The sequence below is a fragment of the Streptomyces viridifaciens genome (genome assembly GCF_001888885.2).
Classification (GTDB): Bacteria; Actinomycetota; Actinomycetes; order Streptomycetales; family Streptomycetaceae; genus Kitasatospora; species Kitasatospora aureofaciens.
Window position 1 is genome coordinate 2,710,727 of sequence record NZ_CP090841.1, and the last position, 57,671, is coordinate 2,768,397.

The following is a 57,671-nucleotide window of genomic DNA, read 5'->3' on the forward strand; positions in this document are numbered from 1 at the left end:
CTCGCCGAGCGAGGTCTTGCCGACGCCGGGCGGGCCGACCAGTGCGAGCACCGCGCCTCCGCGGCGGCCGCCGACCAGGCCGAGCCCCTGGTCGGCCCGGCGCTTGCGGACGGCCAGGTACTCGACGATCCGCTCCTTCACGTCGGCGAGGCCGGCGTGGTCGGCGTCGAGCACGGCACGGGCGCCGGCGATGTCGTAGGCGTCCTCGGTGCGCTCGTTCCAGGGCAGCTCCAGGACGGTGTCCAGCCAGGTGCGGATCCAGGAGCCCTCGGGCGACTGGTCGGACGCGCGCTCCAGCTTGTCGACCTCCTTGAGCGCGGCCTCCCGCACCTTCTCCGGGAGGTCGGCGGCCTCGACCCGGGCGCGGTAGTCGCCCTCCTCGTCGGCCGGGTCGCCGTTCAGCTCGGCCAGCTCCTTGCGGACGGCCTCCAGCTGGCGGCGGAGCAGGAACTCCTTCTGCTGCTTGGCCACGCCCTCCTCGACGTCCTTGCGGATGGTGTCGTTGACCTCCTCCTCGGCGAGGTGGTCGCGCAGCAGGGTGAGCGCGTACTCCAGGCGGGCGACCTGGTCGGCCTCCAGCAGCACCTTGAGCTTCTGCTCGGCGGTGGCGAAGGGCGCGTAGCCGATGTTGTCGGCGAGCTCGCCGACGCCCTCGATCTGCGCGACCCGGTCGACGATCTGCCAGGCGCCGCGCTTGCGCAGCCACTGGGTGGACAGCGCCTTGTACTCCTTGACCAGCTCGGCGGCCCGCCCGGCCACCGGCGTGCCGACCGAGGACTCCCGGAACGGCGTGGTCTCCACCCAGAGGGCGGCGCCGGGGCCCGTGGTGCCGACCCCGATCCGGACCCGGCGCACGGCGCGCACCAGGGCGGCCGGATCGCCGTCGGCCAGCCGGCCGACCTGCTCCACCGTGGCCAGCGTGCCGGCCGCCGCGTACGAGCCGTCCACCCGCGGGACCAGCAGGACCTGGGGCTTGCCGGAGCCGGCGGCCGCGGCGCGGGCGGCCTCGACCGCGGCACGCACCTCGGTGTCCTTCAGGTCCAGCGGAACGACCATGCCCGGGAGCACGACCTCGTCGTCGAGCGGCAGCACGGGCAGGGTGAGCGGTGTGGACGTCGATGCCATGATCTCTCCCCAGTCAGTGAACTTGAGTCGACCTGACTAAGCCTTTGCGAGCCCCCGGATGTTCCCGACAGCTTGTTCGCCGTGGGCGAACATCGGGGTCACCGGAACGGCCAGGAGGAGGCCCCGTCAAAAGGAGTGGGAAAGAACGGCCCAAGAGGACCCCGGCGTCAGCGCGCGGTGGACGGGCGGGCGCCGGCCCGCACCGCCGCCGCGGCCGAGGAGGCGGCGGAAGCCGCGGAAGCCGCGGTGGCGGCCGTCCGGGCCTGCGCCTCCCGGGCGCGCGACCGCGGCGGGCGCCGCTCGATCCGCCGCAGCCAGCGCGACAGCACCACCCCGGTGAGCACCGCGGCCGGGTGCCCCACGGCCGTGACCACGTCCTTCTCGGTGGCGATCTGCTGGGCGATCATCAGCCCGACGCCGCCCAGCGCCAGCGCCCGCCCGCGCCAGGGCAGCAGCCCTGCCACCGCGCCCAGGCAGGCGAGCACGCCGTAGCTGACCCCGATGTCCAGGTGGTCCATCGCCTCCGGCGCCATCCGCCCGGCCTCCACCGCGGCGATCACCACGCCCTGGGAGAGCAGCGTGGCCGCCACGTGCCCGATCGCGAACACCGCCGCGGCCCGGCCGGTGCCGACCCTGCGCTCCAGCGGCGCCAGGGTGAAGGCGAAGCCCCACAGGTAGGGCATCCACACCTCCCCGGCCACCCAGAACCCGCTGAGCACGAGGGCGCGCAGGGGGTGCTGGAGCAGGTTGTGACCGTCCGAGCTGGAGGCCTCCTGGAGGCGCTGGACGAGTTCCGGATCGGCGAGCCCGGCAAAGGTGGTGGTGGCTCCCACCACGGCCAGATATCCGAGGGTGAAGGGAGTGCGCCGGGGCGTCGGCACGCGTTCCAGCAGCCATTCGAAGACGCCGGCGCGCAGTCCGTACCGCAGCATTCCGTACGGCGCACCCGCGGACGCACTCCGGACGACCGCCCGCCGCAGTCCCGCCATGCCGCCTCCGCTCCCCGCCCGCCGACACCGGTGCTCGCAGGCGCCCAACGTACCCGCGCGTGCGCCGGATTCCGCCCGGCGGGGCGTTGTCGTGCCCACGGTACGTCGAGGTTCTGAGAGGCAGCTGAGAAAAGCCCGTGAAGACCGTCGACGCGAAAACCCGCCGGATTCCCGGCATTGGTCCAGACCTTCTTCGCATTAACGCGTCAGTAGGGCCTCTGACCGGCGTCTTGGCGTCAACTGGACTGCATACGTACCGTTACGCAGAGAAAATTCGCCGGGTAAGGTATCGGCCCGTGCCCACTCAAGCGGTGGGTCCACGGGCGGCCGGACAGCCGGCCCACGGGCCGGAAACGTCCGGTCCACCTGCCGGAAAGCATCCGCTGTCCGTACGCTGCGAAGTGCGTGGGAGACGTGGACGGGAGACCATCCGTCCGCACAACTCCCAGGCGCGCGACGGGACGGCGGACCCGGCACAGTCCACGACGGAACAAGACTACGAGCGGAGCCCCGCCATCCCCACAGGTGGCCGGCCCGCAGCCCTGGGGGCGGTGGCGTGACCGTGACAGAAATTCAGCAGGACAACCCCAACACCGGTGGCACGGTGAGCAGTCAGCGCAGAGTGCTGGTGGTGGAGGACGAACCCACGATCGCCGAGTCGATCGCGGCCCGACTGGGCGCGGAGGGGTTCAAGGTCGCCGTGGCCCACGACGGCCCCGGCGCGGTGGACGGCTTCCACACCTGGCAGCCGGACCTGGTGGTCCTGGACATCATGCTGCCCGGCTTCGACGGCCTGGAGGTGTGCCGCCGGATCCAGGCCCAACGCCCGGTCCCGGTGCTGATGCTGACCGCCCGCGACGACGAGACGGACCTGCTGGTCGGCCTCGGCGTCGGTGCCGACGACTACATGACCAAGCCGTTCTCGATGCGCGAACTGGCCGCCCGGGTCAACGTGCTGCTGCGCCGCGTCGAGCGCGCCCAGCAGGCCGCCCGCACGCCCGCGCTCGGCAGTCTGCGCTTCGGCGAGCTGGAGATCGACCACGTCCAGCGCCGGGTCCGGCTCGCCTCCGGCGACGTCCACCTGACGCCGACCGAATTCGACCTGCTGGCCTGCCTGGCCGCCCAGCCGCGCGCGGTGCTCACCCGCGAGCAGCTGCTGGCCGAGGTGTGGGACTGGACCGACGCGTCCGGCACCCGCACCGTCGACAGCCACGTGAAGGCGCTGCGCCGGAAGATCGGCGCCAGCTGGATCCGCACCGTGCACGGCGTCGGATACGCACTGGAGGCCCCGCTCTCCTGACGGGGCCCCGGGCGACGGGCCACCGGGGGGCCCGTGTCCGGCACCGCCGTGACACCACGCGGGGATCACAGGGACCTGATGACCTTTCCACAGCAACGCAACGGGGACGCCGACGGCGCGCGCCCGCAGACGCTGGCCGCACGCGCGGCCAGCCGGGTCTGGGCCGACATCCGTCCGCTCGACCCGGTCCGGTCGATCAAGGGCAAGCTCGCCCTGCTGGTGATCGTCTCCGTGTTCCTGGCCACCGGGATGGTGGTCGTGGCGATCCGGTCCGAGACCCAGATCCGGATCATCATGGTCTTCTCCATGATCGCCTCGCTGCTGTTCATGCAGTTCCTCGCGCACGGGCTGACCGCCCCGCTGCGCGAGATGACGGCCGCCGCCCGCGCGATGGCCTCCGGCGACTACAGCCGCCGGGTCGAGGTGAACTCGCGCGACGAGATCGGCGAGCTCGCCGCCGCCTTCAACGGCATGGCCGCCGACCTCCAGGCCGCCGACCGGCACCGCCGCGAGCTGGTCGCCAACGTCTCGCACGAGCTGCGCACGCCCATCGCCGCGCTGCGCGCCGTGCTGGAGAACGTGGTGGACGGCGTCGTGCAACCCAATCCCGCGACCCTGGGGGCCGCACTGGAGCAGACCGAGCGGCTCGGCCGCCTGGTCACCCACCTGCTGGACCTCTCCAAGATCGACGACGGCGTGGTCGACCTGGACGCCCGCCCCTTCGAGGTGCGCGAGTTCCTGGACGGCGTGCTGCGCGGGGTCACCGTGGACGGCGCGACGGCCGGCGGGGCGTTCTCCCGGCGCGGCGACGTCCGACTGGCCCTGGAGGTCAGCCCGGCCGGCCTGACCGCCGTGGCGGACCCGGAGCGGCTCCACCAGGTGGTCGCCAACCTGGTCGACAACGCCTGCAAGCACTCCCCGCCCGGCGGCACCGTGACGGTGCGCGCGAGACCGGACGGCGAGGACGGCGGCCTGCTGCTGGAGGTCCAGGACGAGGGTCCGGGCATCCCGCCGGCGGACCGCGGCCGGGTCTTCGAGCGGTTCAGCCGCAGCGGCACCGCGACCGCCTCCGGCCCGGGCGCCGACGGCGGCACCGGACTGGGCCTGGCGATCGCCCGCTGGGCGGTGGACCTGCACGGCGGGCGGATCGCCGTCGCCGAGTCGCCGCGGGGCTGCCGGATCGAGGTCCGGCTGCCCGGACAGCCCTGAGCGGGCCAGGACATTTGTCACAGATCCGACACAGACGCACACGAAGATCGTCTGCGGATTACTCTGGGTCTTTGTCCGTTTTCGCCCCGCTTTGGGGGGCGATCGGGCCCGATCGGTTCCCCTCAGATACGGCTTTCTAACGTACTTTTTCAGCCAATCTGCAGGTCAGGACTGTGATCTGGGCGACGCCTGGGGCCCGGGGACTGCGCGATCACTGGTCAGGGGCGTAGCCTTAATCCCCGCTGTCCAAACATCCCAAAAGGAAGCGGAAGAGGGCGGTTGCCGCCGTGTCGCCACAGTCCCCTGAAACCCCCAACAGCTCGGCAAGCTCCACTGGCTTCGGCCCCAATGAGTGGCTCGTCGATGAGATCTACCAGCAGTACCTCCAGGACCCGAACTCGGTAGACCGAGCCTGGTGGGACTTTTTCGCCGACTACAAGCCCGGTACCGAGGTGACCCCAGTGACCCAGGCCGCGACCCAGGCCGGCCCCACGCCGACCCCTGCCGCTGCCCCCGCGCCCGCCGCTGCTGCTCCGGCCGCACCCGCGCCCGCCGCCCCGGCCGCCCCGGCCGCTCCGGCCCCGGTTGCCGCTCCGCTCGCCGCCGCGCCCGCCGCGCCCCCGGCCCCCAAGGCCGCCGCCACCGCCCCGGCCCCGGCCGGCCCCGAGCTGGTCCAGCTGCGCGGCCCGGCCAAGGCCGTCGCCGCCAACATGGACGCCTCGCTGGAGGTGCCGACCGCGACCTCGGTCCGCGCCGTCCCGGCGAAGCTGTTGATCGACAACCGCATCGTCATCAACAACCACCTGCAGCGCGCCCGCGGCGGCAAGGTCTCCTTCACCCACCTGATCGGTTACGCCCTGGTCCAGGCCATCAAGGCCGCCCCGGGCATGAACCACAGCTACAAGGTGGAGGACGGCAAGGCCTTCCTGGTCAAGCCGGAGCACGTCAACCTCGGCCTGGCGATCGACCTGGTCAAGCCGAACGGCGACCGCCAGCTGGTCGTCGCGGCCATCAAGAAGGCCGAGACCCTCGACTTCTTCGGCTTCTGGCAGGCCTATGAGGACATCGTCCGCCGGGCCCGCGCCAACAAGCTGACCATGGACGACTTCACCGGCGTCACGGTCTCGCTGACCAACCCCGGCGGCATCGGCACCGTGCACTCCGTGCCGCGCCTGATGCAGAACCAGGGCACCATCGTCGGCGTCGGCGCCATGGAGTACCCGGCCGAGTTCCAGGGCTCCGCCCCGGAGACCCTGTCCCGTCTGGGCGTCTCCAAGATCATGACGCTGACCTCGACCTACGACCACCGCGTCATCCAGGGCGCGGCGTCCGGCGAGTTCCTGCGCGAGATCCACCGCCTGCTGCTCGGCGAGAACGGCTTCTACGACGAGATCTTCGAGTCGCTGCGGATCCCGTACGAGCCGGTCCGCTGGGCGACCGACGTCGCCACCACCCACGACGACGAGGTCAACAAGACCGCCCGCGTCATGGAGCTGATCCACTCCTACCGGGTCCGCGGCCACCTCATGGCCGACACCGACCCGCTGGAGTACAAGCAGCGCAAGCACCCCGACCTGGACGTCACCACCCACGGCCTCACTCTGTGGGACCTGGAGCGCGAGTTCGCGGTCGGCGGCTTCGGCGGCCAGAAGATGATGAAGCTCCGCGACATCCTCGGCCTGCTGCGCAACACCTACTGCCGCACCGTCGGCATCGAGTACATGCACATCCAGGACCCGAAGCAGCGCAAGTGGCTGCAGGAGCGCCTGGAGAAGCCGTACGCGAAGCCCGAGCGCGAGGAGCAGCTGCGGATCCTGCGCCGACTGAACTCGGCCGAGGCCTTCGAGACGTTCCTGCAGACCAAGTACGTCGGCCAGAAGCGCTTCTCGCTGGAGGGCGGTGAGTCGCTGATCGCGCTGCTGGACGCGACCATCGACGCCGCCGCCGAGCACCGCCTGGACGAGGCCGTCATCGGCATGGCCCACCGCGGCCGCCTGAACGTGCTGGCCAACATCGTCGGCAAGCCGTACGGCAAGATCTTCGGCGAGTTCGAGGGCAACCTCGACCCGAAGTCGATGCACGGCTCCGGCGACGTCAAGTACCACCTCGGCTCCGAGGGCACCTTCACCGGGCTGGACGGGGAGACCATCAAGGTCTCGCTCGCCGCGAACCCCTCCCACCTGGAGACGGTCGACCCGGTCGTCGAGGGCATCGCCCGCGCCAAGCAGGACATCCTGGACCAGGGCGGCACCACCTTCCCGGTGCTGCCGATCCAGATCCACGGCGACGCGGCCTTCGCCGGCCAGGGCGTCGTCGCGGAGACCCTGAACATGTCGCAGCTGCGCGGCTACCGCACCGGCGGCACCGTGCACGTCGTGGTGAACAACCAGGTCGGCTTCACCGCCGCCCCGGCGTCCTCGCGCTCCTCGATGTACTGCACCGACGTGGCCCGCATGATCGAGGCCCCGATCTTCCACGTGAACGGCGACGACCCGGAGGCCGTGGTCCGCGTCGCGCGGCTCGCCTTCGAGTTCCGCCAGGCGTTCCACAAGGACGTCGTGATCGACCTCATCTGCTACCGCCGCCGCGGTCACAACGAGGCCGACAACCCGTCGTTCACCCAGCCGCTGATGTACGACCTGATCGACAAGAAGCGCTCGGTGCGCAAGCTGTACACCGAGGGCCTGATCGGTCGCGGCGACATCACCATGGAAGAGGCGGAGCAGGCGCTCCAGGACTTCCAGGGCCAGCTGGAGAAGGTCTTCGCCGAGGTCCGCGAGGCGGCCCAGGCTCCGGCCGACACCACCACGGGCAAGCCGGTCGCCGACTTCCCGGTCTCCATCCAGACCGGCATCTCCCAGGAGATGGTCAAGCGGATCGCCGCCTCGCAGGTCAACTTCCCGGACTGGCTGACCGTCCACCCGCGCCTGCTGCCGCAGCTGCAGCGCCGCGCCGCCTCGGTCGAGGACAACACCATCGACTGGGCGATGGGCGAGACCCTCGCCATCGGCTCGCTGCTCATGGAGGGCCACCCGGTCCGCCTGGCCGGCCAGGACAGCCGCCGCGGCACATTCGGCCAGCGGCACGCCGTCCTGATCGACCGCAAGACCGGCGAGGACTACACCCCGCTGCAGTACCTCACCGAGGACCAGGCCCGCTACACCGTCTACGACAGCCTGCTGTCGGAGTACGCGGCCATGGGCTTCGAGTACGGCTACTCGCTGACCCGCCCGAACGCGCTGGTCATGTGGGAGGCGCAGTTCGGCGACTTCGTCAACGGCGCGCAGACCATGGTGGACGAGTACATCGCCTCCGCCGAGCAGAAGTGGGGCCAGCACTCCGGCGTCACCCTGCTGCTGCCGCACGGCTACGAGGGCCAGGGCCCGGACCACTCGTCCGCCCGCCCGGAGCGCTTCCTCCAGCTGTGCGCGCAGGACAACATGACGGTCGCCATGCCGACCCTGCCGTCGAACTACTTCCACCTGCTGCGCTGGCAGGCGCACAACCCGCACCACAAGCCGCTGATCGTCTTCACCCCGAAGTCGATGCTGCGTCTGAAGGCCGCGGCGAGTGCGACCGAGGAGTTCCTGTCGGGCTCGTTCCGCCCGGTCATCGGTGACACCACCGTCGACCCGGCGCAGGTCCGCAAGGTGGTCATCACCTCCGGCAAGTTCTACTACGACCTGGCGGCGGCCCGGACCGAGCGCGGCATCACCGACACCGCGATCGTCCGCATGGAGCGGCTGTACCCGCTGCCGGTGGCCGAGCTCCAGGAGGAGCTGGCCCGCTACGGCGACAACGTCCAGTTCGTCTGGGCGCAGGAGGAGCCGGCCAACCAGGGTGCCTGGCCGTTCATCGCGATGAACCTGGTCGACCACCTGCAGGTCGTCATCGGCCGCAGCGGCGGCGACGCCCGTCTGCGCCGCGTCGCCCGCACGGCGGCCTCGTCGCCGGCCGTCGGCTCGGCCAAGCGGCACGGTGCCGAGCAGCAGGCGCTGATCGAGGAGGTCTTCGCGCTCTGACGCGCTGAGACCCCCCGCACCGCCGACACGCCCGCGGCCCCCGTCCCCTCACCGAGGGAGCGGGGGCCGCGGGCGTCGTCGTGCCGCGGGCGCCGTGTCGTGCCCCGGCAAAGGTCGCAGCTCTGCAACCAAACGCGGACCGGCCTGCGCGGTTTCCTGACGGATCGATAGGTTATGCCTCGCCGGTTCGCCGCCGGGCGCCGGTCCCTGCGCCCGCGAGCCGGCCGAACGACCTCATCGCTCATCCCAGGGGGATCACCAATGACCGCCGACACGCCGCACCCCGGCAAACTGCCTCCGGTCTTCCAGCCGCTCCTTCCGGACGACCCCCGGGAGGTCGGCGGCTACCGGCTGTTCGCCCGGCTCGGCGCCGGCGGCATGGGGCGCGTCTACCTCTCGTACACGCCCGGCGGGCGTCCGGTGGCGCTCAAGGTGGTGCGCTCCGAGTTCGCCGAGGACGGCGAGTTCCGCCGCCGGTTCGCCCAGGAGGTCAGCAACGCCCAGCGGATCCACGGGCTGTACACCGCCCAGGTGATCGACTCAGGCGGCCTGGACTCGGACGCCCCGTGGCTGGTCACCGCGTACGTGCCCGGCCCGTCCCTGCAGCAGGTGGTGCGGGAGCACGGCGCGCTGCCGGTGCGCACCGTGCTGCTGCTGATGGGCGGCATCGCCGAGGCGCTGCAGGCGATCCACAGCGTCGAGGTGGTCCACCGCGACCTCAAGCCCGCCAACGTGCTGGTCGCCGGGGACGGACCGCGGGTGATCGACTTCGGCATCGCCCGGGCCGCCGACGCCACCGCGCTGACCGGCACCGGCTACCGGATCGGCTCCCCCGCCTTCATGGCCCCCGAGCAGGCGCAGGGCCGCGCGGTCACCCCGGCCACCGACGTCTTCGCGCTGGGCGCCCTGGCCGCGTACGTGGCCGGCGGCACCCCGCCGTTCGGTGACGGGCCGGACACCGCGGTGCTCTACCGGGTGGTGCACGAGGAGCCGGACCTGACGGCCGTCCCGGCGGACCTCCGCGAGCTGGTCCAGCGCTGCCTGGCGAAGTCGCCGGAGGACCGCCCGAAGCCGGCCGAGATCATCCAGGCCGCCCGCAACCACCCGGAGGTCGGCGGCCAGCTGCGGTTCGGCGAGGACTGGCTGCCGCGGCAGGTCAACACCGAGATCACCCGGCGCTCCGACCTGCCCAGGACGCCCCCGGCTCCGCTGCCGGCCGCCCCCGCGACCCCGCCGGCGCCGGCGGCCCCGGCGGCTCCCCCGCAGCCGGTCGGCGCGCCGACCCACCCGGGCACCGTCCCGGGCCGGCCGCCGCAGCACCCGGCCACGCCCCCGTCCGGCTTCGCCCCGCCGCCGCTCGGCGCGTACGGCGCCCCGCAGCCTCCCACCGAGACGCCGACCGCACCGGTGCTGCCCGCCCCGCCGACCGTCCCGCTCCGGGCGCAGCCGCCGTCCTTCGACACCCCGCCGCCCGGCCCGGTGGTCACCGCCGCCGCCCCGGCACCCGAGGCGGACGCCAAGCGCAGGGGCGGCGTCTCCTGGAAGGTGCTGGTGACGGTCGCCCTGGTGATGGCGGTCGGCGGCACCGCGGGCGGCGTGGTGCTGATGAAGAAGCTGGACGACGGCGGGAAGGGCAGCAGCAGCAACAGCGCGACCCGGCAGGGCGGCGGCAGCAGCAGTCCGAACCCGGCCCCCGCCCTGGACGGCACCTCCCCCGCCCCGACCACCTCCGCCCCCGGCGTGCCGGTGTCCGCGGCGCCCTCGAAGTCCGGCCCCGGCACCGTCTCGGCCCCAGCCCGGCCGGTCGGCTACACCCTGGTGCTGGACAAGAAGGCGCTCTCGATCCCGGCCGCCGAGTACTCCTCGGACGCGTACCGGATCGACCTGAACGCCGGCACCGTGGTGCCGCACAACGGCTCCGGCGACCTGAAGTGGGGCCTGGGCGTCACCAACACCGGCAGCGGCAGCAAGGCCAACTCCTTCGAGAGCGCGGGGGACGAGAAGTCGGACTTCGCCGTGATCACCGAGTCGACGGTCACGGCCGAGCAGTGCGCCGCCGCGATCGACTCCCGGCCGGACACCGACCTGACGTACAACCGGGTCGCGCCCGGGCGGCTGCTCTGCATCCGCGACCGGGACAGCCGCAACATCGCGATCGCCGCGATCACCGCCGCCGACCCGACCACGGGTGCCGCCTCGGTGACCGTCAGCACCTGGCGGGCCGGCTGACCGGCGGGTCTATCCTGGCCAGGTCAATCCCCACCGGACCGGAGCGAACCGTGTACTTCACCGACCGAGGCATCGAGGAGCTGGAGAGCCGGCGCGGCGAGGAGGAGGTCAGCTTCGAGTGGCTGGCCGAGCGCCTGCGCGAGTTCGTCGACCTCAACCCGGACTTCGAGATCCCGGTCGAGCGGCTGGCCACCTGGCTGGCCCGGCTCGACGACGAGGACGACGACGAGTGACGTCCTGACCCGGTGGCGACGGCCGCCGGACCGAGGGCCCGGGAGGCAACCGCCTCCCGGGCCCTCCGCGTGTCCCGTAGGGGGCGGCTCCGGGTCGGCTCCGGGCCCGTCCCGGGGCCGAACCGCTTGCTTTTCCCGGCACGCGATATATCGTCTTTGAAAGAGAACGCGATACATCGCGATCCGCGACGGGAGGCGGCAGAGATGAGCCAGTGGACGATCGACGGGCCGGGCAGGACCATCTTCGAGGACGCGGTCCGCGCGCTGCACGTGCGCGTCATCGACGGCACCGTGAACGTGGTCGCGGCCGAGGGCCCGGCCCGCCTGGAGGTCACCGGCCTCAAGGGCGAGGCGCTGCACGTGACCCTGGTCGACGGGGTCCTCACCGTCACCTACAAGGACATCAACAGCTGGGGCGAGTTCGGCGACTGGATCAAGTCGGTCGGATCGGTCCGCAACTTCTTCGACTCCTTCAAGCGCAAGCGCTCCGTCGACGTCACCCTGACCGTCCCGGCCGGCACCGACGTCAAGGTCGGCACCGTGTCGGCGCACTCCACCGTGACCGGCGTCGTCGGGCACGTCTCGGTGCAGGCCGCCAGCGGCGACACCACCCTGGCCGGGGTCACCGGGCGGATCGACGCCAGCACCGTCACCGGCGACGTCGACGCCCAGGCGGTCGGCGGCCAGCTCAAGGTCAACACCGTCTCCGGCCAGCTCACCGTGATCGCCGGCACCGCCGACCGGGTCCAGGCCAACACCGTCACCGGCGCCGTCACCCTGGACCTCGACGTGGCCGGCGAGACCGACGTCAAGGTCAACACCGTCAGCGGCCCGGTCGTGGTCCGGATCCCCTCGCTGGCCGACGCCACCGTCGAGGCCGGCTCCACCAGCGGCGACGTCTCCAGCACCTTCGACGAGCTCAAGATGAGCAGCACCTGGGGCGCCAAGAAGATCTCCGGGCAGCTCGGCGAGGGCCGCGGCAGCCTCAACGTCACCACCGTCTCCGGCGCGGTGACGGTGCTGCGCCGCCCCGACACCGAGGACGACGCCCCGGTGGTGGCCAAGGAGCTCCCCGCCTCCCCCGGCGACGACCGGCCCGCCGGCCCCGACCTCACCAAGGAGGCCTGAGATGACCCCCGTGTTCGGCCACGGCCGGCTCCGGCTCTACCTGCTGAAGCTGCTGGACGAAGCCCCGCGGCACGGCTACGAGGTGATCCGCCTGCTGGAGGAGCGCTTCCAGGGCCTGTACGCGCCCTCCGCCGGCACCGTCTACCCCCGGCTGGCGAAGCTGGAGCAGGAGGGCCTGGTCAGCCACAGCACCGAGGGCGGCCGCAAGGTCTACCGGCTGACCGACGCCGGGCGGGCCGAACTCGAAGCCCGGCAGGGTGAGTTGGACGAGCTGGAGCTGGAGATCCACGACTCCGTGGCACAGCTCGCCGGGGCGATCCGGGAGGACGTCCGGGACAGCGCCAAGGACCTGCGCGAGGAGCTGTGGCAGGCCGCCAAGCAGGCCCCCCGGCCCGGGCGCGACACCGGGTCCGGGACCGGCGGCGACCCGTGGGCAGGCCCCTGGGGCGACAACGAGTCCTGGCAGCGCGCCAAGGAGGAGTTCGCCCAGTTCAAGCGGCAGGCCAAGGAGCAGGCCAAGCGCGCCCGGGAGCAGGAGCGGGCCGCCAAGGCCAAGGCGAAGGCCGCCGAGGAGGAGGCCCGCCGACTGCGCGAGCAGGCCAAGGCCTCCCGCACCGCCGCCCAGCAGGAGGCGCTGCGGATCAAGCGCCGGGTCGAGCAGCAGGTGCGCGAGCACGCCGCGAAGGGAGACTGGCCGACCGGGCTGGCCGAGGGCCTGTCCGAGCTGACCAAGGGCCTGGCCGGGCTGGCCGACGCCGCCCGCTGGGGCCACCCGACGGCGGAGGAGCAGGCCGAACCGGCCGATCGGACCACCGTGACCCGGATCGACCTGGACAAGGACCAGGACGCGACGGCCACCCCCGCCGACCTGCCGCCGTGGGCGCGCACCGACCCGGCCGGGGAGCCGTCCCGCGAACTGGAGCGGCTGCTCGACCGCTTCCGCGACCAGGTCCGCGACGCGGCCCGGGACGGCGGGGTGAACGCCGACCGGCTGGCCGAGGCCAGCTCGGTGCTGGGCGCGGCCGGCGAGCGGCTGAAGCGGCTGCTCGGCTGACCCGAGCCGCGGCCTGGTGTCCTCCTCCGGGGACACCGGGCCTTCACGCGTCAGGGGTCGAGCACGACCGCGTCAGGGGTTGAGCACGACCTTGCCGAAGACATCGCCCTTGGCGAGCCGGGCGAAGCCGTCCCGGGCCTCGGACAGCGGCAGCACCGAGTCGATCACCGGACGGACCCCGGTGTTGGCGCACAGCGCCAGCAGCCCGGCCAGCTCCTCCTTGGTGCCCATGGTCGAGCCCACCACCTTGAGCTCCAGGAAGAAGATCCGGTTCAGCTCGGCGGCCTTCGGGCTGGGGCCGGAGGTGGCACCGGAGATGACGACGGTGCCACCCGGGCGCAGCGACTTCACCGAGTGCGACCAGGTCGCGGCGCCGACCGTCTCCATCACCGCGTCCACCCGCGAGGGCAGCCGGGCGCCGCTCTCGAAGGCCGCGTCCGCGCCGAGCTCGACCGCCCGGCGGCGTTTGGCCTCGTCCCGGCCGGTGACCCAGACCCGCAGGCCGGCCGCCTTGCCGAGGACGATCAGCGCGGTCGACACCCCGCCGCCGGCGCCCTGCACCAGAACGGTGTCACCGGGCTTGACCCCGGCGTTGGTGAACAGCATCCGGTAGGCCGTCAGCCAGGCCGTGGGCAGGCAGGCGGCCTCCTCGAAGCTCAGCTCGGCGGGCTTGGGCAGCAGGTTCCAGGTCGGCACGGCCACCTGCTGGGCGAAGGTGCCCTGGTAGCGCTCGGTCAGGATCGACCGGGGCTCGTTCGGGCCCACCCCGTGGCCGGTCTGGCCGATCACCGAGTGGATGACGACCTCGTTGCCGTCCTCGTCGACGCCGGCGGCGTCGCACCCGAGGATCATCGGCAGCTTCTCGGCGGGCAGGCCGACGCCGCGCAGCGACCACAGGTCGTGGTGGTTGAGGCTGGCGGCCCTGACCGTCACCACGCTCCAGCCGGGGCGGGCCTGCGGCTCGGGGAGTTCACCCAACTCCAGGCCGCTGAGCGGGTCGTCGGCGTCGATACGGGCGGCATAGGCAGCAAACATGCCCCGGACACTAGCCGGGACGGCCGAGGCCGGGAACCACGCGTACGTGTGACGCGTGTCCCGGCCTCAGGCTGGTCGGTCCCCCTCGGGGGGCCACCCCTCGATCCCAGGGGTCGGTCAGGCCGTCAGATCCGCGCCACGCCCTCGGCGCGGGCGGCCTCGGCCACGGCCTTGGTGACCGCCGGGGCGACCCGCTCGTCGAACGGCGAGGGGATGACCTTCTGCGGCGTCAGCTCGTCGGCCACCACACCGGCCAGCGCCTTGGCGGCGGCCAGCTTCATGCCCTCGGTGATCCGGGAGGCCCGCACCTGCAGGGCACCGGCGAAGATGCCCGGGAAGGCCAGCACGTTGTTGATCTGGTTCGGGAAGTCGCTGCGCCCGGTGGCGACGACCGCCGCGTACTTGTGGGCCACCTCGGGGTGGATCTCCGGGTTGGGGTTGGCCATCGCGAAGATGAACGCGCCCTCGGCCATGGTCGCCACGACGTCCTCCGGCACGGTGCCGCCGGAGACGCCGATGAACACGTCGGCGCCGGCCAGCGCGTCGGCCAGCGAGCCCTTGAGGGCGGAGCGGTTGGTCTGCTCGGCGATCTCGGCCTTGACGTCGGTCAGGTCCTCGCGGCCCTGGTGGACGACGCCCTTGCGGTCGCAGACGGCCACGTCGCCGATGCCCGCGGCCACCAGCATCTTGGCGATGGCGATGCCGGCCGCGCCCGCGCCGGAGATGACGGCCCGCAGCGAGCCGATCTCCCGGCCGGTCACCGCGGCGGCGTTCCACAGGGCGGCGGTGGTGACGATCGCGGTGCCGTGCTGGTCGTCGTGGAAGACCGGGATGTCCAGGGCCTCCTGGAGCCGGCGCTCGATCTCGAAGCAGCGCGGGGCGGAGATGTCCTCCAGGTTGACGCCGCCGAAGGACGGGGCCAGCCGGACCACCGTCTCGACGATCTCGTCCACCCCGGTGCAGGCCAGCGCGATCGGCACCGCGTCCACGCCGCCGAACTGCTTGAACAGGATGGCCTTGCCCTCCATCACCGGGAGCGAGGCCTGCGGGCCGATGTCACCGAGGCCGAGCACCGCGGTGCCGTCGGTGACCACCGCGACGGTGTTGGACTTCCAGGTGTAGTCGTTGACCAGCTCCGGCTGCTCGGCGATGGCCGTGCAGACCCGGGCGACACCGGGGGTGTAGGCGAGGGACAGGTCGTCCGCGTCGCGCACCGGCACGGTCGCCCGGATCTCCATCTTGCCGCCGCGGTGGAGCGCGAAAACGGCGTCGACCGGATCGTCGGTGTCCTGGGTGCTGCTGATGATCTCCGCTGCCACGATGACCTCTTCGTCATTGTTCTGGCGAGGTGCGCGGCCGACGGGCAGAGCGGCCCCGTCCGGAAGCCGGAAACCGGGTACGCCGAAGCGGACCCGGGGGCGGGGTGGGGCGCTGCCGTCGGGTGGCGCCCTCGGATGAGGGTTTTTATGGGGTCTTGTCTTGATCCGCGTTGTGCTACCGGGCCGAGCGTAGGTCGGACGGAGGCATCGCACCTATGCCTTTTCGTCCTCGTCACGTGCCGTTCACCGCCGTGCTGTCGCGTCGAACTGGGATCCGACGTCGGAAGCGCCGGGCCCCGGCGGCGGCAACGGTGTGGCGGCACGCGCACCCGCAGGAGTGAACGCAGACCCGTTGGGGAGTCGGCGCCCCGGATACGGAGCCACGTGATGACTTCCGGTCCCGGGCGCCCGAACCTGTCGGGGCTCGTCGGTCTGGTTCGAGCGTTCGGGGATCACCCGGTACCGAATTCTGACACACCCGGGGCCGGGCCCGGCAGGGTGGGATGGCAAGATCGCATGTCGCCATTCCGCGTACACGAGCGCGGCACCGCGGCGACCGCGGTCCGCCCCCCAGGAGCAGCCCTCATGCCTCACCTCCTCCATGCCCGCCGTCCGGCCTTCGCCGGAGCCGCCCTGGCCGCCGCCGGAGCCCTGCTGCTCACCGGGTGCGGCGGTGGCGGCGGGCAGGCCGCCGCGAGCGACCCGGTCAAGGACGTCCGCGCCAAACTGCCCAAGGCCCAGCGCTCGGCCGGAGTGCTGCGCATCGGCATGGACGTCAACTACGCGCCGGTGGAGTTCCGCGGACCGGACGGCAAGCCGACCGGGCTGGACCCGGACCTCGCCGCCGCCCTCGGCCGGATCCTCGACGTGCGGGTCGAGTTCGTGGACACCCCGTTCGACAAACTGATACCGGGCCTGCAGGGCAAGCAGTTCGACGTGGCGATGTCCGCGCTCAGCGACATCCGCCAGCGCCGCGAGGGCCTGGACGAGAACGGCAAGCAGGTCAACCCGGGCGTGGACTTCGTGGACTACTTCATCGCCGGCGCCTCGATCGTCGTCCCGAAGGGCAACCCCAAGGGGATCCGGACCATGGACGACCTGTGCGGCCGCACTGTCGCCCTCCAGCAGGGCACCAACCAGGACGACATCGTCACCCGGCAGACGGCCGTCTGCGCCCGCACCGGCCGCCAGCTGACGGTGCACCGCTTCGACGAGGACGCCAAGGCGCTGGCCGAGGTCTCCTCCGGCGCCGCCGCGGCCGGCCTGAACGACTTCCCGGTGGCCGCCTACGCGGTGAAGACCACCGACGGCGGCAACCGCTTCGAGGTGGCCGGCACCCAGTCCACCTCCAACCCGTACGGGATCGCGGTGCGCAAGGGGGACACCGAGCTGCGCGACACCCTGTCCAAGGCGGTGGACCAGCTGATCCGCAGCGGCGAGTACGACAAGATCCTCGCCAAGTGGAACGTGAGCGCCGGCGCGGCCCAGAACGCGGTGGTGAACGGGGGCATCTGAGCCCGCGCCGGTGGGCCGCCCCGTCGGGTGGGCGACCCGGCGGGGCGGCCGGGCAGAGTACAGGCAGATCTGCATACTTATACGCAGGGTGACAGGGGCACGCGATCCGTCCGAATAGCGGACAGCGCGAGGGCTTGTTATCCGATTTTGATCTGAATGAGGGCCATCTGACTGTCCTCAGATGGCAGGATTCCCCCCATCTCGGATCGAGCCGGCCACTGGTCGAGGCGGTTCAGGTCGACGTCCACCTCGGCGGAGGGTGGCGGAAGCAGTACCCGGCACCACCCTGGGCGGCCCCCGTATGCCCAGGCAACTGCACCACCGGCAACGCCCGTACGACGACGTACAGCGACATACCCACCCGTACGGCTCCGTACGGCCAGCTGCCCCGGTGCGCCGCTCCCGCGGCGCGCTCCGCCCGATTTCTCTCCCCAGGAGGAGATCCCCCTCATGACCGCCCGCACCCAGCGCACCCGCCTCCTCGCAGCCGGCGTGGCCGCCGTGTCCGTGTCCCTCGTGCTGTCCGGCTGCAGCAGCAGCAAGAGCAGTGAGGGCGGCGGCGCCCCCAACGCCTCCGCGACCGTCAACGCGGTCAAGGCCGACGACAAGCTGGTCGCCCTCGTCCCCGCGGACGTCAAGTCGGCCGGGAAGCTCGTGGTCGGCGCGGACGCCTCGTACGCCCCGGACGAGTTCAAGGACGACAGCGGCAAGGTCATCGGCATGGACGTCGATCTCGCCGACGCCATCGCCGCCAAGCTCGGCCTGAAGGCCGAGGTCCAGGACTCCGGCTTCACCGCGATCATCCCGGGCATCCAGTCGAACAAGTTCCAGCTCGGCATGTCGTCCTTCACGGACAACAAGGAGCGCGAGCAGGTCGTCGACATGGTGACCTACTTCAACTCCGGCAGCGCCATCGCGGTCAAGAAGGGCAACCCCAACAAGATCGACCCGAAGGACCTCTGCGGCAAGAAGGTCGCCGTCCAGACCGGCACCACCCAGGCCGACGAGATCAAGGACACCCGCAACCCGGACTGCGCCAAGGCCGGCAAGCCGGGCATCCAGAACGACGGCGACAAGTTCGACCTCCAGACGGACGTCACCAACGCCGTGGTCTCCGGCCGCGACGACGCGATGATGGCCGACTCCCAGGTCGTCGACTACGCGATCAAGCAGTCCGGCGGCCAGCTGGAGAAGCTCGGCGACACCTACGGCGTGGCCCCCTACGGCGTCGCCCTGGCCAAGGGCTCCAAGCTCACGCCGGCCGTCCAGGGCGCCATCCAGTCGCTGATCGACGACGGCACCTACAAGCAGATCCTCACCAAGTGGGGCGTCGAGGCCGGTGCCCTCGACAAGTCGACCGTCAACGGCGCCGTCAGCTGACCTCTCGTACGCTTCATCTCTCCCCCGAGGCCACACCGTGAACTCTCTGGACAAGGGGGCGGCGGAGAAGGGACGGCCTGAGACCATCAAGGCCGTCCCGGTTCGCCACCCCGGACGCTGGGCGGGCGCTGTCGTCATCGCCCTGCTCGCGGCAATGCTGCTGAGCGCCCTCTTCACCAACCCCGCTTTCAAGTGGGACATCGTCGGGCAGTACCTGTTCCACGACAGCATCATGCACGGCCTGCTCGTGACGCTGGAGCTGACCGCCCTCTCCATGCTCATGGGTGTGGTCGGCGGCATCGTCCTCGCGGTGATGCGCCTGTCGCCGAACCCGCTGCTGGCCGGCACCGCCTGGGTCTACATCTGGGTCTTCCGCGGCACCCCGGTGCTGGTGCAGCTGGTGTTCTGGAACTTCCTCGGCCTGATCTGGGCCAAGCTGTCGATCGGCGTCCCGTGGGGACCGGAGTTCTGGTCCGAGCAGACCAACGTCCTGATCCCGACCTTCGTCGCCGCGCTGCTGGGCCTCGGCCTCAACGAAGCCGCCTACATGGCGGAGATCGTCCGCGGCGGCATCCAGTCCGTCGACGAGGGCCAGACCGAGGCCGCCCACGCGCTCGGGATGAGCCGGTTCCAGACCATGCGGCGGATCGTCCTGCCGCAGGCCATGCGGGTGATCATCCCGCCGACCGGCAACGAGACCATCTCGATGCTGAAGACCACCTCGCTGGTCTCCGTGATCTCCCTGGAGGAGATCTTCCGGGCCGGCCAGGTCATCTATTCCCGGAACTACCAGAACATCCCGCTGCTGATCGTCGTCAGCCTCTGGTACCTGTTCTTCACCTCGGTGCTGACCATCGGCCAGTACTACATCGAGCGCTACTACGCCCGAGGCTCCAACCGCACCCTCCCGCCCACCCCGCTGCAGCGACTGCGGGGCCTGTTCGCCGGGAAGCCCACCCCGAAGACGAACGCCGACGTCGTCCCGGGCCTCGAGGGAGGTGGTCACGTATGACCGAGCTGAGCAAGACCCCCGCCGCCTCCGCCGAGCCGATGGTCCGCGCCGAGAACGTGCACAAGTCCTACGGCCCGGTCGAGGTGCTCAAGGGCATCGACCTGGAGGTCAGGCAGGGAGAGGTGTTCTGCCTCATCGGCCCGTCCGGCTCCGGCAAGTCGACCTTCCTGCGGTGCATCAACCACCTGGAGAAGATCAACGGCGGCCGCCTCTGGGTGGACGGCGAGCTGGTCGGCTACCAGCAGCGGGGCGACAAGCTCCACGAGCTCAAGGACCGCGAGGTCGCCCTGAAGCGGCGCGACATCGGCATGGTGTTCCAGCGCTTCAACCTGTTCCCGCACATGACCGCCATGGAGAACGTCATCGAGGCGCCGGTCCAGGTCAAGGGCGAGACCAAGGCCGCGGCCCGGGAGCGCGGGATGGCCCTGCTGGAGCGGGTCGGCCTCGCCGACAAGGCGGGGAACTACCCCTCGCAGCTCTCCGGCGGCCAGCAGCAGCGCGTGGCGATCGCCCGCGCACTGGCCATGAAGCCCAAGCTGATGCTCTTCGACGAGCCCACCTCGGCGCTCGACCCGGAGCTGGTCGGTGACGTGCTCGACGTCATGCGCGGCCTCGCCGAGGAGGGCATGACGATGGTGGTCGTCACCCACGAGATGGGCTTCGCCCGCGAGGTCGGCGACGCGCTGGTGTTCATGGACGGCGGTGTGGTGGTCGAGTCCGGCAACCCCCGCGAGGTGCTCACCAACCCCCAGCACGAGCGCACCAGGGCCTTCCTCTCCAAGGTGCTCTGAGCCCGTACGGTCGGCGCCCGGCAGACGACTTCCTGCCGGGCGCCGCCGTTTTCCCCAGCCGGGTAATAGGCTGGAAGCAGTCAGCCCGTTACCGATGATTCCTGGAAGGACCGCCGTGGAGCTCGCCTCGTACGCCGATCTCGCCGTTCGGCTGGTGAACACCGAGGAACCCGAGCGCGGCACCGACACGCTGATCTCGGTGGACGCCGTGCGCGCCCTGTTCTCCGACTCCGCCCGTGCCGCCGCGCTGGCCGACGAGTCCGACGTGCCCCGGCTGCGGGCGGTGCGGACCAGGCTGCGCGGGGTCTTCGAGGCCGCCGCCGAGGGCGACGAGGTCCGGGCCGTCGACCTGCTGAACAGCCTGCTGATGGAGTACCCCGTCAGCCCGCTGGTCTCCGGGCACGACTACCCGGACGACGCCGGCCGGCCGCGCTGGCACCTGCACCTGGCCGACAACTCGCCCACCGCCACCGCGCACTTCAGCGCCGTCGCCTGCATGGGCCTGGCCGTCCACCTCACCGAGCTGGGCGCCGACCGGCTCGGCATCTGCCAGGCCGCGCCGTGCCGCAACGCCTACCTGGACACCTCGACCAACCGCTCCCGCCGCTACTGCTCCGACCGCTGCGCCACCCGCGCCAACGTCGCCGCGTACCGGGCCCGCAAGCGCCAGGAGGCCGAGGCCGCCCTGCACCCGGGGAACTAGCCGGGCCAGCCGGGCCTTTCGGGTCAGACCTCTTCGACCCACACGCCGAGGCGGCGGGCCAGGCCCGGCAGCCGGGACAGCCGGGGGCCGAGCAAAAGCCGCTCCAGCCCGCGGCCCGGCGCCAGCCAGGCCGGGCTCGGACGCAGCCGCAGCAGCACCCGGCCGAGCACCAGCTCGTCCGGAACCGGGCCGTAGCTGCGGCTGTCGCTGTCCACCGGGCGGTTGTCGGACAGCACCCACCAGCCCTTCGGTCGGCGCTCGGCGGCCCGCTTCACCACCAGCAGGTCCTGCTGGAAGGGGTGCCGGAACAGCACCACCGCGCCGGGCCGGATCGGCGCGCCGTAGCGGACCAGCAACTGGTCGCCCTCGCGCAGGGTCGGGACCATCGACGGGCCCGCCACGTCGACCAGCCCGAACGGCACCACGCCGCCCGCGCCGCCCTGCGGTTCCGTGCTCCGCGCCACGACTCCTCCTCCTGGACCGCCCGCCCCCAGTCTGCCGCACGGACCGTCACCGTTCGATGTCCGGATTACCCCGGTTACAGGTCCGCCTTTTGCCCTACGCCCACCGCCCGGCCGCGAAACCCGGAGGCCGGAAGGGTAGTCTCGGGCGCGGGAAGACGATCTAAGGAAGGACTCCCATGTTCTCTCGTCTGTTTGCACCGCGTGCCACCGCTCACGCCCACTGCGACCTGCCGTGCGGTGTGTACGACCCGGCGCAGGCCAAGCTGGAGGCCGAGTCGGTCAAGGCCACCCAGGAGAAGTACCAGGCCAACGAGGACCCGCACTTCCGCGCCCGCGCCATCATCATCAAGGAGCAGCGCGCCGAGGCCGTCAAGCACCACATCTCGGTGCTGTGGAGCGACTACTTCAAGGCGCCGCACTTCGAGAAGTACCCGCAGCTGCACAAGCTGATCAACGACACCCTGAAGGCCGCCTCGGCCACCAAGGCGTCCACGGACCCGGCCACCGGCCAGGCCCTGCTGGACCTGATCGCCGAGGTCGACAAGATCTTCTGGGAGACCAAGCAGGCCTGAGCCTGACACGTCGCCACCCAGCCGCCCCCGTCCGCTCCGTCGGACGGGGGCGGCCGTGCGTTCACGTGCGATCCGCCCCGGTAAGGACTGATCAGCATGAGTGACTGTTATGCTGCCAGGGCGTCCGAGGGAGAAGTCCGGTGTGAATCCGGCGCTGACCCGCAACGGTGAGCACGGCCCGAACCCCCGTGCCAGCCCGATCGCCCCCGGTCGCTGAACTCCCGACAACTCGCCGTGGACTGCGAGGGGAAGGCGCCCGGGCACGCCCCGGCCGGCGCCCGCCCCGGCACACCCCGCGGCCCGAGGCAAGGCGCGACCGCCGTGAGCGACCCCGTTCGCCGAACACCGCACGTGAACGACCCCGTTCGCCGAACACCGCCCGTCCCGCTCGCCCTCGGCCTCGCCGCCGCCCTGCTGCTCTCCCTGGTCTGCGGGGTCGCCTTCGGTTCCTCCGGGATCGAACTCCCCCGGGTGCTGCGCCTGTTGGGCGCCGGGCTGACGGGCGGCCGGCTGGACGCCGACGAGGCCGCCGGGTACGCGATCGTCTGGGAGATCCGGCTTCCGCGCACCGTGCTGGCCGCCGTGGTCGGGGCCGGACTGGCCGCCACCGGGGTCGCCGTCCAGGCGTTGGTGCGCAACGCCCTCGCCGACCCCTTCGTGCTCGGCATCTCCTCCGGCGCGGCCGTCGGCGCCAACGCCGTGCTGCTGTTCGGCGCCTTCGCCTCGCTCGGGGTGTGGGCGATCTCCGTCTCCGCGTTCGGCTCCGCGCTGGCCGCCATGGCGCTGGTCTACCTCGCCGCCCGCACCGCGTACGGGCTCACCCCGCTGCGGCTGGTGCTCACCGGCACCGCCCTCTCCTACGGCTTCTCCGCCGCCACCACCCTGATGGTCTTCTCCGCCGACCACGCCGAGGCCGCCCGGGACGCCATGATGTGGCTGCTCGGCAGCCTCGGCGGCGCCACCTGGGGGTCGGTGCCGATCGCCGCCGGCACCGTCCTGGCCGGGCTGGCCCATCTGACCTGCGCCGCCGGGCGGTTGGACGCGCTCGCCATGGGCGACGAGACCTCCGCCTCGCTCGGCGTGGACCCGGACCGGCTGCGCCGGGAGCTCTTCACGGTCACCGCCGCCGTCATCGGCACCGTGGTCGCCGTCAGCGGGGCGATCGGCTTCGTCGGACTGCTGGTGCCGCACCTGGCCCGGATGCTGGTCGGCGCCGCTCACCGCCGGGTGCTGGTGGTCGCGCCGCTGGCCGGGGCACTGCTGCTGGTCTGGGTGGACATCGCCTCGCGCACCCTGCTGGCACCCGCCGAACTGCCCGTCGGGGTGTTCACCGCGGTGCTCGGGGTGCCCGCCTTCCTGCTGATGATGCGCCGCCGCGGCCAGGCCCTCGGGGGCGGGCGGTGACCGGGGCCGACGGGGTGACGGGAACCGCCGGGGCGACGAGGACCGCCGGGGTGGCCGGGGCCGAGGAACTCTCCGTCGACGGCGTCTCGGTGGAGCTGGCCGGCGCCCGGCTGGTCCACGAGGTGAGCCTGGCGGCCGCCGCCGGCCAGGTGGTCGGGCTGATCGGCCCGAACGGCAGCGGCAAGTCGACCCTGCTGCGCTGCGTCTACCGGGTGCTGCGGCCGGCCGGCGGGACCGTCCGGCTGGCCGGCGACGACCTGCACGCGCTCACCGCGCGCCGGGCGGCCACCCGGGTGGCCGCGCTGACCCAGGAGCACACCGCCGAGTTCGACTTCACCGTTGCCGAGGTGGTCGCCATGGGCCGGCTGCCGCACCGGCGCGGCCCGGGCGGGCCGAGCGCCGGGGACCGGGAGCGCTGCACCGCCGCACTGCGGAAGGTCCGGGCCGAACACCTCGCGGGACGCGGCTTCCTGAACCTCTCCGGGGGCGAGAAGCAGCGGGTGCTGTTCGCCCGCGCCCTGGTCCAGGAGCCGCGCCTGCTGGTCCTCGACGAGCCCACCAACCACCTGGACATCGCCCACCAGTTGGAGGTGCTGGCGCTCGCCCGCGAGGCCGGGCCGACGGTGCTCACCGCGCTGCACGACCTCAACCTGGCGGCGGGGCACTGCGATCGGCTGTACGTGCTGGCGGCCGGGCGGATCGCCGCGGCCGGGCCGCCCGCCGAGGTGCTCCGACCCGCCCTGCTGGCCGAGGTGTTCGGTGTCCGGGCCACCCCCGTCCGGCATCCGGAGACCGGCGCCCTCCAACTGCTGTTCGACCGCCTCCCCTGAAGCCCCGAGACCGCCCCGACCCGAAAGAACCCCCATGCGCACCAAGGCCGTTGCCTCCACCGCCCTGCTCACCCTCGGACTGACCGCCTGCGGCGCCGAGATCGCTCCGCGGGAGGCCGCCACCGCCTCCGCCCACTACCCGGTGACCGTCACGAACTGCGGCGAGCGGCACACCTTCCCGCGGAAGCCCGCCCGGGTGGTGACCAACGACGTCAACATCACCGAACTGATGCTCTCCCTCGGCCTCGCCGACCGGATGGCCGGCTACGTGATGCCCGACGACAAGGGCCGGGTCGACCGGGTCGCCTGGAAGGACGGCTACCAGCAGACCACCTGGCTCTCCAGGAAGGTGCTCACCAAGGAGATCGCCCTGGACGCCCGGGCCGACCTGGTGTTCGCCGGCTGGCACTACGGCTTCGACGAGGGCAGCGGCGTCACCCCGCAGGCGTTCAGGGACCTGGGCATCGACTCGTACGTGCTCAGCGAGTCCTGCCGCAGCGGCAGGGGCGGCGAACGCGGGGTGATGGACCCGCTGGACGCGCTCTACACCGATCTGGCCAACCTCGGCGAGATCTTCGACGTCGGGGACCGCGCCGACCGGCTGATCGCCGAGTCCAGGGCGAAGATCGACGCCGTCCCGCAGCGCGGGCACCGCCCGTCCGTCTTCCTCTACGACAGCGGGCAGGACAAGCCGTACACCGCCGGGAAGTTCGCCGCCGCGAACGCCGTCATCGCCAGGGCCGGCGGCACCAACATCATGGGCGACCTCGCGGACACCTGGGTCACCGCCGGCTGGGAGAGCGTGGTCGAGCGCGACCCCGAGGTGATCGTGATCAACAGCTACGCGACGCCGAGCGCCGAGGAGAAGCGGGCCTTCCTCAAGTCCTTCCCGCCGCTGGCGAACGTCTCCGCGATCAGGAACGACCGGATCCTCGTCATGGACTACGTCAACCTGGTCGAGAGCCCGCGCAACCCGGCCGCGATCAGCACCCTGGCCGACTTCCTGCGCACCGTCCCGGCCGGTTGACCGGCCGCCGGGCGGCCGGGCGGCCGATCGGCCGGACCGGAGCCCCGTTCGAAGCCCCCCGTCGGGCGTACGCTCGAAGGTGCGAGGCCGAGGGAACCCGACCGGAGGAGCGAGACCATGAGCACCATGGCGGCCCCCGCCGCCTTCGACACCCGAGCGCTGCGCGAGGGCATCGAACGCTGCGACGCCGAGGCCCTGCTGGCGCTGTACGCCGAGGACGCCGAGCTGCGCGTGGTCGACCGCAAGACCCAGCCCAGCCACCCCCTGGTGATGCACGGGCGGGACGAGATCGGCGCCATGCTGGACGACGTCTACAGCCGCGAGATGACCCACAAGCTGGAGCAGGTGGTGGTCGAGGGCGACCACCTCGCGTTCCTCGAATCCTGCCACTACCCCGACGGGGTGCGGGTGCTCATGGCGTCGATGGCCAACCTGCGGGACGGCCGGATCGTCGACCAGACCTCCGTCCAGGCCTGGGACGAGAGCGGGTCCGAGCAGTAGGCTCGCCGCATGATCCGCACCGCCGTCGTCACCGACGTCCCCGTCATCCTGGCCATGATCCGCGAGCTGGCGGAGTACGAGAAGGCCCCGCAGGAGGCGGTGGCCACCGAGGAGCAGCTGCGCGAGTCGCTGTTCGGCGCCAACCCGGCGGTGTTCGGCCTGATCGCGGAGGACGACGCCACCGGCGAGCCGGTCGGCTTCGCGGTCTGGTTCCTCAACTTCTCGACCTGGCGCGGCACCCACGGGATCTACCTGGAGGACCTGTACGTCCGCCCCGCGGCCCGCGGAGGCGGCCACGGCAAGGCGCTGCTGCTGGAGCTGGCGCGGATCGCCGTCGAGCGCGGCTACGCGCGGGTGGAGTGGTCGGTGCTCGACTGGAACCAGCCCTCGATCGACTTCTACAAGTCGCTCGGCGCGGTGCCGATGGACGAATGGACCGTCTACCGGCTCACCGACGAGGCACTCCGGGCCGCCGGAAGCCGTTGAACGGACGCACGGAGTACCCGCAAAGGCCCTGCCACCCTGCGTGGTAATGCCTTACCATGAGTAACTCCCGCACCGGGTGCGGAGGACGCCCCCCTCCGGGGGTACCAAGCAAGTTCAGCGCGTCACCCAGGAGGCAAGGGTGTCCAAGATCGACAGCGATCTCGGAGTTCAGGACTTCGTGGAGGTCCGGCTGCCCGCGGCGGGGGCCTATCTCTCCGTGCTGCGAACAGCGACGGCCGGGCTCGCAGCCCGGTTGGACTTCACCCTCGACGAGATCGAGGACCTGCGGATCGCGGTCGACGAGGCCTGCGCCATCCTGCTCCAGCAGGCGGTGCCGGGCTCCGTGCTGTCCTGCGAGTTCCGGCTGGTCGGCGACTCGCTGAAGGTGACCGTCGCCGCTCCGACCACGGACGGCAGGGCGCCCGAGCGCGACACCTTCGCGTGGACGGTGCTCTCCGCGCTGGCCGGCGAGGTGGACTCCTCGGTCGCCGAGGACAACACCGTGTCGATCAGCCTGCACAAGAAGCGCGGCGGGTCCGCCGCTCACTGACGGGCACCGAGCAGCACCCTGCAAGGGCCGTCCGCCGTTCCCCTACCGGGGCCCGACGGGCGGCTCCCAGTACCGCCCCCGGGCGGTACGACCAACGAGACGATTCCGGGGCCGACGGCCCCGGTGCTCCCGGAACGGAACGGGGGAATGGCCGTGAGTGATCTGGACCGTACCGGCCTCGCGACGGCGGGACCTGCCGTACCGACCCAGGCGAGCGTTTCCGGCCTCGCCGCCAACGACGAAGCGCACCCGAAGGACGCCCACCGGATGAGCCACCCGACCGAGCCGACGCCCGCCTCCGCTCCTTTGCCGGAACCGCCGGAACCGGCGGAGGAGGCCGCGGAGCTGCACGGCGCCGTGCCAGCCCAGGGCTCGCACCGCACCGGCGCGCCGGACCGGGAAGCCGCCCGCGCGCTGTTCGTCCGGCTGTCCGCGCTGCCCGAGGGCTCCCCGGAGCGCGTCGAGCTGCGCAACCAGCTGGTGCGGATGCACATCCCGCTGGTCGAGCACCTGGCCCGGCGCTTCCGCAACCGGGGCGAGCCGCTCGACGACCTGACCCAGGTCGCCACCATCGGACTGATCAAGTCGGTGGACCGCTTCGACCACGAGCGCGGGGTCGAGTTCTCCACCTACGCGACGCCGACCATCGTCGGCGAGATCAAGCGGCACTTCCGCGACAAGGGCTGGGCGGTGCGCGTCCCCCGCCGCCTGCAGGAGCTGCGGCTGTCGCTCACCACGGCGACCAGCGAGCTCTCCCAGCGGCACGGCCGCTCCCCCACGGTGCACGAGCTGGCCGAGCACCTTGGCATCTCCGAGGAGGACGTGCTGGAGGGCCTGGAGTCCGCCAACGCGTACTCCACGCTGTCCCTGGACGTGCCGGACAGCGACGACGAGTCGCCGGCCGTGGCGGACACTCTTGGCGCCACCGACGAGGCACTGGAGGGCGTCGAGTACCGCGAGTCGCTCAAGCCGCTGCTGGCCCAACTGCCGCCCCGCGAGCAGAAGATCCTGGTGCTGCGGTTCTTCCGGAACATGACCCAGTCGCAGATCGCCACCGAGGTGGGGATCTCCCAGATGCACGTGTCCCGGCTGCTGGCGCGGACGCTGGCCCAGCTGCGGGAGAAGCTCCTCGTGGAGGAGTGACCACGCGCAGGAACACCGACGGCCGCCCAGCTCCCGCTGTGGCGGCCGTCCGGCTGTCCGGGGCGCTCCGGGGCCTCCCTGCGGCCCCGGAGCGCTCAGTCCTCCCGCGGGGCGTAGAGCGCCGCCGTGGACTTCGGGTTGAGCAGGGCGCCGATGCCCACCAGTCCGAGCAGGCCGACCAGCACGCCCACCGCGATCATCGCGCCGCCGCTCTGGACCATGTAGTAAGCGACCGGCAGGCAGATCGAGTTGGTCAGCACGGCCGGGCTGCGGCCCCAGCGGCGCTCCTTGAGCAGCGCCCGGGCGGCCAGCACCGGCAGCACCCCGAGCAGCACGATGACCAGGCCGCCGAACTCGTTCAGGGCCAGCTGCTTGGCCTGCCCGGACAGCGCGGACACCATGTCCGAGACACCGACGACGGCCAGCGCGGCGCCCTCCAGGGCGGTGATGGCGGCGCCCAGGGTGAGCGGAACCGGGCGAGCGGGTGCGGGGGCGGAGGATTCTGCGGTCACTCCAGCAGGGTAGCCGCCGCTCGGTCCGTACCGCCCCGTAGGCTTTCCCCCATGCGCGCTCTCCTGGTCGTGAACCACAAGGCCACCACCACCAGTGGCCGGACCAGGGACGTACTGATCCACGCACTGCGCAGCGATCTCAAGCTGGAGGTCGCCGAGACGCAGTACCGGGGCCACGCGCGCGACCTGGCCCGTGAGGCGGCGGCGGACGGCACGGTGGACCTGGTGGTGGCGCTGGGCGGTGACGGCACCGTCAACGAGGTGGTGAACGGGTTGCTGTGCCACGGCCCGGGCGAGAAGGTCCCGCGGCTGGCCGTGGTGCCGGGCGGTTCGACCAACGTCTTCGCCCGCGCGCTCGGCCTGCCCAACGACCCGGTGGAGGCCACCGGCGCCCTGCTGAACGCGCTGGAGCAGGGGCGCGAGCGGCCGATCGGGCTGGGCAAGGCGATGACCGAGGGGCTGCCCGACCGCTGGTTCACCTTCACCGCCGGCCTCGGCTTCGACGCCGGGGTGGTCGGCCGGGTCGAGGAGCAGCGCCGCGCCGGTCGCAAGTCCACCCACGCGCTCTACGTCGGGCAGGCGCTCCGGCACTACTTCACCCAGCGTGAGCAGCGCCGCTCGGGCCCCGTGACGCTCGAACTCCCGGGCCACGAAGCCGTTCCGGGCCTGGTGCTGGCCATAGTCAGCAACACCTCGCCGTGGACGTTCCTCGGCAACCGTCCGGTCTACCCCTCGCCCCTCGCCTCCTTCGACACGGATCTGGACGTCTTCGGCGTCACCCGGATGACGGCGTTCGGTACGGCTCGAACGGTCCGTCAGATCCTGCGGTCGCACGCGCCTTCGGGCGACGGCGCCCCGCCGCTCGGCCCGTCCGGAAAACACGTCGTCTCCTATCACGACGTCAGACACTTCACCTTGGTTTCCCAGGAACCGGTCCCGTTCCAGGTCGACGGGGACCATCTTGGAGACCGGAGGCGCGTCAGTTTCACAGGCGTACGGCGGGCACTGCGTGTGATTGTGTGACCGGAAGGGGGGTTCGCCCTTCTTCTCGAACGCACAAGCCCCCTTCACTCCATAGAAGTACTGGCTGTGAGCTAGGCGACACCGAAGAATCAAAAATTCCTCCCCGAAGGGGGTTGTATCCGAGCCCGAGGTTTGCGAACCTCTACATGGCGATCGGGACGCATCGCAGCGACGGCAACTCCGGAACCACAGGAGCGCCGACCGCGGAGTGTCCCTCGAATCGCCGAATCCCCCTCAGCACAGACCACCCGGGCCCGGCGGGCCTTTGGTCTCTTTTGCTGTTGTGGGATTCGTGAAAGCGTTCACATTCACAAGCCATTCGATTATGCCGATCGGGCCACCCCCCGCGGCAGGAGGAGTTGGACGACCATGGACTGGCGCCACCGCGCTGTCTGCCGCGAAGAGGACCCGGAGCTGTTCTTCCCGATCGGGAACACCGGTCCTGCTCTGCTGCAGATCGAGGAAGCCAAGGCCGTGTGCCGCCGCTGTCCGGTGATGGAGCAGTGCCTCCAGTGGGCTCTCGAGACCGGCCAGGACGCCGGCGTCTGGGGCGGTATGAGCGAGGACGAGCGTCGCGCCATGAAGCGCCGTGCCGCCCGCAACCGCGCCCGCACCGCCTGATCAGCAGCGTCCGGTCACACGCCGTAGTACCAGCAGTAACCGCCGTACCGATCAACACATGATCAAAGGCTTCCCTGCACTTCCTGGTGAAGCCTTCCGCACCAAGGGCCTTGCCCAGCGAGGTCCCGCGACACAGGACCGTCCAGCCACTTGATACTGTTCACTTAGAGCAATATTGTGGAGCTGTGACGCTCACCGTGTGCAACGCACATGTCAGGTGTCGCACCACCCAGAGCCCCCGTTCCGGCCGACTCCCCCCGACGGCCGGAACGGGTTGAGAGGCCCTGTCGACCCACCCCCCCCGGTCGACAGGGCCTCGTTTCTGTTCCCGCGCCCGAATGCCCGCCAGGTGCCGCGCCGCCGGTTCCGCGCACCCGGCGCACGGGGCGGGCACCCGGCGCATCCGCCGAACGCACGCCCCTGCCGAGCGCCGCAACGCATCAACGCACCGGGATCTCCAGGATCACCTTGGTCCCGCCGTTCGGGCCGGCCACCATGTCGAAGGTCCCGCCCAGCTCGCCGGTGGCCAGCGTCCTGACGATCTGCAGCCCGAGGTTGCCGGCCGTCTGCGGGTCGAAGCCCTCAGGCATGCCGCGGCCGTCGTCCTGCACGGTGATCAGCAGGTACTCCTCCGGCCGGGCGCCGCCGTTCCAGCTGTCCGACCAGCCCATCCCCGTCGCCGGGGCCCGTCCGCGCAGCGCGCTCACCTCCAGGTTCCCGGAGGCCGTCGGGCCGAAGGCGTGTTCCAGGGCGTTCTGCAGCAGCTCGGTCAGCACCATCGACAGCGGGGTGGCCACCTCGGCGGAGAGGATGCCGAAGCTGCCGGTGCGGCGGGTCGCCACCCGGCCGTCCTGGGACAGCTCCATCGCCATCGCCAGCACCCGGTCGGCGATCTCGTCGAAGGCCACCTGCTCGTCCAGCGCCTGGGAGAGCGTCTCGTGCACGATCGCGATCGAGCCGACCCGGCGCACCGCCTCGTCCAGCGCGGCCCGGCCGGACTCGGACTCCATCCGGCGGGACTGCAGCCGGAGCAGGGCGGCGACGGTCTGGAGGTTGTTCTTCACCCGGTGGTGGATCTCCCGGATGGTGGCGTCCTTGGTCATCAGCTCGCGGTCGCGCCGGCGCAGCTCGGTGACGTCCCGGCAGAGCACCAGCGAGCCGGTCAGGGTCCCCTTGGGCTTGAGCGGGATCGCGCGCAGGGTCACCACTCCGCCCTGCGCCTCCACCTCGGTCTGCCGGGGCGCCCAGCCGCTGGCGAGCTTCACCAGCGCCTCGTGGACGGCCGAGCGGGAGGGCGGGGCCAGGTCCGCGGTGGCCCGGCCGAGGTGGCTGCCGACCAGGTCGGAGGTGAGGCCGAGCCGGTGGTAGGCGGAGAGGGCGTTGGGGCTGGCGTAGGTGACGATGCCGTCCGCGTCCAGCCGGATCAGGCCGTCGCCCACCCGGGGGGCGGCGTCCATGTCCGCCTGCTCCACGCCGGGGAACGGGAAGCTGCCGGCCGCGATCATCTGGGCCAGGTCGGAGGCGCTCTGCAGGTAGGTGAGCTCCAGCCGGCTGGGGGTGCGCACGGTCAGCAGGTTGGTGTTGCGGGCGATCACCCCGAGCACCTTGCCCTCGCGCCGGACCGGGATCGACTCGACCCGCACCGGCACCTCCTCGCGCCACTCCGGGTCGCCCTCGCGCACGATCCGGCCCTCGTCGAAGGCGGCGTCCAGCAGCGGGCGGCGCCCGCGCGGGACGAGGTGGCCGACCATGTCGTCCTGGTAGGAGGTGGGCCCGGTGTTGGGCCGCATCTGCGCCACCGAGACGTAGCGGATGCCGTCCCAGGTGGGGATCCACAGCACCAGGTCGGCGAAGGAGAGGTCGGAGAGCAGCTGCCACTCCGAGACCAGCATGTGGAGCCATTCCACGTCGGCCCCGGTCAGGGTGGTGTGGCGGCGGACGAGTTCGTTCAGCGAGGGCACATGGCGAGGGTAGCGCCGCCGGCCGGGGGCGGGCTCGGCGGACCGTGCGGTGCCGCTGGACGACTGTCCGAAGTTGTTTAGACCAATTTGCCAGGAGGCCTGGACAACCCGGATTGGTCTAGTCCACAATGGGAGGGCACCAAGGAGAGGCCCCCGCGCAACTGCCCTGACCGCGCGCGGCTTCTCCTCGGTCGGACGCCACCGATCGAGGACCCCGCACAGTCCTCGATCGACACCGGTGCCCGACGACAGCTCCGGGCTGCGGTGCCGCACGGGTTGAGGGTCCCGTGTCGGCGCCGTGGCCCGTAGTGCTTTCCGGCCCGTGTTCGCGGCCCTCCCCCGAACCACGTTCCGCCGCTCACGGAACCGGCTCCCTGTCCACAGCCTGTGGACAGGGAGCCGGTTCCGTTGCCTGAGGCGGGAGGGCGAGTGGCCCCGCTCCCCCTCAGTGGGTCTCGGTGACCTTGGCCAGGGCGCGCGGCGCGTCCGGGTCCTGGCCGCGGGCGATGGTGACCTCGTAGGCCAGCTGCTGCAGCGGCAGGATCTCCAGGATCGGCTGGACCTCCTCCGGCACGCCGGCCGGCAGTGCGAAGCCCGCCGAGGCGGCGTCCACCTGGGCCTGCTGGCCGATCACCACCAGGTCCGCGCCTCGCCCGCGCAGCCGGTCCAGCACCGGCTGGAGGGCCTCGCCGCCCCTGCCGTCCGGGACGACCGCGATCACCGGCGAGACGTTGTCCACCATGGCCAGCGGGCCGTGCAGCAGATCGGCGCCGGAGAACGGGGTGGCCGGGATGTACGTGGTCTCCATCAGCTTGAGCGCCGCCTCCCGGGCGGTCGGGTAGCCGTAGCCGCGCGAGGTGATCACCAGGCGCTGGGCGAAGCGGTAGCGCTCGGCCAGCGCCCTCACCTCGGCGTGGCGGGCCAGCACGCCGGCGGCCAGGCCCGGCAGCTCCTTGGCGGCCGAGCCGTCCCCGCCGCGCAGGCCCTCGACCAGCAGGTAGAGCGCCAGCAGTTCGGCGGTGTAGGTCTTGGTGGCCGGCAGCGCCTTCTCCGGGCCGGCCAGCACGTCGATGTGGAACTCGGAGACCTCGGCGAGCGGGGAGTCGGGGTTGTTGGTGACGGCGAGGGTGATCGCCCCGGCCTCGCGGGCCGCCTTGGTGGAGGCCACCAGGTCCGGCGAGCCCCCGGACTGGCTGACGGTGATCACCAGGACGTCGGTGAGGTCCGGCTTGGCGCCGTACGCGGTGGTGGTGGACATCGAGGTCAGGCCGGCCGGCCTGCCGAGCAGGATCTCGATCAGGTACTTGGCGTAGAGCGCCGCGTTGTCGGACGTGCCGCGCGCGGTGAGCAGGACGAAGCGGGGGCTGCGGGCGGCGATCCCGGCCGCGATCTCGCGGATCTTCGGCGCTCCCTCGTCGAGGATGCGCTGGAGGACGGCCGGCTGCTCGGCCATCTCCGCCGCCATGATCCGGCCGGGGACGGAACCGGTCTGCGGGTCGGACATCTGGGTGCCTCCGATGAGATGGGTCGACCCCGCCCGGGCGGGCTGCCAGACGGGGACCTCTACGGCGGCGAGTCCGCACACTCGCTGCGGTTCTTCGCGGGCAATCCTACGAGCGCGCCCCCGGCGCGGCACCCCCGAACCACCGCCTCCCGGAAGGCGGGGGGGGGAGGGGCGGGGGCGCTCGGCGGTGCGGTGCGCGGCCCGTCAGGACGGGTTGTTGATCAGCTGGTCGATCGCCGCGTCGGCGTCCTTGGTGGCCTGGTCCACCGGCTTGCCCTTGAGGATCGCGGTCAGCATGTCGGGGATGATCTTCTGCTTCTCCACCGCGCCCCAGCCGGGCGCCAGCGGGGTGAACCAGGCGTCCGGGACGGCGTTGGCCGCGGCGGCGGTGGTGGGCTTGTTCTTCAGCGGGTTCAGCTGGTTGAGGTTGTTCGGCAGGATGTCCTTGTCGGCGAGCGCCTGCTCGGACCTGGAGCTGGTGAACATCCGGATCCAGTCGGTGGCCGGCGCCAGCTGCTTGGACTTGGCGGTGACGGCGAGGTCGGAGCCGCCGATGAAGGTCGGCAGCGGCTTGCCGTCCGGGCCGGGCATGGTGGCCACCTTGACGGCGTCCTTGAGGCCCGGGTCACCGGTGCCCGGCGCGGTGACGCCGGCCGCCTCGAAGCCGTTGCCGTAGAAGGACGCGGCGTGCCCGCGGGCCATCGCCACGTACTGGTCCTGCTCGTTCTGCGTGAGGTCGCCCTTGTTGTACTTGCGGACCAGGTCGACGAAGTGGCCGATGCCCTGCTGGGACTTGGCGTCGTGCAGGGTGCCGTGCCAGTTGCCGGAGCTGTCGAACTTGGCGACGCTGCCGCCGTACGCGGCCACGTAGCTCATCGCGGCGTACCAGTACGGGCCGGGCAGGTAGAGCGGGGAGAAGGTCCGGTCGCTCCTGTTCCGGTCGGAGATCTTGTCCAGGGCGGTCAGCAGGTCGTTCTCGGTCCTGGGGAACTCGGTGCTGCCGGTGGCCTGCTGGAAGGCGGAGGAGTTGTAGATGGCGACCCGGGCGCCGGCGTAGTACGGCACGCACCACAGCTTGTCCTGGTAGGTGCAGGTGTTGGCGAGCGCCTTGATCCAGCTGTCGGAGTTGTCGAAGGTGGTGCGGTCCACCGGGGCGAGTGCGCCGGAGAGCACGTACTTCATCGTCTCGGTGTTGCCGAGTTCGACGACGTCGGGGGCGCTGCCGTCGGCGAGGGCCTTGTCGAGCTTGCCGACCTTGTCGGCCCAGCCCTGGTAGACCAGCTTGAGGTTGACGCCCGGGTACTTGGCCGCGAACTCGTCGTTGACCCGCTGGACCAGGTCGGGCCAGTTCTTCTGGGCGTCGTCCATCAGCCAGACGGTGACGGTGCCGGTGGCGGCCTTCGGATCCGCGGCGGCGCTCTTGTCACCCGAGGGTGATCCGGACGAGGAGCAGGCCGTCAGCCCGACCGCCAGGGCCATGATTCCGAATGCGGACACGAACTGACGCTTCGTCACGTCATTCTCCGAGGTGCTAGGGCCGAGGGCGGTGCCGGGAGGGAACGGAGTGGACTTTGGCCTAGACCAACGGCGGTGTCAACGCCCAACTCCCCTTCCTTCCAAGGCCGTTGCCGTTCCGTTGCACCCCGTCGCGATTCGGTGGCGATCGGTCGTCGGCCTGTCACCCTAAGTCGAACTTAAGGTGGATTTAAGACCCTCTTGAGGGAACACGGTCACAGGGTGGGAACGCGGGCCGACAGCCCGGAGAACGGGACGGGCCCGCCATGCGACATGCGCATGACGGGCCCGTCGGCCGACGCCTCCCGGACCCGGCCGGTGACGCCTCCCCGCACGGTTCAGCCGATCGCTCCCGGCTGCCCGGTGAGCACCTCCACGGCCGCCAGCCCGCAGACCCGGGCGGCGCCGTGGGTGGCGATGTGCAGCGCGCCCACCGGCTCGGACTGGGGCAGCCCCATCTCGACCACCGCGGCGTCCGGCCGGGCCGCCACCAGGCGGCTCAGCGCGGCGGCCATCCAGGCGTGCCGGTGCGCGTCCCGCACCACCAGCACCAGGCGTCGGCCCTCGGCCCCGGCCACCACCTCGGCGACCAGCGCGTCCAGCAGCTCCGGCGCGGCCTCCGCGGCCGACACCTCGCGGGTGCGGGTGCCCGGGAACCGGTCGGCCAGCATCCCGGCCACGCCCCACGGGGTCACGTCGCCGACCGCGATGTTCGGCTCGTCCGAGAACGAGGCCACGTACGGGCGCTCGCTCACCGGCAGCACCTCGCGGCCCGGCGCCCGGACCACCTTCAGCGCCCGGCGGGCGGCCCGCAGGCCCACCGCGAGGTCCGGTTCGGGCTGCTCGCCCTGGGCCGCGATCCGGCCCCAGCTGCCCAGCGCCCGGACCCGGTCGGCGGCGTCCGCCAGCCGCTCCTCGCCGAGCCCGCCGGAGCGCACGCCCGCCACGATGGCGTCGCGCAGCATCAGCACGGTCTCCTCGTCGGCCAGCCCGCCGCCGACGCAGATCGCGTCCGCGCCGGCCGCCAGCGCGAGCACGGTGCCCTCGCCCATGCCGAAGGTGTCGGCGATGGCACCCATCTCGATCGCGTCGCTGACGATCAGACCCTGGTAGCCGAGGCCGCCGTCGGCCGGGACGGCGCGCAGCAGGTCGCGCAGCACGGTCGGGCTCAGGGTGGCCGGCAGCTTCGGGTCCAGCGCCGGGACCATGATGTGGGCGGTCATCACCGCCTTGGTGCCGGCCGCGATGGCGGCCCGGAACGGCACCAGGTCGCGGGCGCGCAGCACGTCCAGGTCGACGTCGATGACCGGCAGGCCGTGGTGCGAGTCCACCGCGGTGTCGCCGTGGCCGGGGAAGTGCTTGGAGCAGGCGGCCACGCCGGCCGACTGCAGGCCCTCCACCCAGGCGGCGGTGTGCCGGGCGCACAGCTCCGGGTCGGCGCCGAAGGAGCGGACGCCGATCACCGGGTTGCGCGGGTTGGAGTTGACGTCCGCGGTGGGCGCCCAGTTGTAGTTGACGCCGGCCGCGGCCAGCGCCCGGCCCAGCTCGCGGGCGACGTCCCGGGTCAGCGCCGGGTCGTCGATCGCGCCGAGGGCGAGGTTGCCCGGCCAGGAGGAGCCGGAGCCGGCCTCCAGCCGGGTGACGTCGCCGCTCTCCTCGTCGATCGCGATCAGGAGGTCGGGGTTCTCCGCGCGCAGCGCCCGGGTGAGCGCGGAGAGCTGATCGAGGTCGACCACGTTGCGGTCGAACAGCGCGACCGAGCCGAGCCCGGCGGCCAGGTGGCGGCGCAGCCAGTCCGGTGGCTCGGTGCCGACGAAGCCGGGCTGCAGGACGGTCAGGGCGTCCCGGTGCAGCTGGTCGCTGGCCGGGGCGGTGGGTACGAGGATGCTCACGGTGGCTCAGCCCTTCACGGCGCCGTCGGTCAGACCGCCGACCGCCTTGCGCTGCAGGAAGACGAACAGGATCAGCACGGGGATGGCGAACATCGTGGAGGCCGCCATGGTCGCGCCCCAGTCGTTGCCGAAGGCGGTCTTGAAGGAGGACAGCCACAGCGGGAGCGTCTTGCCCTGCTCCTTGTTGACGATCAGAACGAGCGGGAACTCGTTCCACGCCGTGATGAAGCCGAACAACGAGGTCGACATCAGGCCGGGGGCCAGCAGCGGGAAGATCACCTTCACGAAGGCCTGGGTGCGGGTGCAGCCGTCCACCATGGCCGACTCCTCCAGCTCCTTCGGCACCGCGGCGATGAAGCCGCGCAGCGTCCAGATCGTGAAGGGCAGGACCATCATCATGTAGAAGAGGGTCAGCGGCAGCAGGCTGTTCAGCATGTCGTTGTCGCGGGAGATCATGTAGACCGCGATGGTCATGACCTCCCAGGGCGCCATCTGCGCCATCATGATGACCAGCACGAAGGCCTTGCGGCCGCGGAACTTCATCCGGGCGACGGCGAAGGCCGCCAGGGTCGCGATCACCAGGGAGATCACCACCGCCCCGACGGTCACGGTGACGCTGTTGGTGACGTACGTCCAGAAGTCCGGCGCGTCGACCGCGGTGCCGAAGTGGTCGAAGGTCGCGTCGAAGGGAATGAAGACCGGCGTCTTGCTGATGATGTCGCGGTCCTGCTTGAACGCGGTCGCGATCATCCAGTAGACGGGGAAGACGAAGAAGACGATGAGGACGACCGCGATCACGTTCGGCCAGGTACGTCCGAAGAGAGAGCGCCTCACAGCTCGTCCTCCTGCTTGATCATGATGCGGAAGTAGTAGGCCATCAGCGCACCCAGCATCAGGATGGTGAGCACCGCGATCGCGGCGCCGACGCCGTAGTGCTGGCTGCCCGAGCCCTCCAGGAAGGCGTGCACGGGCAGGGTCCGGGTGAGGTTCTCGGGGCCGCCGCCGTTGATCGCGTAGACCTGGGTGAAGGACTTGAACACCCAGATCACTTCGAGGAAGGTCGTGGCGAGGAAGAACGGCTTCAGGTTCGGGAAGATCACCGAGCTGAAGATCTTGAGGGAGCCGGCGCCGTCCATCCTGGCGGCCTCGTAGAGCTCCTTGGGGACGGTGGTCAGACCGGCGTACATGTTGAACGCCACGAAGGGGATCGACATCCAGACGACCAGCAGGATGACGACGAAGAAGGTCGAGTACTCGTCGCTCATCCAGTTGTAGTCGGCCATCGAGTGCCAACCCAGCTGGTCCAGGAGCCAGTTGACGACACCCCACTGCTGGTCGAACAGCCAGGTGTAGACGGTGGTCGCGGCGACCACCGGCATGGCCCAGGCCATCAGCAGCGCGATCGACAGCGCCAGGCGCATCTTCTTGCCGAGGTGGTTGAGCAGCAGGCCGATCAGGGTGCCGCCGATCATGATCAGCACCACGTTGATCAGGGTGAAGGCGACGGTGCGCCCGGTGACCGCCCAGAAGTCCGGGTCGGTCAGCTGCTCCTTGTAGTTGTCGAAGCCGGTCCACTCGGTCAGATGCATGACCAGCTGGCGCCGGTTGAGGTTCTGGAACGACAGCAGGACGGTCTTCAGCAGCGGCCAGCCCAGCAGGGCGAGGGTCGCCACGGTGGCCGGCAGCAGCAGCAGGTACGGGGCGAGGCGGGAGCCGATGCCCGGTCCCCCCGCCGATCTGGTGCGCTTCGGCGTGGTGCCCTCGGCCCCGCCGCCGGCGGCACTGGTGTCGATCTCGGCCACAACGGCCACCCCTGACCCCGGGGACGGTGCCTGCACCCGCTCCGAATGCACAGCCATCGTTCTCACTTCCTCACAACCCGGCCACGACGGATGGCGCCGCCCACCGGCCCCCCGCCGGGGCCGGTGAGCGACGCCGCTCACAGTGCTTAGTTCTTCTCGTTGAGCCGCTTGGCGATCTCGTCGTCGTACTTCTTCGCGGTGGCCGCGTAGTCGCCGCCCTGGAGGGCCGCGGTCAGGAAGTCCTTGATCGGGTTCGGCTTGTTCTCGACGCTGGCCCAGTTCGGGGTGTTCGGGGTGATCCCGCCGACCGCGGTGGCGGCCTGGGCGGCCTTCGCGAAGTCACCGGTGAGCTGGCTGTTCAGGGCCGGCTTGTTCGGGATGTTCCCGGCCGCGGCGACCAGGCCCTCGTTCTTGTCGTCGAGGGCGATCTTCAGGAAGTCCTTCGCCATGTCGGTGTTCTTGCTCTGCGCGGCGACCGCGAGGTTCGAGCCACCGATGAAGACGCCGGACGGCTTGTCGGCGGTCTTGCCCGGGAGCGGGAAGAAGCCGATCTTGTCCTTCGGCATGTCCTTCTCGGCCGGCAGCTCCCAGCCGAGGGCGATCATGGCGCCGACGTTGCCCTTGGCGAAGACGTCCTTCTGCTGCGGGGTGGCCTCGTCCTTGTCCTTCGGACCGGTGGCCGAGTAGCTCTGCAGCTTCTTGTAGGTCTCGAAGGCCCGCTGCGCCTCGGGCGACTCCAGGCCGCCGACCCACTTGTCGCCGTCCTTCTTGGCGATCTTGCCGCCCTCGCCGGTGAGCAGGCCGAAGTAGGTGTACCACTCCTGGCCCGGCAGGTAGATCGGGTCGGCGACGCCCGGGGTGGCCTTCAGCTTGTCCAGGTCGGTGTAGAACTCGTCCAGGGTCTTCGGCGCGTCCGTCAGGCCGGCGGCCTTCCAGAGGTCCTTGTTGTAGGCGACCACGCGGTTGGAGACCCACCACGGGGCGGCGTACTGCTTGCCGTCCAGCATCGCGGCCTCGTTCTGGTTGGCGGCCCAGCCGTCGCCGCCCAGCGCGGACTTGTCCTTGGTGAGGTCGAGCAGACCGCCGGTGGCGGCGTAGCCGGAGGTCTGGGTGTTGCCCAGCTCCAGGACGTCGACGGAGCCCTCGGACAGCGCGGCGGTGATCTTCGGGCCGATGTCGGTCCACTCCTGGGTCTGGAAGTCGACCTTGGAGCCCGGGTAGGTGGTCTCGAACTCGCTCTTGACCGAGTCGGTCCAGCCCTTGGGGGCGGAGCCGGTCATCGTCCACACCTTGAGCGTCTTGCCCTTGTACCTGTCGGCGGACGTGGAGGACGCCTTCGAGTCACCGTCCTTCTTGCCGTCCGAGCCACAAGCCGCGAGACCGACGACCATTGCTGCGACGCCGACCGCCGCGATGAGCTGACGCTTCACGCCATCCTCCTGAGGGATGCCTGGGTTACCCCCGTCGGGCGGTAGCGGCATACCCACGCAAAGCGGGAGGACTGGTGCCGCGGACCCCTTCGAGCGGGTGGGGGATTCATCGATACCGGCCTAGTGGTGTAGACCAGATGCCTGGAGCTTGGCCTAGACCAATGGGCCTGTCAACGGCTGTTCGACGGAACTCGACCACCCGTTATCAAGCCGACACCGCACATCGTTCATCGCGTGATGAGGTATTCGTTCCGCAGCCATACATGCAACGATGTGGTCCGTTAACGATGTGGCGGGGCGGTAGAAGGCCCCGCGAGAAGCGGGAGAACAGGTCCGATGAGCAGCGACGGGGGAACCACAGCCCAGGCCGACGACCCCGAGGTGAGGAACCTCCCGACGCAGAGCGCCGATCCGACCGCGCGCGTCCCCAAGTACTACGGCCTCAAGCGCCACCTCCTCCAGCTCACCGAGACCCAGCCCGCGGGCACCCCGGTCCCGCCCGAGCGCGCGCTGGCCGCCCAGTTCGACACCTCGCGCACCACCGTCCGCCAGGCCCTGCAGGAACTGGTCGTCGAGGGCCGGCTGGAGCGCATCCAGGGCAAGGGCACCTTCGTCGCCAAGCCCAAGGTCGCCCAGGCGCTGCAGCTCACCTCCTACACCGAGGACATGCGCGCCCAGGGCCTGGAGCCCACCTCCCGGCTGATCGAGATCGGCTACATCACCGCCGACGACCGGCTCGCCCCGCTGCTGGACATCAAGCCCGGCGGCCGGGTCCTGCGGATCGAGCGGCTGCGCCTGGCCAACGGCGACCCGATGGCCATCGAGGTCGCCCACCTCTCCGCCAAGCGCTTCCCCTCGCTGCGGCGCAACCTCGCCAAGCACAACTCGCTGTACGCGGCGCTGCGCGAGGTCTACGGGGTCACCGTGGCCGAGGCCGAGGAGACCATCGAGACCACCCTCGCCAACCCGCGCGAGGCCGGGCTGCTCGGCTCCGACCTCGGCCTGCCGATGCTCCAGCTCTCCCGGCACTCCTTCGACGGCGAGGGCGACCCGGTGGAGTGGGTCCGCTCGATCTACCGCGGCGACCGCTACAAGTTCATCACCCGGCTGAAGCGTCCGGAGTAGCCGCACCCCCTCGTTCCACCACGGGCACCGGCGCGCACGACCCGCGCGCCGGTGCCCGTTCGCTTCCCCGAGCCGAAGGGCCGCGCCGGTGCGACCCGGAGGCGAGCGGGCGAGTCACCGCCCCGAGCCGAAGGGCCGCGCCGGTGCCGAAAGGGAGAAGCGACAAGCGAGGAACGAGCGCCGGAGCGACGAGCGTCGGCACCGGGCCCGGAGCGGACCGGAGGCGAGCGGGCGAATAGCAGTGTCCGGATGGCGGAAAGTTGCGCCAATCCGGTGACATGGATCACTCCATGCTCTAGATTGCGCAGCCGTACTGACTGCTGATCACCGATGGTGCTGCTCGGCGGGCTCGCGGGCGTGCGCGGCGCTTCCGGGGGCTGCGGCGCCGACGGGGAGACCCCTCCGGAGCGGAGCCGAAGATGCCCTCTGACCAAGCCCCCGACAAAGCTGTCATGCCCGAGCCAGCCGGGGCCCCCGTCCCGGCGGTGACCCCCGAGCGGGTGCTGGCCGGGCTCGCCCTGCTCGTGCCGATCGTCGCGATGCTCTGGGTCTCCTCGTACGACAAGCCCGATCCGGCGGTGGCCGGGATGCCCTTCTTCTACTGGTACCAGCTGCTCTGGGTGCCGGTGTCGGCCGTCTTCACGGTCGCCGCCTACCTGCTGATCAACCGGGACGAGAAGGCCCGCAAGGCGGCCCGGAACGGCGGTGCGCGATGAAGGACGTCAACGTGCCGGCCCTCGTGGTCTTCGTGCTGTTCTTCCTCCTCGTCACCGCGATGGGCTTCCTCGCCTCGCGCTGGCGCCGCGCGGACAACGCGGCGCACCTGGACGAGTGGGGCCTGGGCGGGCGCAGCTTCGGGACCTGGGTGACCTGGTTCCTGCTCGGCGGTGACCTCTACACCGCGTACACCTTCGTGGCCGTCCCGGCGGCGGTCTACGCGACCGGCGCGGCGGGCTTCTTCGCGGTGCCGTACACGATCATCGCCTACCCGCTGGTCTTCCTGTTCCTGCCGCGGCTCTGGTCGGTCTCCCGGGTGCACGGCTACGTGACCCCGGCCGACTTCGTCCGCGGCCGCTACGGCTCCCGGCCGCTGTCCCTGGTCGTCGCGCTGACCGGGATCCTGGCCACCATGCCGTACATCGCCCTGCAGCTGGTCGGCATCCAGGCGGTGCTGGACGTGCTCGGCGTCGGCGGCGGGGAGAACGCCAACTGGTTCGTCAAGGACCTGCCGCTGTTCCTCGCCTTCGGCGTGCTGGCCGCCTACACCTACTCCTCGGGCCTGCGCGCCCCGGCGCTGATCGCCTTCGTCAAGGACGCCCTGGTCTACATCGTGATCATCGTCGCGGTGATCTACATCCCGCTCCGCCTCGGCGGCTACGGGCACATCTTCGGCGCGGCCGCCGACCACTTCAAGCAGGCCAAGGCCGGCGGGCTGACCCTCCCGGACAACAAGCAGTGGACGTACGCCACGCTGGGGCTGGGGTCGGCGATGGCGCTGTTCATGTACCCGCACTCGGTGACCGGCGTGCTGGCCTCCAAGTCCCGCAACACCGTGCGCCGCAACATGGCGATCATGCCCGCGTACTCGCTGATGCTCGGCCTGCTGGCGCTGCTCGGCTTCATGGCGATCGCGGCGGGGGTGGGCAGCGGCGTCAAGGGCTACAACTCCCAGCTGTCGGTGCCGCAGCTGTTCGCGAGCATGTTCCCGGACTGGTTCACCGGTGTGGCCTTCGCCGCGATCGGGATCGGCGCGCTGGTACCGGCCGCCATCATGTCCATCGCGGCGGCCAACCTGTTCACCCGCAACGTCTACAAGGAGTGGCTCAAGCCCGCCGCCACCCCCGCCGACGAGACCCGGATCGCCAAGCTGGTCTCGCTGCTGGTCAAGGTCGGCGCCCTGGTCTTCGTCCTCGGCATGGACAAGCAGGCCGCGATCAACCTCCAGCTGCTGGGCGGTCTGTGGATCCTGCAGACCTTCGTGGCGATCGTCGGCGGCCTGTTCACCCGCTGGTTCCACCACTGGGCGCTGTTCGCGGGCTGGGCGGCCGGCATGGTCTACGGCACCTGGAAGGCGTACGGGCTGGCCAGCCCGGCCACCAAGCACTTCGGCGGCAACGCGGCCGAGATCCCCGGCATCGGCGAGATCGGCTACATCGGCCTGACCGCCTTCGCGCTCAACCTGATCGTGGCGGTGGCGCTCACCCTGGTGCTGCGGGCGGTCAAGGCGCCCGACGGCCCGGACGAGACCAAGCCCTCCGACTACAGCGCCGAGGCCGGCGACGACGAGCTGGAGAACGCGCCGGAGCCCGTAGCGGCGCACTGATTGGCCGTGCACGCGCCCTGTGATCGCGCCGCCTTCTCCGTCAACACTGGAGGAGGCGGCGCGATCATATGTATGAACAGGCGTGCACGCCGGGCACCACCAGACCGGACCGGCATCCGGCCGGAACCTGATCGACCCACGGGGAGCTCGCGGCCATGGCAGAACTCGGCATCACCCTCAACGGCCAGCACAAGTCCGTCCAGCACCAGCCCGCCGCCCTGACCGCCGTCGCCACGAACGGCGCGGCGGCCACCCGGCTGCCGTCCGTCCTGATCGCCACCCGGCACGGCGAATCCACCGCCAACGTCGAGTTCCAGCTGGCCGAGGCCGCCGGCGCGCTCAGCGTCCCGATCAGCTGCCGCGACGCCGACATCCCGCTGTCGCTGCGCGGCCAGCAGCAGGCCCAGGCGCTCGGCCGGTGGTGGGCCGCCCTGCCCAGCGGCGACCGGCCGCGCAGCGTCTGGTGCTCCCCGTACGTGCGCACCGCCGAGACCGCCCGGATCGCGCTCGCCCAGGCCGCCGGGCTCGGCGCCGTGCCCGTCACCCTGGCCGTCCGCTACGACGAGCGGCTGCGCGACCGCGAACTCGGCGTCCTGGAGATGCTGCCGAAGGCCGCCATCGAGGCCAAGCACCCGGAGGAGGCCGCCCGGCGGCGCAAGATGGGCGAGCTGTACTACCGCCCGCCCGGCGGCGAGTCCTGGGCCGACGTCGCCCTGCGGGTGCGCAGCCTGCTGCGGGACGTCTGCGAGGAGGAGGCCGGACGGCCCGTCCTGCTGGTCGCCCACGACTGCACGGTGCTGATGCTGCGCTACGCGCTTGACCGGCTCACCGAGCAGCAGCTCACCGCACTGGGACCGGTGCACAACTGCTCCACCAGCCTCTGGCGCTCCCAGGAGGGGCGGCTGCGGCCGGACGGCTGGAACAGCGTCGACCACCTCGCCGCCGCAACGGACTGACTGCCCGTCACCCGCCCCCGAAGCAGCGCCGGTAGGCCAGCGGCGTGGTGCCCAGCCGGCGCCCGAAGTGGTGCCGCAGCGCCGCCGCGCTGCCGAAGCCGCAGCGCTCGGCGATCGCGTCCACCGACTCGGTGGTCGACTCCAGCAGCCGCTGGGCCAGCAGCACCCGCTGCCCCACCAGCCAGCGGTGCGGGGTGGTGCCGGTCTCCTGCTGGAAGCGCCGGGCGAAGGTGCGCGGCGACATGTGCACCCGGGCGGCCAGCTGCTCGACGCTCGTCTCCTGGTCCGGGTGGTGGCGCATCCAGTCCAGCAGCGGGGCCAGCGAGTCGCCGCCGCCCTCCGGCAGCGGGCGGTTCACGAACTGCGCCTGCCCACCCTCCCGGTGCGGCGCCACCACCATCCGGCGGGCGATGCCCCGCGCCACCTCGGCGCCCTGCGCCTTGCGCACCAGGTGCAGGCAGGCGTCGATGCCGGCCGCCGTACCGGCCGACGTGATCACCGGGTCGTCGTCCACGTACAGCACGTCCGGCTCGACCACCGTCCGTGGGAAGCGCTCGGCCAGCTCGTCGCTGTGCCGCCAGTGGGTGGTGGACCGGCGGCCGTCCAGCAGCCCGGCGGCGCCCAGCACGAAGGCGCCGCTGCAGATGGACAGCACCCGGCCGCCGTCCGCCACCACCGCGCACAGCGCCTCCAGCAGTGGCTCCGGGTAGTGCGGGCGGATCGCCGAGGCGGTGACCACCGCCAGGTCCGCCCCGGCGAGACGCTCCGGGCCGTACGGGACGTCCACCGCGAAGCCCGAGTGGGTCGCGTGCGGCCCGGGCCGGGCGCCGGCCAGCGCGAAGTCGTACCCCGGCAGCCCGTCCGCGGTCCGGTCCAGGCCGAAGACCTCGCAGGCCACCCCCAGTTCGAAGGGGTGGACCTCCTCCAGCACCACCGCGACCACGTTCTTCAGCATGCCGCCCAGGATGCCCCGCCGGTCCCGCCCCGGGGAAGGGCCGACCTGGCAGGATTTCGACGGAACCCGGCATTCCTGCCACTCGTGGGCACCCGGGCCGCCCGGCCACAGTGGTGGCCATGGACAGCGACACCCTCGCCAGCGCACTCGGCCTGGTCGGCGCGGTCGGCGGCTTCGGCCTGCTCGGCACCCTGATCGGCCGCGAACTCTCCCGCGGCCCCGCCGCCGGCCGCGACAACCACCACCGCGCCGGCGGCTACCCGGCCGACCCCGACCGCGCCGACCGGCTGTACGGCACCCTGCCCGCCGCCTCATTGCGCCCCTCCGCCGACCCGGCCACCCTCCCGGCATCCCCTTCCCGGGACCACCGAGAGCCCCCCGGATCCAAGGCCCCCCAGGGCTCCGGCACACTGGCCCGATGGACTACCTCATCCGCCACGCCCTCCCCCAGGACCTCGAAGAGGCCGGCCGGATCACCGTCGACGCCTTCGTCGGCGACGGCTTCACCGACCCGGCCGGCAGCTACGTCGACCTGCTGCGCGACGCCGGGCGCCGGTCCCGGGAGGCCGAACTCCTGGTCGCGGTCGACGCGGCGGACGAACGGGTCCTCGGCTGCGTGACCTTCGCCGTCGGCGGCACCGAGTGGGCCGACATCGCCACCCCGCGCGAGGGCGAGATACGGATGCTCGCCACCGCCGCCGCCTCCCGCGGCCGCGGCGTCGGCGAGGCCCTGGTCCGCGCCTCCGTCACCCGCAGCCGCGAAGTCGGCCTGGCCGGCATGGCCTTCTCCACCCGCCCGGAGATGACCACCGCCCACCGCGTCTACGAACGCGTCGGCTTCCGCCGCACCCCCGACCGCGACTGGGCGCCCTTCCCGGGGATGGACCTGATGGTCTACACCATGGCGTTCTGAACCGGCGCGTGCCCGACCGTCACGGCCGCTTGTCGTACCCGGGGGCCACGTAGACGGTGTAACGGCCGTGCTCACCGCTCTGCACCACGGTGGCCACCCGGTACCCGGCGGCCTTCAGCGTCGGCTGGATCGCCCGGTCGGTGGCGCCGGTCTGGGTGAAGTCCAGGACCACCACCTTCCACTCGTGCGCCTCGATCCCGGCCTGGATGGCGGGCACCCCGTTCTGCATCTGGCCGGTGGCCGGGTCCCGGCGGAACACCGCCACCAGGTCGTGCCACTGCTGCCAGTTGCTCCGCTTGCGCAGGTAGTAGGCGGGGACGTTGTAGTTCTCCACCAGGTAGCGGTCGTCACCCTTGACGATGTACGGCTCCAGCGCGGCGACGAACTCCTTCGAGTTCGACCATTCGCCGAACATCTCCCGGCCCTGGGCCGCGCCCTCCCAGGCCAGCGGCCCCACCAGCAACGCGGCGGCCACGATCCCGGCCGTGACGTGGAAGCGGCCCCGCAGCCACAGCACCGCGCGGGCCAGGATCGCGCCGACCACGACGCACGAGAACCAGGCACCGAAGTCCACGTGCTTCTGCAGCGACAGCCAGGTGTGGATGCGGATCTGGTTCACCGGTGCCAACAGGCCGGCCACCAGCAGCAGCACCGCCAGCCAGAACTCCGTCCAGGCCGCGCCGCCGCTCCGGCGCGCCCGCACGAGCTGCGCCAGCACCCCGAGCAGTGCCACCACCAGCAGCGGGCCCACCCAGCGGGCGGCCTCCCCCGCCACATAGGAGTACGCGTCGTGGCCCGGTGCGCGCTGGAGCGTGGTGTGGTTGAAGCCGTCGACGTACCGCTGACCGGCCGCCAGGGCCGCGGCGCCGACGGCCACCACGAAGGTGAGCAGGAGCAGCAGCCCGCGCCGCCAGCGCGCCCAGGCGCGCACCGGGCCGCCCGTCCCGGCCAGCACCGCGATGCCGCACACCACCGGCACCCACAGCAGCGCGGCGTACTTGGTCGCGCCCGCCAGGGCCAGCAGCAGCCCGGACCCCACCAGGCTGGGGTACCCGCCCCCGGTGGTCAGCCGCACCGCCAGGTAGCCGGCCCAGGCGAGGATCGCCAGCGCCATCGCGTCGTAGGTGGCCAGACCGCCCAGGAACTGGGTCGGGCCGAGCGCCGCGAAGGCCGCCGCCGCGCAGAAGGCCGCGAGCGAGCCGTGCAGCCGCCGGGTCGCCAGGTGGACGGCCACGGTCGCGGAGAGCATGAACGCCAGGCTGAGCAGCCGGGCGCCGTTCAGGCCGCCGACGAAGTCGGCCACGGCGACGACCACCGGGTAGATCAGCGGGGAGCCGGAGAAGAAGGTCTCGTACGTCGACACCGGAGTGCCGTGCCGCAGGTGCGCGATCTCCTGGTACCCGGAGTAGATGTAGGTGCCCTCGTCGATGAAGGCCGTGTTGCTGACGATCAGGTGGTACGAGAGCGCGCCCTGGAACAGCAGCACCGCCAGCAGCGGCAGCCAGTCGGCCCGCAGCGCCGGGCGGGGCGGTTGCGGCACCCGGGGCAGCCCGGGCTTGCGGCGTCGCCGGTCGGTCGGGGACGGCGGCGGCACCACCGCGGCCGCACGGTCGGGCCCGCCCGGCGCCACGCCTGCGCCCGAACGGGCCCCGGCGGGGCCCAGGACGGGCTTGCGGGTGGACTCGGGCCGTATCCAGCGACCGTCCGCGCTCATCAGTACTGCTCCTATCTGGGGCTCTGCGTCCGGATGCGCCCCCGGGGCGCGACACGCTCCGGGGCGTGCGTCAGCCGCCCCGCACTGCCGTGGCGGTGCGGGGCGGCGGCTCGACGTTCTCGGGCCGGACGGGCCCCGGGGCGATCGGCCCCGGGCCGGCTCAGCCGTTCAGCCAGGCGCCGGTCGGCGGGACCGACGGGGGCGAGCTCGGGCCCGCCACGATCTTGACGATGTCGGCCTCCGGCAGCACCTGGTTCCACACCTGGATGTCGGCCACCGCGCCGTGCCAGGGGTCGGACCACTGCCCGTTCGAGCTCAGCCGCCCGACCTGCAGGGTGTTGTTGCCGGACGGCTGCACCCCGGCCGACTTGGACGAGGACTGCGGGGCGCCGTTGACGTACAGGGTGAGCGTTTGCGACGGGTCGTCGTACACCCCGGTCAGCAGCACCCACTGGTTGACCGTCGCGTCGGCCTTGGACCAGGCGATCGCCGAACCACCGCCCGGGATCTGGACCTTGAAGTACCACTGGTCGTGCCCGTTGTTGTTGGCCCGCCCCAGCGAGTACGCGTAGTACTGGCCGTCACCCTGGCTGACCGCGCTGCGGTTGCCGTCGGGCTTGTCGACCAGCACCCGCGCGGACACGGTGAAACTCTTGCTCACGTCGACGACCTGGCCCGAGGTCGAGGCGAAGGAGTCCTGGCCGCTGGGCAGCTTGAGGACCTGCCCGGAGAAGCCGCTCATCGTCCCCGGCTGGGCGTCGGCGCCCAGGTTCAGCGCCGGGCCCTTCTTGGCCGCCAGGGTGCCGACGGTCGGCGGGCTGGTGATGCCCTTGACCGGCGGGGCGCTGCTCGTGGAGGAGGAGGGGCCGTTCGAGGCCGAGACGGTGGGGCCCGGCTTCTTGCCGTTGTCCTTCTCGTACAGCCAGAAGCCCGCACCGGCGCCGGCCACGACCACGACGGCGGTCACCGCACCGATCAGCTTGAGCCGGCGGCCGCGCTTGGCGGCCCGCTCGTTGCGCTCGGCCAGCGCCTCCCAATCGGGCGTGCCCGACGCGGAGTTCGACGGCGGAAAGCCGGACTGCTGCCACTGCCCCCCGGGCTGCTGAGGCTGGACGGGCTGCGCCTGCGGCGGGAAGGGTTGCGGCTGCGGCTGCGGCGCCACCGGGCCGGGCTGCACAGGGACCGCTCCGCCCGGCTGCGGCACCGGCGGTACCGGCTGCGAACGGGGCGTCATCTGCTGGGGTGGTTGGGCAGGTGCACCGGGCGGTGGCCCGAAGCCGGTCGCGGGGCCGAATGCACCGCTCGGAGGCTGCGGTGGCACACCGGTGGCCGGAGCGGCCCCCCCGGCCGGTGCCTGCTGCGGTGGCGGGTAGGGCTGCCCCGGCTCGCCACTCGGTACCGGTCGATCGCTCATGGCCGGAATGCTAGGGCATCGGCCCCCTCGCGCCCATGGGGGGTGCGCGGAGGAACCGCGGATCCCGACCGGATCCGCGGCGAACGGCCGTCTCACCCAACCCCGTTGTACGGGATCCTCCAGCGCTGCGAGACCACGTCCGCGCACGGGCGCAGCTGCGCCGCCGTGCCGTTCGCGAGCGCACCCCCTGCGGTGCCCAGGCACAGGCCCGAGTCCTGGTGCATCAACCGCCCTCCCGCGGTGGGCACCCAGCGCTGTCCGGAGGCTCCGGTACAGTCGGCCAGCGTGACCGAAGACCGGTCGGCACCCGGCGCCAGACAGGCCGCTCCCCCGCGCAGCGATCCGTCGTTGCCCACCGTCCAGTTGGTCGACGAACCCGGATCGCCGCAGGCCCCGACGCTCACCGTCCCGCCGGCCGCGCCGCCACCGCCGTGCCGCAGGCAGATCCCGGGCGCCCCGGCCGGGATCTCCCCGACCGGCAGGCCGACCCGGTTGTGGAAGGCGAAGGACTCGCTGCGCAGACCGGTGCCGCCGCTCCACACCTCGAAGCCCGCCTGCACCCGGCACAGGTAGGAACCCCTGGGAACGTACCCGCGGGCCATCGCGTCGGCGGTGAACAGCCGCAGGTTGAGGCCCCGGGTGGTGTGGGTCGGCGTGGTGCGCACATAGCTGATCACGCTGTGCGGGCCGGTGATCGGCGCCTGGAACACGTTGTACGCGGCGTCCCCGAACGGCTGGGCGTCGGTGACCTTGTCCCCGGCCGGGCGCACGCTGTCGGTGGCGTCCAGCCACACCATCAGCTCGGCGCTCTCGCCCGGCAGGCAGTTGTCCGGACTGGAGCCGTACCAGAGGTCGAAGGACAGGTTGAAGGAGCCGCTCACCCGGCCGTTGGCGTCCCAGTCGGCCGTAGCGTCGCCGAGCGCGCTGACCGGCACCGGCAGCCCGCTCGCGCCGGGGGCGGTGGAGACGTTCGGATAGGCGCCCGGGGCCAGCGGGTTCTTCGGGACGAAGTCGCGGATCTGCGACACCGTGAACCCGGTGTCGCCCACCGGGTCCACGCAGATGGTTCCCGCGGTGTTCCACGGGTTCGGTTCGAGGATCTTCGACCCGCCGTCCAACGCCAGCTTGGGGAAGGGGTCCTGCGGGGTCGGGCACAGGCTCACCGCCGACGCGGTGGCGGCCGGCGGCTGTTCCAGCGCCCCGACCGGGCCGCTGCACCCGGCCAGCAGCGCGGCGACCGCGCCGAACGCGGCGACCGCCCGCAGCCTCCGCGCCGCGCGCCCGGCCCCACCGACCTCGTTGTTCATCACGCTTCCCCGAACCGTCCTCGCCCACCTGGGCGGACAACCGTACACAAGTGCTCCGCAGGCACCTCCGTGCACATCACGATCGGAACTCGATATCGGTTCCGGATGGCCGACGGAAGAGGGGGGAGCGAATTCGCCGCGATCGGTCCCGTACGATCCTCGCGTCCCCCGCAGCCCGACCGGGCAACGGCCGACACGCGGGGAGGGTTCATTCCAATGACGGCTTCGGGGGAGTAGAGCACGTGACTGTCACCGAGAGCACGCGACTCGCGGGCAGCGGTCAACCACCCGTCTCACGTCGCCGGAGCCGGCGCGACCCGGCCGCCCGCAACCAGTGGGGCCTGCTCCCCCAACCGCCGGACAACACCGAGAAGTACCTCTACGCCCGCACCCACCTGTGGGTGCTGACCTGCTTCTCCCTCATCAGCTTCGGCTGCATGGTGGCCAGCGAGATCGGCCTGCTCAAGGCGACGCCGTGGTTCCTCGTCTTCGTGCCGCCGCTTGCCTTCACCGTCGTCTACTACCTGATCTCCCGCTGGGTGCACGGCTTCAACGAGACCTTCGACCTCGCGGCGCACCGCGCGCTGGTCAAGTCCTGGCGGCCCGAGCGCTACCCGACCGTCGACATATTCCTGCCCGTCGCCGGCGAGCCGATCGAGGTCCTGCACAACACCTGGACCCACGTCGCCCGGTTGCGCGACCAGTACCCGGGCGAGGTCACGCCGTACGTCCTCGACGACAGCAACAGCCCCCAGCTGGCGCAGATGGCCGTCGACTTCGAGTTCGTCTACGGCACCCGCAACAAGCTCGGCTGGTTCAAGAAGGCCGGGAACCTGCAGTTCGGCTTCCGCAACTCCGACAGCGACTACATCCTCATCCTGGACGCCGACTTCGCGCCCCGGCCGGACCTGCTGGACGAGATGCTCCCCTACATGGCGGCCAACCCCCGCCTCGGCATCGTCCAGTCCCCGCAGTTCTTCCGCATCCTCGACTCGCAGAACTGGATCGAGCGCGGCGCGGGCGCCGTCCAGGAGCTGTTCTACCGGACCGTCCAGGTCTCCAGGCAGCGCAACGACGGCGCGATATGCGTGGGCAGCTGCGCGATATACCGGCGGGCCGCCCTGGAGGAGAACGGCGGCACCACGCTGATCGGCCACTCCGAGGACGTGCACACCGGCTTCGACCTGCGCCGCCTCGGCTGGGACCTGCAGTACATACCCGTCGCCCTGGCCACCGGGGTCTGCCCCGACAACGTCGGCGGCTTCTTCAACCAGCAGTACCGCTGGTGCACCGGCTCCATGAGCCTGCTCGGCAGCAGGAAGTTCTGGCAGGCCAAGCTGCGGCCGGTCACCCGCGCCTGCTACCTGTCCGGGTTCTTCTACTACATCCACACTGCGCTGTTCACCGTCGTCTCGCCGCTCGTCCCGATCATCCTGCTGCTCGCCCGCCCCGACCTGGTCCGCTGGCAGAACACCGCGCTGGTACTGCCCGGCCTGATCTACGCGACGGTCATCTTCCCGCTCTGGCACCGCAACCCGTACCGGCTGGAGGCCTGGGCCGCCCGCATGATGTACGGCTGGGCGCACGTCTTCGCCATCTGGGACATCGTGCGCCGCAACCGGATGGCCTGGCAGCCGACCGGATCCAGCGGTGCCAAGAAGAACAAGACCCGCCGGTTCTGGATCGGCGTGATCGTCTGGGGCGGCGGGACCGCCCTGCTCTGGGTAGGGACCAGCATCTGGCGGATGCTCACCATGGGCCCGCTGAACTTCGCCCTCGTCCTCGCCTCCGGTCTCTTCTACGCCACCATCGTCGGCCGGGTCCTCGTCCAGCCCCGACCCACGGAAGCGCGGTGATCGACATGTCCGCCCAGCCCCGAGGGGCCGGCCTGCGGCGACTGGCGCTCCCGCTGCTGACCGCCTCACTGCTGCTCGTCACCGCCTGCGGCCCCGCCGACCCGGGCTTCGCGATGCAGGAGGACCTCGCCCAGCCCGCGCCGACCGCCACCGGCCCCGCCACCGGCCCCGGCGCCGCCCCGAGCAGCCCCACCAAGCCCAGGGCGCTGCCCACCGGAGTCCCCTACGACGTCACCCCACTGCTCAAGCCGGGCCGCAAGTACCTCGGCGCCGCCCTGACCGACGTGCCCGCCTCGATGGACGCGCTGCCCGGCTACACCTCCGCGATCGGCAAGCAGCCCAACGTCCTGGAGTACTACGCCCACTGGAAGGGCGGCTTCGACACGGCCGGCGTGCGCCGGATCTACGACACCGGGGCGCTGCCCTTCATGGCCTGGGAGCCGTACGACCACTCACTGGCCTCGATCGCGGCCGGCGACACCGACGACTACGTACGCGGCGTGGCCAAGGCCGTTGCCAAGCTCGACCTGCCCATCGCCATCAGCATCGCGCACGAGATGAACGGCGACTGGTACCCGTGGGGCCGCAAGACCGCCAGCTCCCAGGACTTCGTCGCGGCCTGGCGCCACGTCCACGACCTCTTCGACCAGGCCGGCGCGACCAACGTGATCTGGGTGTGGAGCCCCAACATCACCGTCCCTGCGCCCAACACCCGCCTCGCGCCGTACTACCCGGGTGACGACTACGTCGACTGGGCCGGCATGACCGGCTACTTCACCAACGACGGCCCCAAGACCTTCGAGACCCTGTACGGCCCGACCATGGCCGAGATCCGCACCTTCTCCAAGAAGCCCTTCTTCATCAGCGAGACCGCCACCGAACAGGGCAGACACCAGCGCGACTTCGTCGACCAGCTGTTCTCCGGGATGGAGGCGCACGACGACATCGTCGGCTTCATCTGGTTCAACATGATCAAGCGGGCGGACTGGCGGGTCGAGACCGTTCCGGACACCCTCGCCGCCTTCAGGAAACGCGTGTCCGCCCCCCGCTACGGCTTCGACATCCGGAACCCATGATGAGCACAGAGCCCGAGTTCTCCCCCGCGCCGAGGATCCCCACCCAGCAGACCCCCGGCACCGGCACGCCGGAGGCTGACCCGCCCGCGGATGCCCGGGCGGCCGTCGCCGTGGCCGTGGACAACCCCGACGCCGTCGAGCTGGCCCCGTACACCATCCCGCAGGTCCCCGCGATCGGCTGGGACCCCGCCTCCAGCCCCCGGCGCCGCTGGATCGCCCGCGGCCTGCTCGGTGCCGTCCTGGCCGTCCAGGCCGCGCTGTCGCTGCGCCTGCTCGCCGCCGCCCACCCCGACGAGGCCGCCGCCATGGTCGCCGGCCGCCAGCAGCTCGCCCACCTCCTGCACGGCACCCCGGTCACCACCGACCTGATCGACCGCATCCCCGGCTCGCCGTGGCTGTACCCACCGCTGGCCGGCGCCGCCGCGAACGCCGGCGGCATCTGGGGCACCCGGCTGCTCAGTCTCGGCTTCGGACTGCTCACCACGGTGCTGCTGTACTCGCTGACCCGACGGCTCTTCAACGAACGGGTCGCCATCTGCGGCATAGCCGCCTACGCCGTGCTGCAGTCCACCGTCGTGGGGGGTTTCTACGGCGCTCCCGAGTCCCTCGCCGTCCTCCTGGTCGCACTCGCGGCCTGGCTCACCGTTTTCACCGCCCGGCGCTCCCCGGCCCTGGCCCTGACCGCTGCCCCGCCCACGGCCCTGGCCTGCGCCGTCGCCCACTCGGCGGCGTTCGCCGTCCCCGCCCTGGTCCTCCTGGCCCTCGCCGCTGCCCGGCCGCACCGCCGGCCCGGCCCGGCCGCGCTGCGCGCCCTGCTGCTGGCCGTCGGCACCGTCCTCCTGCTGCTGCCCTACGGCCAGCTGGGGAAGGTCGCACACTGGTCCCCGTCGCAGGGCAACGCCCCCGGCTCGGCGGGCTCCATCCTGCTCGGCACCGTCCAGTGGGGTGGCCTGTTCACCCTCCTCGCCGTGGCCGGCACGGTCTCGTACGTCCGCCGCGAGCAGATGAACGAACACGAGTCACCCGAGGACAGCGACGCCGCCACCACCCGGGGCCAGCGCGTCCTGCTCGGCGCCGTGCTGACCTCCACCGCGTTGCTGATCCCCGCCGTCCACCTGTGGACCGGCACCTCGGGGGCGCTGTTCCGCCACCTCGGCTACGGCATGCTGCTCGCCGCACCGCTCGCCGGGGTCGGCCTCACCCGGCTGGTCGGAGCCCACTTCCGCCACCCCCAGCTGGGCATCCTGGTCTGGGTCGCGCTCCTGGCCCTGGGGATGGAGCAGTCCGCCCTGCGCTACCAGAACGGGCCCGACTCCGGCCGCCTGCTGGCCGTGCTGCGGGCGCACGCCGTTCCCCGGGGCCACTACCTCACCGAGGTCGACGGACTCGCCGAGTACTACCTCGGCAGCGTCAGCAAGCCCGAGCAGTGGGTCTCGGCGAGGGCCGGGACGGACTACCGCGACGGCGCCGGAACGCAGCACCACGGCACGGACGGCAGCACGGCCGCGATCCGGGACGGCTGGTTCACCATGGTCGTCCTCGACAGCACCGCGCCGGAGGCCACCGACCGGGCCCTGAGCGCCGCTCTGACCGCCAGCGGGCACTACCGGCTGGTCGCCCAATTCACCTCCCCGACCGGTGATTCGAGCACGTACAAGGTGTACCTGAAGCACTGACGGGCCACCCGGCCCGCCGGCACGCGCGACACGACAGGCACAACATATGGTGCCGCCACAGTCAGCCGGCACTACATGTATGCTCACTCCTGCTGTCGATGCAGGGGAACCCGGTGGGAGTCCGGGACTGCCCCGCAGCGGTGTGCGGGCGGCTCCAGCAGCTGTGCCCGCGAGTCCGAGTACCTGCCGACAGCGTGCGCCACGGCCCTCCCGCAGAGGCCGCGCCGGCACCCAGCACCACCCCTCCGGGCCTCGCGGGCGGGCCGGGGAGACACCTCGCGCGGCGCTTCCTCGCGTTCGCGCCGTGCTCCCCTGCCCAGATCGGCCCGGGTGATCCCGATCACGCCGCCGATCGCCGCCAGGAGAGAGCGCCTTGACCACCGCTGCCTCAGCCACCCTGCCCGCCCAGGGCACCGGCTCCGCCTTCACCGACCCGACGGTCTCCGACCCCGGGGGCGCGCTGCTGCGGCTGCTCACCGACCGCAGCGCCGACCTCACCGAGGTCGACCCCGGCCATGTCGCCGCCGCCGCGCTGCGCGGCCGCCACGCCGGCTCGGACTTCGCCGAGCTGCGCGGGCTGGCCGTGGACGCCGCCGCGTCGATGATCGCCGAGGACCCCCAGTACTCGAAGCTCGCGGCCCGCCTGCTCGCCCTGGAGATCGTCGACGAGGCGAACAGCCAGGGCTCGGTCTCCTTCTCCGCCTCGATCGCCGTCGGCCACGCCGAGGGCCTGATCGGCGACACCACCGCGGCCTTCGTCGCAAAGCACGCCGCCGCCCTCGACGCGCTGATCGACGCCCAGGGCGACGACCGCTTCGAGTACTTCGGTCTGCGCACCGTGCAGTCCCGCTACCTGCTGCGCCACCCGATCACCCGCAAGGTCATCGAGACCCCGCAGCACTTCCTGCTCCGCGTCGCCTGCGGCCTGGCGGTCGGCGACTCCGAGCAGTCGGTGCGCGAGGTCGCCGAGCTGTACGGCCTGATGAGCCGTCTGGAGTACCTGACCTCCTCGCCGACGCTCTTCAACTCCGGCACCCGGCACCCGCAGATGTCCAGCTGCTACCTGCTCGACTCGCCGCTGGACAACCTGGACTCGATCTACAACCGCTACGCGCAGATCGCCCGCCTGTCCAAGCACGCCGGCGGCATCGGCCTGTCCTACTCGCGCATCCGATCACGCGGCAGCCTGATCCGCGGCACCAACGGCAAGTCCAACGGCATCGTCCCGTTCCTGCGCACCCTCGACTCCTCGGTCGCCGCCGTCAACCAGGGCGGCCGCCGCAAGGGCGCGGCCTGCGTCTACCTGGAGACCTGGCACGCGGACATCGAGGAGTTCCTGGAGCTGCGCGACAACACCGGTGAGGAGGCGCGCCGCACCCACAACCTCAACCTGGCCCACTGGATCCCGGACGAGTTCATGCGCCGGGTCAACGCCAACGCCGACTGGTCGCTGTTCTCCCCGGCCGACGTGCCCGAGCTGGTCGACCTGTGGGGCGAGGAGTTCGACGAGGCCTACCGCAAGGCCGAGCTGGCCGGCAAGGCCGTCCGCACCATCCCGGCGCAGACCCTCTACGCCCGCATGATGCGCACCCTCGCGCAGACCGGCAACGGCTGGATGACCTTCAAGGACGCCTCCAACCGCGCCGCCAACCAGACCGCGCTGCCGGGCCGCACGGTGCACTCCTCCAACCTGTGCACCGAGATCCTGGAGGTCACGGACGACTCCGAGACCGCCGTCTGCAACCTCGGCTCGGTCAACCTCGGCGCCCACGTGGCCGCCGGCGCCTCGGCCGACGACCTGCTGGCCGCGATGGACTGGGAGCGCCTGGACGCCACCGTCCGTACGGCCGTGACCTTCCTCGACCGCGTGGTGGACATCAACTTCTACCCGACGGTCGAGGCCGGTACGTCCAACTCCCGCTGGCGCCCGGTCGGCCTCGGCGTGATGGGCCTGCAGGACGTCTTCTTCAAGCTGCGGATCGACTTCGACTCGGCCCAGGCCAAGCAGCTGTCGACGATGATCGCCGAGCGCATCATGCTCACCGCCTACGAGCGCTCCGCCGACCTGGCCGAGC

48 protein-coding genes and 1 riboswitch (2 of these 49 running past the window's edge) are annotated in these 57,671 nt (G+C 71.7%); of the genes, 31 read left to right on the forward strand and 17 right to left on the reverse strand.

Going from position 1 to position 57,671, the window contains the following annotated elements; genetic code table 11:
- Both lon and BOQ63_RS19080 read right to left on the reverse strand, forming a co-directional pair.
- Positions 1-1,125: the 5' end (the start) of an endopeptidase La gene (gene lon / locus BOQ63_RS19075; protein ID WP_030282145.1), read on the reverse strand. 1,272 nt of this gene lie to the left of the window's left edge; the window shows 1,125 of its 2,397 coding nt (coding positions 1-1,125); the start codon lies at positions 1,123-1,125; its stop codon lies off the left edge, out of view.
- Positions 1,126-1,292: 167 nt separating this feature from the next.
- On the reverse strand, positions 1,293-2,114 hold the full coding sequence (locus tag BOQ63_RS19080) for a rhomboid-like protein (protein WP_191093574.1): 822 nt from the start codon (positions 2,112-2,114) through the stop codon (positions 1,293-1,295).
- A gap of 562 nt (positions 2,115-2,676) precedes the next feature.
- On the opposite strand from BOQ63_RS19080, the gene BOQ63_RS19085 reads away from it, so the two are divergent.
- The 7 genes from BOQ63_RS19085 (at position 2,677) to BOQ63_RS19115 (ending at position 13,289) form a co-directional block, all read left to right on the forward strand.
- Positions 2,677-3,414: a response regulator transcription factor gene (locus BOQ63_RS19085; RefSeq protein WP_094742879.1), complete on the forward strand. Its 738-nt coding sequence runs from the start codon at positions 2,677-2,679 to the stop codon at positions 3,412-3,414.
- Positions 3,415-3,492: 78 nt separating this feature from the next.
- Positions 3,493-4,623 carry a sensor histidine kinase gene (locus BOQ63_RS19090; RefSeq protein WP_030282149.1) on the forward strand — a complete coding sequence of 377 codons (1,131 nt, stop codon included), beginning with the start codon at positions 3,493-3,495 and terminating at the stop codon, positions 4,621-4,623.
- A gap of 287 nt (positions 4,624-4,910) precedes the next feature.
- Positions 4,911-8,645, forward strand: a complete 3,735-nt coding sequence (locus tag BOQ63_RS19095) for a multifunctional oxoglutarate decarboxylase/oxoglutarate dehydrogenase thiamine pyrophosphate-binding subunit/dihydrolipoyllysine-residue succinyltransferase subunit (RefSeq protein ID WP_150475992.1) — start codon at positions 4,911-4,913, stop codon at positions 8,643-8,645.
- Between the two features lie 261 nt (positions 8,646-8,906).
- A complete protein-coding gene (locus BOQ63_RS19100; RefSeq protein ID WP_051746759.1) occupies positions 8,907-10,874 on the forward strand; it encodes a serine/threonine-protein kinase in 1,968 nt (655 codons plus the stop codon).
- Between the two features lie 50 nt (positions 10,875-10,924).
- Positions 10,925-11,107: a DUF6104 family protein gene (locus BOQ63_RS19105; protein ID WP_030282154.1), complete on the forward strand. Its 183-nt coding sequence runs from the start codon at positions 10,925-10,927 to the stop codon at positions 11,105-11,107.
- Between the two features lie 204 nt (positions 11,108-11,311).
- Positions 11,312-12,235, forward strand: a complete 924-nt coding sequence (locus tag BOQ63_RS19110) for a DUF4097 family beta strand repeat-containing protein (protein ID WP_030282157.1) — start codon at positions 11,312-11,314, stop codon at positions 12,233-12,235.
- A 1-nt stretch (position 12,236) separates the two neighbouring features.
- Positions 12,237-13,289, forward strand: a complete 1,053-nt coding sequence (locus BOQ63_RS19115) for a PadR family transcriptional regulator (protein ID WP_030551313.1) — start codon at positions 12,237-12,239, stop codon at positions 13,287-13,289.
- A 72-nt stretch (positions 13,290-13,361) separates the two neighbouring features.
- Here the strand turns inward: BOQ63_RS19115 and BOQ63_RS19120 are convergent, their stop codons facing one another.
- Together BOQ63_RS19120 and BOQ63_RS19125 are read right to left on the reverse strand one after the other, a co-directional pair.
- The gene (locus BOQ63_RS19120; protein ID WP_030282159.1) at positions 13,362-14,324 is read right to left on the reverse strand and encodes a zinc-binding dehydrogenase; all 963 of its coding nucleotides are present in this window, start codon (positions 14,322-14,324) and stop codon (positions 13,362-13,364) included.
- Positions 14,325-14,449: 125 nt separating this feature from the next.
- Positions 14,450-15,643, reverse strand: a complete 1,194-nt coding sequence (locus BOQ63_RS19125) for an NAD(P)-dependent malic enzyme (RefSeq protein WP_030282160.1) — start codon at positions 15,641-15,643, stop codon at positions 14,450-14,452.
- A gap of 585 nt (positions 15,644-16,228) precedes the next feature.
- Here BOQ63_RS19125 and BOQ63_RS19130 point away from each other — a divergent pair.
- From BOQ63_RS19130 to BOQ63_RS19150, 5 genes are all read left to right on the forward strand, one after another.
- A complete protein-coding gene (locus BOQ63_RS19130) occupies positions 16,229-17,158 on the forward strand; it encodes an ABC transporter substrate-binding protein (protein ID WP_030282161.1) in 930 nt (309 codons plus the stop codon).
- A 450-nt stretch (positions 17,159-17,608) separates the two neighbouring features.
- Complete coding sequence (locus BOQ63_RS19135; RefSeq protein WP_046386089.1) at positions 17,609-18,538, forward strand: ABC transporter substrate-binding protein; 930 nt, start codon at positions 17,609-17,611, stop codon at positions 18,536-18,538.
- 37 nt (positions 18,539-18,575) lie between these two features.
- A complete protein-coding gene (locus tag BOQ63_RS19140) occupies positions 18,576-19,550 on the forward strand; it encodes an amino acid ABC transporter permease (RefSeq protein ID WP_046386090.1) in 975 nt (324 codons plus the stop codon).
- 38 nt (positions 19,551-19,588) lie between these two features.
- The gene (locus BOQ63_RS19145) at positions 19,589-20,341 is read left to right on the forward strand and encodes an amino acid ABC transporter ATP-binding protein (protein WP_030282169.1); all 753 of its coding nucleotides are present in this window, start codon (positions 19,589-19,591) and stop codon (positions 20,339-20,341) included.
- Between the two features lie 115 nt (positions 20,342-20,456).
- Entirely contained in the window at positions 20,457-21,044 is a 588-nt protein-coding gene (locus BOQ63_RS19150) for a CGNR zinc finger domain-containing protein (RefSeq protein ID WP_030282171.1), read from the forward strand.
- Between the two features lie 23 nt (positions 21,045-21,067).
- On the opposite strand, the gene sodX is transcribed toward BOQ63_RS19150, so the two are convergent.
- Positions 21,068-21,430, reverse strand: a complete 363-nt coding sequence (gene sodX / locus BOQ63_RS19155; RefSeq protein WP_050367129.1) for a nickel-type superoxide dismutase maturation protease — start codon at positions 21,428-21,430, stop codon at positions 21,068-21,070.
- 254 nt (positions 21,431-21,684) lie between these two features.
- On the opposite strand from sodX, the gene sodN reads away from it, so the two are divergent.
- From sodN to BOQ63_RS19195, 8 genes are all read left to right on the forward strand, one after another.
- Positions 21,685-22,080 (forward strand): superoxide dismutase, Ni, encoded by a 396-nt coding sequence (sodN, locus tag BOQ63_RS19160; RefSeq protein ID WP_072654675.1) that lies wholly within the window; start codon positions 21,685-21,687, stop codon positions 22,078-22,080.
- 321 nt (positions 22,081-22,401) lie between these two features.
- Positions 22,402-23,484 (forward strand): FecCD family ABC transporter permease, encoded by a 1,083-nt coding sequence (locus BOQ63_RS19165; protein ID WP_191093575.1) that lies wholly within the window; start codon positions 22,402-22,404, stop codon positions 23,482-23,484.
- 50 nt (positions 23,485-23,534) lie between these two features.
- The gene (locus tag BOQ63_RS19170) at positions 23,535-24,314 is read left to right on the forward strand and encodes an ABC transporter ATP-binding protein (protein ID WP_072654677.1); all 780 of its coding nucleotides are present in this window, start codon (positions 23,535-23,537) and stop codon (positions 24,312-24,314) included.
- A gap of 34 nt (positions 24,315-24,348) precedes the next feature.
- A complete protein-coding gene (locus BOQ63_RS19175; protein ID WP_072654678.1) occupies positions 24,349-25,341 on the forward strand; it encodes an ABC transporter substrate-binding protein in 993 nt (330 codons plus the stop codon).
- A 117-nt stretch (positions 25,342-25,458) separates the two neighbouring features.
- Positions 25,459-25,842 carry a nuclear transport factor 2 family protein gene (locus BOQ63_RS19180; protein ID WP_030282181.1) on the forward strand — a complete coding sequence of 128 codons (384 nt, stop codon included), beginning with the start codon at positions 25,459-25,461 and terminating at the stop codon, positions 25,840-25,842.
- 9 nt (positions 25,843-25,851) lie between these two features.
- Positions 25,852-26,328: a GNAT family N-acetyltransferase gene (locus BOQ63_RS19185; RefSeq protein ID WP_030282184.1), complete on the forward strand. Its 477-nt coding sequence runs from the start codon at positions 25,852-25,854 to the stop codon at positions 26,326-26,328.
- A gap of 139 nt (positions 26,329-26,467) precedes the next feature.
- Positions 26,468-26,878, forward strand: a complete 411-nt coding sequence (locus tag BOQ63_RS19190; RefSeq protein ID WP_030282186.1) for an ATP-binding protein — start codon at positions 26,468-26,470, stop codon at positions 26,876-26,878.
- A 147-nt stretch (positions 26,879-27,025) separates the two neighbouring features.
- Positions 27,026-28,021 carry an RNA polymerase sigma factor SigF gene (locus BOQ63_RS19195; RefSeq protein ID WP_387722086.1) on the forward strand — a complete coding sequence of 332 codons (996 nt, stop codon included), beginning with the start codon at positions 27,026-27,028 and terminating at the stop codon, positions 28,019-28,021.
- A 95-nt stretch (positions 28,022-28,116) separates the two neighbouring features.
- On the opposite strand, the gene BOQ63_RS19200 is transcribed toward BOQ63_RS19195, so the two are convergent.
- A complete protein-coding gene (locus BOQ63_RS19200; RefSeq protein ID WP_030282190.1) occupies positions 28,117-28,533 on the reverse strand; it encodes a hypothetical protein in 417 nt (138 codons plus the stop codon).
- A gap of 51 nt (positions 28,534-28,584) precedes the next feature.
- Between BOQ63_RS19200 and BOQ63_RS19205 the strand changes: the two genes are divergently transcribed.
- Together BOQ63_RS19205 and BOQ63_RS19210 are read left to right on the forward strand one after the other, a co-directional pair.
- On the forward strand, positions 28,585-29,556 hold the full coding sequence (locus BOQ63_RS19205; protein WP_030282192.1) for a diacylglycerol/lipid kinase family protein: 972 nt from the start codon (positions 28,585-28,587) through the stop codon (positions 29,554-29,556).
- 369 nt (positions 29,557-29,925) lie between these two features.
- The gene (locus tag BOQ63_RS19210) at positions 29,926-30,177 is read left to right on the forward strand and encodes a WhiB family transcriptional regulator (protein ID WP_014138019.1); all 252 of its coding nucleotides are present in this window, start codon (positions 29,926-29,928) and stop codon (positions 30,175-30,177) included.
- A gap of 440 nt (positions 30,178-30,617) precedes the next feature.
- On the opposite strand, the gene BOQ63_RS19215 is transcribed toward BOQ63_RS19210, so the two are convergent.
- From BOQ63_RS19215 to BOQ63_RS19245, 7 genes are all read right to left on the reverse strand, one after another.
- Complete coding sequence (locus tag BOQ63_RS19215) at positions 30,618-32,138, reverse strand: sensor histidine kinase (RefSeq protein WP_030282194.1); 1,521 nt, start codon at positions 32,136-32,138, stop codon at positions 30,618-30,620.
- A 445-nt stretch (positions 32,139-32,583) separates the two neighbouring features.
- On the reverse strand, positions 32,584-33,642 hold the full coding sequence (locus BOQ63_RS19220; RefSeq protein ID WP_030282196.1) for an SIS domain-containing protein: 1,059 nt from the start codon (positions 33,640-33,642) through the stop codon (positions 32,584-32,586).
- A 204-nt stretch (positions 33,643-33,846) separates the two neighbouring features.
- A complete protein-coding gene (locus BOQ63_RS19225; protein ID WP_072656300.1) occupies positions 33,847-35,121 on the reverse strand; it encodes an extracellular solute-binding protein in 1,275 nt (424 codons plus the stop codon).
- A 374-nt stretch (positions 35,122-35,495) separates the two neighbouring features.
- A complete protein-coding gene (locus BOQ63_RS19230; RefSeq protein ID WP_030551292.1) occupies positions 35,496-37,049 on the reverse strand; it encodes a glycoside hydrolase family 3 protein in 1,554 nt (517 codons plus the stop codon).
- Between the two features lie 6 nt (positions 37,050-37,055).
- Positions 37,056-37,883, reverse strand: coding sequence for a carbohydrate ABC transporter permease (locus BOQ63_RS19235; protein WP_030551290.1), 828 nt, complete (start codon positions 37,881-37,883; stop codon positions 37,056-37,058).
- Positions 37,880-38,908 (reverse strand): carbohydrate ABC transporter permease, encoded by a 1,029-nt coding sequence (locus BOQ63_RS19240; RefSeq protein ID WP_079183671.1) that lies wholly within the window; start codon positions 38,906-38,908, stop codon positions 37,880-37,882. Before BOQ63_RS19240 ends, BOQ63_RS19235 begins: the two co-directional genes overlap by 4 nt.
- An 89-nt stretch (positions 38,909-38,997) precedes the next feature.
- Complete coding sequence (locus BOQ63_RS19245) at positions 38,998-40,281, reverse strand: extracellular solute-binding protein (protein ID WP_030282205.1); 1,284 nt, start codon at positions 40,279-40,281, stop codon at positions 38,998-39,000.
- Between the two features lie 336 nt (positions 40,282-40,617).
- Between BOQ63_RS19245 and BOQ63_RS19250 the strand changes: the two genes are divergently transcribed.
- The 4 genes from BOQ63_RS19250 (at position 40,618) to BOQ63_RS19265 (ending at position 44,685) form a co-directional block, all read left to right on the forward strand.
- Positions 40,618-41,406 carry a GntR family transcriptional regulator gene (locus tag BOQ63_RS19250; RefSeq protein ID WP_030282207.1) on the forward strand — a complete coding sequence of 263 codons (789 nt, stop codon included), beginning with the start codon at positions 40,618-40,620 and terminating at the stop codon, positions 41,404-41,406.
- Positions 41,407-41,858: 452 nt separating this feature from the next.
- On the forward strand, positions 41,859-42,122 hold the full coding sequence (locus BOQ63_RS19255; RefSeq protein ID WP_030282209.1) for a DUF3311 domain-containing protein: 264 nt from the start codon (positions 41,859-41,861) through the stop codon (positions 42,120-42,122).
- Entirely contained in the window at positions 42,119-43,729 is a 1,611-nt protein-coding gene (gene mctP / locus BOQ63_RS19260) for a monocarboxylate uptake permease MctP (RefSeq protein ID WP_072654680.1), read from the forward strand. The genes BOQ63_RS19255 and mctP overlap by 4 nt, the downstream gene beginning before the upstream one ends.
- Positions 43,730-43,884: 155 nt before the next feature.
- On the forward strand, positions 43,885-44,685 hold the full coding sequence (locus BOQ63_RS19265; protein WP_078867224.1) for a histidine phosphatase family protein: 801 nt from the start codon (positions 43,885-43,887) through the stop codon (positions 44,683-44,685).
- A gap of 7 nt (positions 44,686-44,692) precedes the next feature.
- Here the strand turns inward: BOQ63_RS19265 and BOQ63_RS19270 are convergent, their stop codons facing one another.
- Positions 44,693-45,640, reverse strand: a complete 948-nt coding sequence (locus tag BOQ63_RS19270) for a helix-turn-helix domain-containing protein (protein ID WP_030551284.1) — start codon at positions 45,638-45,640, stop codon at positions 44,693-44,695.
- 418 nt (positions 45,641-46,058) lie between these two features.
- Here BOQ63_RS19270 and BOQ63_RS19275 point away from each other — a divergent pair, with 418 nt between their 5' ends.
- Positions 46,059-46,553, forward strand: a complete 495-nt coding sequence (locus tag BOQ63_RS19275) for a GNAT family N-acetyltransferase (RefSeq protein WP_072654681.1) — start codon at positions 46,059-46,061, stop codon at positions 46,551-46,553.
- 19 nt (positions 46,554-46,572) lie between these two features.
- Here BOQ63_RS19275 and BOQ63_RS19280 read toward each other — a convergent pair whose 3' ends face one another.
- The 3 genes from BOQ63_RS19280 to BOQ63_RS19290 form a co-directional block, all read right to left on the reverse strand.
- Positions 46,573-48,267 carry an ArnT family glycosyltransferase gene (locus BOQ63_RS19280; protein WP_150475994.1) on the reverse strand — a complete coding sequence of 565 codons (1,695 nt, stop codon included), beginning with the start codon at positions 48,265-48,267 and terminating at the stop codon, positions 46,573-46,575.
- A 160-nt stretch (positions 48,268-48,427) separates the two neighbouring features.
- Positions 48,428-49,444: a LamG domain-containing protein gene (locus BOQ63_RS19285; RefSeq protein ID WP_072654683.1), complete on the reverse strand. Its 1,017-nt coding sequence runs from the start codon at positions 49,442-49,444 to the stop codon at positions 48,428-48,430.
- A gap of 329 nt (positions 49,445-49,773) precedes the next feature.
- Entirely contained in the window at positions 49,774-50,988 is a 1,215-nt protein-coding gene (locus tag BOQ63_RS19290) for a ricin-type beta-trefoil lectin domain protein (protein WP_072654684.1), read from the reverse strand.
- Between the two features lie 437 nt (positions 50,989-51,425).
- Between BOQ63_RS19290 and BOQ63_RS19295 the strand changes: the two genes are divergently transcribed.
- The 4 genes from BOQ63_RS19295 to BOQ63_RS19310 all read left to right on the forward strand — a co-directional run.
- The gene (locus BOQ63_RS19295; protein ID WP_223886259.1) at positions 51,426-52,844 is read left to right on the forward strand and encodes a glycosyltransferase family 2 protein; all 1,419 of its coding nucleotides are present in this window, start codon (positions 51,426-51,428) and stop codon (positions 52,842-52,844) included.
- 5 nt (positions 52,845-52,849) lie between these two features.
- Complete coding sequence (locus tag BOQ63_RS19300) at positions 52,850-53,920, forward strand: glycoside hydrolase family 26 protein (protein WP_063756533.1); 1,071 nt, start codon at positions 52,850-52,852, stop codon at positions 53,918-53,920.
- Complete coding sequence (locus BOQ63_RS19305) at positions 53,920-55,596, forward strand: glycosyltransferase family 39 protein (protein ID WP_072654685.1); 1,677 nt, start codon at positions 53,920-53,922, stop codon at positions 55,594-55,596. Before BOQ63_RS19300 ends, BOQ63_RS19305 begins: the two co-directional genes overlap by 1 nt.
- Before the next feature lie 79 nt (positions 55,597-55,675).
- Positions 55,676-55,801, forward strand: a riboswitch (cobalamin riboswitch).
- A gap of 192 nt (positions 55,802-55,993) precedes the next feature.
- Positions 55,994-57,671: the 5' portion of a ribonucleoside-diphosphate reductase subunit alpha gene (locus BOQ63_RS19310; protein WP_046386042.1), read on the forward strand. The gene runs 743 nt beyond the window's last position; the window shows 1,678 of its 2,421 coding nt (coding positions 1-1,678); it begins with the start codon at positions 55,994-55,996; its stop codon lies beyond the right edge, outside the window.

Excerpts from the sequence above, each read along its gene's own strand:
- BOQ63_RS19080 (WP_191093574.1), bottom strand. The coding sequence starts at position 2,114 with ATGGCGGGACTGCGGCGGGCGGTCGTCCGGAGTGCGTCCGCGGGTGCG.
- BOQ63_RS19090 (WP_030282149.1), top strand. The coding sequence starts at position 3,493 with ATGACCTTTCCACAGCAACGCAACGGGGACGCCGACGGCGCGCGCCCG.
- BOQ63_RS19100 (WP_051746759.1), top strand. The coding sequence starts at position 8,907 with ATGACCGCCGACACGCCGCACCCCGGCAAACTGCCTCCGGTCTTCCAG.
- BOQ63_RS19110 (WP_030282157.1), top strand. The coding sequence starts at position 11,312 with ATGAGCCAGTGGACGATCGACGGGCCGGGCAGGACCATCTTCGAGGAC.
- BOQ63_RS19115 (WP_030551313.1), top strand. The coding sequence starts at position 12,237 with ATGACCCCCGTGTTCGGCCACGGCCGGCTCCGGCTCTACCTGCTGAAG.
- BOQ63_RS19120 (WP_030282159.1), bottom strand. The coding sequence starts at position 14,324 with ATGTTTGCTGCCTATGCCGCCCGTATCGACGCCGACGACCCGCTCAGC.
- BOQ63_RS19130 (WP_030282161.1), top strand. The coding sequence starts at position 16,229 with ATGCCTCACCTCCTCCATGCCCGCCGTCCGGCCTTCGCCGGAGCCGCC.
- BOQ63_RS19135 (WP_046386089.1), top strand. The coding sequence starts at position 17,609 with ATGACCGCCCGCACCCAGCGCACCCGCCTCCTCGCAGCCGGCGTGGCC.
- BOQ63_RS19145 (WP_030282169.1), top strand. The coding sequence starts at position 19,589 with ATGGTCCGCGCCGAGAACGTGCACAAGTCCTACGGCCCGGTCGAGGTG.
- sodX (WP_050367129.1), bottom strand. The coding sequence starts at position 21,430 with ATGGTCCCGACCCTGCGCGAGGGCGACCAGTTGCTGGTCCGCTACGGC.
- sodN (WP_072654675.1), top strand. The coding sequence starts at position 21,685 with ATGTTCTCTCGTCTGTTTGCACCGCGTGCCACCGCTCACGCCCACTGC.
- BOQ63_RS19175 (WP_072654678.1), top strand. The coding sequence starts at position 24,349 with ATGCGCACCAAGGCCGTTGCCTCCACCGCCCTGCTCACCCTCGGACTG.
- BOQ63_RS19180 (WP_030282181.1), top strand. The coding sequence starts at position 25,459 with ATGAGCACCATGGCGGCCCCCGCCGCCTTCGACACCCGAGCGCTGCGC.
- BOQ63_RS19185 (WP_030282184.1), top strand. The coding sequence starts at position 25,852 with ATGATCCGCACCGCCGTCGTCACCGACGTCCCCGTCATCCTGGCCATG.
- BOQ63_RS19195 (WP_387722086.1), top strand. The coding sequence starts at position 27,026 with ATGGCCGTGAGTGATCTGGACCGTACCGGCCTCGCGACGGCGGGACCT.
- BOQ63_RS19205 (WP_030282192.1), top strand. The coding sequence starts at position 28,585 with ATGCGCGCTCTCCTGGTCGTGAACCACAAGGCCACCACCACCAGTGGC.
- BOQ63_RS19210 (WP_014138019.1), top strand. The coding sequence starts at position 29,926 with ATGGACTGGCGCCACCGCGCTGTCTGCCGCGAAGAGGACCCGGAGCTG.
- BOQ63_RS19220 (WP_030282196.1), bottom strand. The coding sequence starts at position 33,642 with ATGTCCGACCCGCAGACCGGTTCCGTCCCCGGCCGGATCATGGCGGCG.
- BOQ63_RS19225 (WP_072656300.1), bottom strand. The coding sequence starts at position 35,121 with ATGGCCCTGGCGGTCGGGCTGACGGCCTGCTCCTCGTCCGGATCACCC.
- BOQ63_RS19240 (WP_079183671.1), bottom strand. The coding sequence starts at position 38,908 with ATGGCTGTGCATTCGGAGCGGGTGCAGGCACCGTCCCCGGGGTCAGGG.
- BOQ63_RS19250 (WP_030282207.1), top strand. The coding sequence starts at position 40,618 with ATGAGCAGCGACGGGGGAACCACAGCCCAGGCCGACGACCCCGAGGTG.
- BOQ63_RS19255 (WP_030282209.1), top strand. The coding sequence starts at position 41,859 with ATGCCCGAGCCAGCCGGGGCCCCCGTCCCGGCGGTGACCCCCGAGCGG.
- mctP (WP_072654680.1), top strand. The coding sequence starts at position 42,119 with ATGAAGGACGTCAACGTGCCGGCCCTCGTGGTCTTCGTGCTGTTCTTC.
- BOQ63_RS19265 (WP_078867224.1), top strand. The coding sequence starts at position 43,885 with ATGGCAGAACTCGGCATCACCCTCAACGGCCAGCACAAGTCCGTCCAG.
- BOQ63_RS19270 (WP_030551284.1), bottom strand. The coding sequence starts at position 45,640 with ATGCTGAAGAACGTGGTCGCGGTGGTGCTGGAGGAGGTCCACCCCTTC.
- BOQ63_RS19275 (WP_072654681.1), top strand. The coding sequence starts at position 46,059 with ATGGACTACCTCATCCGCCACGCCCTCCCCCAGGACCTCGAAGAGGCC.
- BOQ63_RS19280 (WP_150475994.1), bottom strand. The coding sequence starts at position 48,267 with ATGAGCGCGGACGGTCGCTGGATACGGCCCGAGTCCACCCGCAAGCCC.
- BOQ63_RS19290 (WP_072654684.1), bottom strand. The coding sequence starts at position 50,988 with ATGAACAACGAGGTCGGTGGGGCCGGGCGCGCGGCGCGGAGGCTGCGG.
- BOQ63_RS19295 (WP_223886259.1), top strand. The coding sequence starts at position 51,426 with ATGGTGGCCAGCGAGATCGGCCTGCTCAAGGCGACGCCGTGGTTCCTC.
- BOQ63_RS19300 (WP_063756533.1), top strand. The coding sequence starts at position 52,850 with ATGTCCGCCCAGCCCCGAGGGGCCGGCCTGCGGCGACTGGCGCTCCCG.
- BOQ63_RS19305 (WP_072654685.1), top strand. The coding sequence starts at position 53,920 with ATGAGCACAGAGCCCGAGTTCTCCCCCGCGCCGAGGATCCCCACCCAG.